The 57,671-nt window shown below is 38.9% G+C and carries 54 protein-coding genes, 6 tRNA genes, 2 rRNA genes, 7 pseudogenes and 1 other annotated feature (1 of these 70 running past the window's edge); of the genes and pseudogenes, 56 read left to right on the forward strand and 13 right to left on the reverse strand.

Going from position 1 to position 57,671, the window contains the following annotated elements; genetic code table 11:
- Nucleotides 1-122: 122 nt before the first annotated feature.
- Entirely contained in the window at nt 123-971 is an 849-nt protein-coding gene (locus BN988_RS11005) for a YihY/virulence factor BrkB family protein (protein ID WP_036576778.1), read from the reverse strand.
- A 125-nt stretch (nt 972-1,096) separates the two neighbouring features.
- Between BN988_RS11005 and BN988_RS11010 the strand changes: the two genes are divergently transcribed.
- From BN988_RS11010 to BN988_RS11020, 3 genes are read left to right on the forward strand one after another with little or no spacing between them, the layout of a single operon-like run.
- The gene (locus BN988_RS11010) at nt 1,097-1,591 is read left to right on the forward strand and encodes a DUF948 domain-containing protein (protein WP_051557888.1); all 495 of its coding nucleotides are present in this window, start codon (nt 1,097-1,099) and stop codon (nt 1,589-1,591) included.
- Between the two features lies 1 nt (nt 1,592).
- Nucleotides 1,593-2,057 (forward strand): DUF948 domain-containing protein, encoded by a 465-nt coding sequence (locus BN988_RS11015; protein WP_036576780.1) that lies wholly within the window; start codon nt 1,593-1,595, stop codon nt 2,055-2,057.
- Nucleotides 2,041-2,268, forward strand: a complete 228-nt coding sequence (locus tag BN988_RS11020; RefSeq protein ID WP_036576783.1) for a hypothetical protein — start codon at nt 2,041-2,043, stop codon at nt 2,266-2,268. Before BN988_RS11015 ends, BN988_RS11020 begins: the two co-directional genes overlap by 17 nt.
- A 41-nt stretch (nt 2,269-2,309) precedes the next feature.
- On the opposite strand, the gene BN988_RS11025 is transcribed toward BN988_RS11020, so the two are convergent.
- Nucleotides 2,310-2,738: a DUF948 domain-containing protein gene (locus tag BN988_RS11025; RefSeq protein WP_036576786.1), complete on the reverse strand. Its 429-nt coding sequence runs from the start codon at nt 2,736-2,738 to the stop codon at nt 2,310-2,312.
- 247 nt (nt 2,739-2,985) lie between these two features.
- Between BN988_RS11025 and cwlD the strand changes: the two genes are divergently transcribed.
- Nucleotides 2,986-3,714, forward strand: a complete 729-nt coding sequence (cwlD, locus tag BN988_RS11030) for an N-acetylmuramoyl-L-alanine amidase CwlD (protein WP_036576789.1) — start codon at nt 2,986-2,988, stop codon at nt 3,712-3,714.
- Between the two features lie 115 nt (nt 3,715-3,829).
- Nucleotides 3,830-4,888 carry an Mrp/NBP35 family ATP-binding protein gene (locus tag BN988_RS11035; RefSeq protein WP_036576792.1) on the forward strand — a complete coding sequence of 353 codons (1,059 nt, stop codon included), beginning with the start codon at nt 3,830-3,832 and terminating at the stop codon, nt 4,886-4,888.
- Between the two features lie 126 nt (nt 4,889-5,014).
- On the opposite strand, the gene gerD is transcribed toward BN988_RS11035, so the two are convergent.
- Nucleotides 5,015-5,662 (reverse strand): spore germination lipoprotein GerD, encoded by a 648-nt coding sequence (gerD, locus tag BN988_RS11040; protein ID WP_036576794.1) that lies wholly within the window; start codon nt 5,660-5,662, stop codon nt 5,015-5,017.
- A gap of 156 nt (nt 5,663-5,818) precedes the next feature.
- Here gerD and BN988_RS11045 point away from each other — a divergent pair, with 156 nt between their 5' ends.
- A complete protein-coding gene (locus BN988_RS11045; RefSeq protein WP_036576796.1) occupies nt 5,819-6,448 on the forward strand; it encodes a KinB-signaling pathway activation protein in 630 nt (209 codons plus the stop codon).
- A 49-nt stretch (nt 6,449-6,497) separates the two neighbouring features.
- On the opposite strand, the gene pdaB is transcribed toward BN988_RS11045, so the two are convergent.
- Nucleotides 6,498-7,256, reverse strand: a complete 759-nt coding sequence (pdaB, locus tag BN988_RS11050; RefSeq protein ID WP_036576798.1) for a polysaccharide deacetylase family sporulation protein PdaB — start codon at nt 7,254-7,256, stop codon at nt 6,498-6,500.
- Between the two features lie 300 nt (nt 7,257-7,556).
- On the opposite strand from pdaB, the gene BN988_RS11055 reads away from it, so the two are divergent.
- The 7 genes and pseudogenes from BN988_RS11055 to BN988_RS11085 all read left to right on the forward strand — a co-directional run bounded on the left by BN988_RS11055 (nt 7,557) and on the right by BN988_RS11085 (nt 11,797).
- A complete protein-coding gene (locus tag BN988_RS11055) occupies nt 7,557-7,778 on the forward strand; it encodes a hypothetical protein (protein ID WP_036576800.1) in 222 nt (73 codons plus the stop codon).
- 640 nt (nt 7,779-8,418) lie between these two features.
- A 16S ribosomal RNA gene (locus tag BN988_RS11060) occupies nt 8,419-9,982 on the forward strand.
- Nucleotides 9,983-10,218: 236 nt separating this feature from the next.
- Nucleotides 10,219-10,334 (forward strand): 5S ribosomal RNA (gene rrf, locus BN988_RS11065).
- Between the two features lie 75 nt (nt 10,335-10,409).
- A tRNA-Asn gene (locus tag BN988_RS11070) sits at nt 10,410-10,484 on the forward strand.
- A gap of 11 nt (nt 10,485-10,495) precedes the next feature.
- A tRNA-Thr gene (locus tag BN988_RS11075) sits at nt 10,496-10,568 on the forward strand.
- A gap of 188 nt (nt 10,569-10,756) precedes the next feature.
- A pseudogene (gene tnpA / locus BN988_RS11080) lies at nt 10,757-11,208 on the forward strand (IS200/IS605 family transposase).
- 16 nt (nt 11,209-11,224) lie between these two features.
- A complete protein-coding gene (locus BN988_RS11085) occupies nt 11,225-11,797 on the forward strand; it encodes a CBO0543 family protein (RefSeq protein ID WP_051557890.1) in 573 nt (190 codons plus the stop codon).
- 165 nt (nt 11,798-11,962) lie between these two features.
- On the opposite strand, the gene BN988_RS11090 is transcribed toward BN988_RS11085, so the two are convergent.
- Nucleotides 11,963-12,433 carry an ImmA/IrrE family metallo-endopeptidase gene (locus tag BN988_RS11090; protein ID WP_036576802.1) on the reverse strand — a complete coding sequence of 157 codons (471 nt, stop codon included), beginning with the start codon at nt 12,431-12,433 and terminating at the stop codon, nt 11,963-11,965.
- A 109-nt stretch (nt 12,434-12,542) separates the two neighbouring features.
- Complete coding sequence (locus BN988_RS11095) at nt 12,543-12,884, reverse strand: helix-turn-helix domain-containing protein (protein ID WP_036576804.1); 342 nt, start codon at nt 12,882-12,884, stop codon at nt 12,543-12,545.
- 172 nt (nt 12,885-13,056) lie between these two features.
- Here BN988_RS11095 and BN988_RS18910 point away from each other — a divergent pair, with 172 nt between their 5' ends.
- The 6 genes from BN988_RS18910 to BN988_RS11120 all read left to right on the forward strand — a co-directional run bounded on the left by BN988_RS18910 (nt 13,057) and on the right by BN988_RS11120 (nt 15,651).
- Nucleotides 13,057-13,206, forward strand: coding sequence for a hypothetical protein (locus BN988_RS18910; RefSeq protein WP_155988295.1), 150 nt, complete (start codon nt 13,057-13,059; stop codon nt 13,204-13,206).
- A complete protein-coding gene (locus tag BN988_RS11100) occupies nt 13,187-13,603 on the forward strand; it encodes a helix-turn-helix domain-containing protein (protein ID WP_036576805.1) in 417 nt (138 codons plus the stop codon). The genes BN988_RS18910 and BN988_RS11100 overlap by 20 nt, the downstream gene beginning before the upstream one ends.
- Nucleotides 13,604-13,782: 179 nt before the next feature.
- Nucleotides 13,783-14,073: a hypothetical protein gene (locus BN988_RS11105; RefSeq protein ID WP_036576808.1), complete on the forward strand. Its 291-nt coding sequence runs from the start codon at nt 13,783-13,785 to the stop codon at nt 14,071-14,073.
- 23 nt (nt 14,074-14,096) lie between these two features.
- Nucleotides 14,097-14,321: a phage holin gene (locus BN988_RS11110; RefSeq protein WP_036576810.1), complete on the forward strand. Its 225-nt coding sequence runs from the start codon at nt 14,097-14,099 to the stop codon at nt 14,319-14,321.
- 65 nt (nt 14,322-14,386) lie between these two features.
- Nucleotides 14,387-15,166 carry an N-acetylmuramoyl-L-alanine amidase gene (locus BN988_RS11115; RefSeq protein WP_036576813.1) on the forward strand — a complete coding sequence of 260 codons (780 nt, stop codon included), beginning with the start codon at nt 14,387-14,389 and terminating at the stop codon, nt 15,164-15,166.
- Between the two features lie 236 nt (nt 15,167-15,402).
- Nucleotides 15,403-15,651 carry a hypothetical protein gene (locus BN988_RS11120; protein WP_036576816.1) on the forward strand — a complete coding sequence of 83 codons (249 nt, stop codon included), beginning with the start codon at nt 15,403-15,405 and terminating at the stop codon, nt 15,649-15,651.
- A gap of 11 nt (nt 15,652-15,662) precedes the next feature.
- On the opposite strand, the gene BN988_RS11125 is transcribed toward BN988_RS11120, so the two are convergent.
- Both BN988_RS11125 and fabI read right to left on the reverse strand, forming a co-directional pair.
- On the reverse strand, nt 15,663-16,385 hold the full coding sequence (locus BN988_RS11125) for a YwaF family protein (protein ID WP_036576818.1): 723 nt from the start codon (nt 16,383-16,385) through the stop codon (nt 15,663-15,665).
- A gap of 73 nt (nt 16,386-16,458) precedes the next feature.
- Nucleotides 16,459-17,235 carry an enoyl-ACP reductase FabI gene (gene fabI / locus BN988_RS11130; protein ID WP_036576820.1) on the reverse strand — a complete coding sequence of 259 codons (777 nt, stop codon included), beginning with the start codon at nt 17,233-17,235 and terminating at the stop codon, nt 16,459-16,461.
- Nucleotides 17,236-17,565: 330 nt separating this feature from the next.
- On the opposite strand from fabI, the gene BN988_RS11135 reads away from it, so the two are divergent.
- From BN988_RS11135 to rocF, 9 genes are all read left to right on the forward strand, one after another.
- A tRNA-Glu gene (locus BN988_RS11135) sits at nt 17,566-17,640 on the forward strand.
- Between the two features lie 16 nt (nt 17,641-17,656).
- Nucleotides 17,657-17,731 (forward strand) — tRNA-Val (locus BN988_RS11140).
- Nucleotides 17,732-17,734: 3 nt separating this feature from the next.
- Nucleotides 17,735-17,810, forward strand: a tRNA-Thr gene (locus BN988_RS11145).
- A gap of 21 nt (nt 17,811-17,831) precedes the next feature.
- Nucleotides 17,832-17,904: transfer RNA gene (locus tag BN988_RS11150), tRNA-Lys, on the forward strand.
- 245 nt (nt 17,905-18,149) lie between these two features.
- Nucleotides 18,150-19,433 (forward strand): hydroxymethylglutaryl-CoA reductase, degradative, encoded by a 1,284-nt coding sequence (locus tag BN988_RS11155; RefSeq protein ID WP_036576822.1) that lies wholly within the window; start codon nt 18,150-18,152, stop codon nt 19,431-19,433.
- Nucleotides 19,430-20,398, forward strand: a complete 969-nt coding sequence (gene mvk / locus BN988_RS11160; RefSeq protein ID WP_036576824.1) for a mevalonate kinase — start codon at nt 19,430-19,432, stop codon at nt 20,396-20,398. Before BN988_RS11155 ends, mvk begins: the two co-directional genes overlap by 4 nt.
- 18 nt (nt 20,399-20,416) lie before the next feature.
- Nucleotides 20,417-21,391: a diphosphomevalonate decarboxylase gene (mvaD, locus tag BN988_RS11165; RefSeq protein ID WP_036576826.1), complete on the forward strand. Its 975-nt coding sequence runs from the start codon at nt 20,417-20,419 to the stop codon at nt 21,389-21,391.
- 13 nt (nt 21,392-21,404) lie between these two features.
- A complete protein-coding gene (locus BN988_RS11170; protein ID WP_051557892.1) occupies nt 21,405-22,505 on the forward strand; it encodes a phosphomevalonate kinase in 1,101 nt (366 codons plus the stop codon).
- Nucleotides 22,506-22,905: 400 nt separating this feature from the next.
- Nucleotides 22,906-23,811 (forward strand): arginase, encoded by a 906-nt coding sequence (gene rocF, locus BN988_RS11175; RefSeq protein ID WP_036576828.1) that lies wholly within the window; start codon nt 22,906-22,908, stop codon nt 23,809-23,811.
- 93 nt (nt 23,812-23,904) lie between these two features.
- Here rocF and BN988_RS18670 read toward each other — a convergent pair whose 3' ends face one another.
- Nucleotides 23,905-24,054, reverse strand: a complete 150-nt coding sequence (locus tag BN988_RS18670) for an aspartyl-phosphate phosphatase Spo0E family protein (RefSeq protein ID WP_081779430.1) — start codon at nt 24,052-24,054, stop codon at nt 23,905-23,907.
- A gap of 150 nt (nt 24,055-24,204) precedes the next feature.
- On the opposite strand from BN988_RS18670, the gene sigW reads away from it, so the two are divergent.
- The 8 genes from sigW (at nt 24,205) to BN988_RS11215 (ending at nt 32,573) form a co-directional block, all read left to right on the forward strand.
- Nucleotides 24,205-24,768 (forward strand): RNA polymerase sigma factor SigW, encoded by a 564-nt coding sequence (sigW, locus tag BN988_RS11180; protein WP_036576830.1) that lies wholly within the window; start codon nt 24,205-24,207, stop codon nt 24,766-24,768.
- Nucleotides 24,769-24,783: 15 nt separating this feature from the next.
- A complete protein-coding gene (rsiW, locus tag BN988_RS11185) occupies nt 24,784-25,416 on the forward strand; it encodes an anti-sigma-W factor RsiW (protein ID WP_036576833.1) in 633 nt (210 codons plus the stop codon).
- A gap of 210 nt (nt 25,417-25,626) precedes the next feature.
- Nucleotides 25,627-26,448 (forward strand): diadenylate cyclase CdaA, encoded by an 822-nt coding sequence (gene cdaA, locus BN988_RS11190; protein ID WP_036576835.1) that lies wholly within the window; start codon nt 25,627-25,629, stop codon nt 26,446-26,448.
- Nucleotides 26,441-27,667, forward strand: coding sequence for a CdaR family protein (locus BN988_RS11195; protein ID WP_036576837.1), 1,227 nt, complete (start codon nt 26,441-26,443; stop codon nt 27,665-27,667). The genes cdaA and BN988_RS11195 overlap by 8 nt, the downstream gene beginning before the upstream one ends.
- A gap of 50 nt (nt 27,668-27,717) precedes the next feature.
- The gene (gene glmM, locus BN988_RS11200) at nt 27,718-29,070 is read left to right on the forward strand and encodes a phosphoglucosamine mutase (RefSeq protein ID WP_036576839.1); all 1,353 of its coding nucleotides are present in this window, start codon (nt 27,718-27,720) and stop codon (nt 29,068-29,070) included.
- 91 nt (nt 29,071-29,161) lie between these two features.
- A complete protein-coding gene (locus BN988_RS11205; RefSeq protein ID WP_036576841.1) occupies nt 29,162-29,629 on the forward strand; it encodes a DinB family protein in 468 nt (155 codons plus the stop codon).
- Between the two features lie 158 nt (nt 29,630-29,787).
- Nucleotides 29,788-31,575, forward strand: a complete 1,788-nt coding sequence (locus BN988_RS11210) for a S9 family peptidase (protein ID WP_036576843.1) — start codon at nt 29,788-29,790, stop codon at nt 31,573-31,575.
- Between the two features lie 455 nt (nt 31,576-32,030).
- Nucleotides 32,031-32,573, forward strand: coding sequence for a DUF2812 domain-containing protein (locus BN988_RS11215; RefSeq protein WP_036576845.1), 543 nt, complete (start codon nt 32,031-32,033; stop codon nt 32,571-32,573).
- Between the two features lie 7 nt (nt 32,574-32,580).
- Here the strand turns inward: BN988_RS11215 and BN988_RS11220 are convergent, their stop codons facing one another.
- Entirely contained in the window at nt 32,581-32,919 is a 339-nt protein-coding gene (locus BN988_RS11220; RefSeq protein WP_051557894.1) for a DUF2642 domain-containing protein, read from the reverse strand.
- A gap of 507 nt (nt 32,920-33,426) precedes the next feature.
- Between BN988_RS11220 and glmS the strand changes: the two genes are divergently transcribed.
- The 5 genes and pseudogenes from glmS (at nt 33,427) to BN988_RS11245 (ending at nt 38,737) form a co-directional block, all read left to right on the forward strand.
- Nucleotides 33,427-35,229: a glutamine--fructose-6-phosphate transaminase (isomerizing) gene (gene glmS, locus BN988_RS11225; RefSeq protein ID WP_036576847.1), complete on the forward strand. Its 1,803-nt coding sequence runs from the start codon at nt 33,427-33,429 to the stop codon at nt 35,227-35,229.
- A gap of 151 nt (nt 35,230-35,380) precedes the next feature.
- Nucleotides 35,381-35,500: pseudogene (locus BN988_RS11230) on the forward strand (heteromeric transposase endonuclease subunit TnsA); the annotation flags it as partial.
- Nucleotides 35,501-35,922: 422 nt separating this feature from the next.
- Nucleotides 35,923-36,963: pseudogene (locus tag BN988_RS11235) on the forward strand (alcohol dehydrogenase catalytic domain-containing protein); the annotation flags it as partial.
- 83 nt (nt 36,964-37,046) lie between these two features.
- Complete coding sequence (locus BN988_RS11240; protein WP_036576849.1) at nt 37,047-37,301, forward strand: DUF4158 domain-containing protein; 255 nt, start codon at nt 37,047-37,049, stop codon at nt 37,299-37,301.
- A 455-nt stretch (nt 37,302-37,756) separates the two neighbouring features.
- The gene (locus BN988_RS11245) at nt 37,757-38,737 is read left to right on the forward strand and encodes an SDR family oxidoreductase (protein ID WP_001993829.1); all 981 of its coding nucleotides are present in this window, start codon (nt 37,757-37,759) and stop codon (nt 38,735-38,737) included.
- Between the two features lie 283 nt (nt 38,738-39,020).
- Here BN988_RS11245 and BN988_RS18675 read toward each other — a convergent pair.
- A pseudogene (locus tag BN988_RS18675) lies at nt 39,021-39,392 on the reverse strand (glutathione-dependent formaldehyde dehydrogenase); the annotation flags it as partial.
- Between the two features lie 1,368 nt (nt 39,393-40,760).
- Between BN988_RS18675 and BN988_RS11250 the strand changes: the two are divergent.
- From BN988_RS11250 to BN988_RS11305, 12 genes and pseudogenes are all read left to right on the forward strand, one after another.
- Nucleotides 40,761-42,241, forward strand: a pseudogene (locus BN988_RS11250) (phospholipase D-like domain-containing protein).
- Nucleotides 42,242-42,489: 248 nt separating this feature from the next.
- On the forward strand, nt 42,490-42,900 hold the full coding sequence (locus BN988_RS19370) for a CBO0543 family protein (RefSeq protein WP_315970422.1): 411 nt from the start codon (nt 42,490-42,492) through the stop codon (nt 42,898-42,900).
- 48 nt (nt 42,901-42,948) lie between these two features.
- Nucleotides 42,949-43,632: a DUF421 domain-containing protein gene (locus tag BN988_RS11260; protein ID WP_036576859.1), complete on the forward strand. Its 684-nt coding sequence runs from the start codon at nt 42,949-42,951 to the stop codon at nt 43,630-43,632.
- Nucleotides 43,633-44,106: 474 nt separating this feature from the next.
- On the forward strand, nt 44,107-44,961 hold the full coding sequence (locus BN988_RS11265) for an aldo/keto reductase (protein WP_036576861.1): 855 nt from the start codon (nt 44,107-44,109) through the stop codon (nt 44,959-44,961).
- Between the two features lie 569 nt (nt 44,962-45,530).
- Nucleotides 45,531-45,919 (forward strand): annotated as a pseudogene (locus BN988_RS11270) (RDD family protein).
- 231 nt (nt 45,920-46,150) lie between these two features.
- Nucleotides 46,151-46,348, forward strand: a complete 198-nt coding sequence (locus BN988_RS11275; RefSeq protein ID WP_036576863.1) for a hypothetical protein — start codon at nt 46,151-46,153, stop codon at nt 46,346-46,348.
- Between the two features lie 615 nt (nt 46,349-46,963).
- The gene (locus BN988_RS11280) at nt 46,964-47,683 is read left to right on the forward strand and encodes an ABC transporter ATP-binding protein (protein WP_036576865.1); all 720 of its coding nucleotides are present in this window, start codon (nt 46,964-46,966) and stop codon (nt 47,681-47,683) included.
- Entirely contained in the window at nt 47,652-50,117 is a 2,466-nt protein-coding gene (locus BN988_RS11285; protein ID WP_036576866.1) for an ABC transporter permease, read from the forward strand. The genes BN988_RS11280 and BN988_RS11285 overlap by 32 nt, the downstream gene beginning before the upstream one ends.
- A 5-nt stretch (nt 50,118-50,122) precedes the next feature.
- Complete coding sequence (locus BN988_RS11290; RefSeq protein WP_036576868.1) at nt 50,123-50,629, forward strand: PadR family transcriptional regulator; 507 nt, start codon at nt 50,123-50,125, stop codon at nt 50,627-50,629.
- Between the two features lie 160 nt (nt 50,630-50,789).
- The gene (locus tag BN988_RS19095; protein WP_036576872.1) at nt 50,790-50,939 is read left to right on the forward strand and encodes a hypothetical protein; all 150 of its coding nucleotides are present in this window, start codon (nt 50,790-50,792) and stop codon (nt 50,937-50,939) included.
- Between the two features lie 115 nt (nt 50,940-51,054).
- Nucleotides 51,055-51,447 carry a GAP family protein gene (locus tag BN988_RS11300; protein WP_051557896.1) on the forward strand — a complete coding sequence of 131 codons (393 nt, stop codon included), beginning with the start codon at nt 51,055-51,057 and terminating at the stop codon, nt 51,445-51,447.
- Between the two features lie 62 nt (nt 51,448-51,509).
- Nucleotides 51,510-52,523, forward strand: a complete 1,014-nt coding sequence (locus BN988_RS11305; RefSeq protein WP_051557898.1) for an IS1595-like element ISOpi1 family transposase — start codon at nt 51,510-51,512, stop codon at nt 52,521-52,523.
- 60 nt (nt 52,524-52,583) lie between these two features.
- On the opposite strand, the gene BN988_RS11310 is transcribed toward BN988_RS11305, so the two are convergent.
- Nucleotides 52,584-53,243: a Type 1 glutamine amidotransferase-like domain-containing protein gene (locus tag BN988_RS11310; protein ID WP_051557899.1), complete on the reverse strand. Its 660-nt coding sequence runs from the start codon at nt 53,241-53,243 to the stop codon at nt 52,584-52,586.
- A gap of 207 nt (nt 53,244-53,450) precedes the next feature.
- Nucleotides 53,451-54,803: a transposase gene (locus BN988_RS11315; protein ID WP_036573490.1), complete on the reverse strand. Its 1,353-nt coding sequence runs from the start codon at nt 54,801-54,803 to the stop codon at nt 53,451-53,453.
- Nucleotides 54,804-55,606: 803 nt separating this feature from the next.
- Here BN988_RS11315 and BN988_RS11325 point away from each other — a divergent pair.
- The 3 genes and pseudogenes from BN988_RS11325 to ileS form a co-directional block, all read left to right on the forward strand.
- On the forward strand, nt 55,607-56,167 hold the full coding sequence (locus BN988_RS11325) for an AAA family ATPase (RefSeq protein ID WP_036576877.1): 561 nt from the start codon (nt 55,607-55,609) through the stop codon (nt 56,165-56,167).
- Nucleotides 56,168-56,217: 50 nt separating this feature from the next.
- Nucleotides 56,218-56,655, forward strand: a complete 438-nt coding sequence (locus BN988_RS11330) for a GNAT family N-acetyltransferase (protein ID WP_036576880.1) — start codon at nt 56,218-56,220, stop codon at nt 56,653-56,655.
- Nucleotides 56,656-57,005: 350 nt separating this feature from the next.
- Nucleotides 57,006-57,238 (forward strand) — a binding site (T-box leader).
- A gap of 270 nt (nt 57,239-57,508) precedes the next feature.
- Nucleotides 57,509-57,671: pseudogene (gene ileS, locus BN988_RS11335) on the forward strand (isoleucine--tRNA ligase); it runs 2,922 nt beyond the window's last position.

Consider the following 57,671-nt stretch of genomic DNA (forward strand, 5'->3'; position numbering starts at 1 on the left):
AAACTACATGGCCAGGCGCAGTTCGTACGTGGGCCCGGAGGATCCGGGTCATGCCGACGTTGACCCAGGACGGGTCGAACTTAGTCGGCCTTCCTTATTACGGGCACTCTCCACTTTTGCTTTTACATATTAGACGCCTGTCTTGTTTCCTCAACGCTATGATGGTGCCGGTAATTTAATACGTTTACGACAGCGCCTATCATTAAGACCATTCCTGTAAGGAAGAACCAGATCATAAGGACGATAATCCCCCCGAGACTCCCATACGTTGCGGAATAGTTACTTAAATTGCTAACGTAAAAAGAAAATCCTAGTGAAATGAGCAACCATAAAATACTTGCAGTGAGTGCACCGGGAAAGATGTACTTAAAAGGAATCCGTTTATTTGGTGCAAATCTGTACAGAATAAGCAGGAAGCCGGTAATTGCCAACAAACTTACAGCCCAACGTAAAATTTGGAGGATTATTTCCATGGTCCCCGAAAACCCAACAATAGAGCTTACAAAGCTTAAAATAACATCACCGAAAACGGGAACAAGGATAGCAATAACCAGTGTCACAATCATGCCTAATGTCAGTCCTAATGAAATAAGCCTTACAACAAGGAAGTTACGGGTTTCTTCCACATGATAAGCTTCATTGGTAGATTTGATAAACGCATTGATTCCTGCGGATGAGGACCATAATGCACCAATAATACCAACCGTAAGCAAACCACCCCTTTGGGTATCCACAAGACTCACAATATTTTCTTCGAAGACACTGGCAATTTCGCTTGGAAGGACATTGCCTATAAAGGTCACAGCATCTTGAGGATTTATGTTAAAATACGGTATTAGTGCAAAGCAAACCACAATTAAAGGGAAGATGGAAAGAAAATAGTAATAGGCTTGCGCGGCCGAAAGAATTGGGACATTATCTTTTTGAAATTGCTCTATAAACTTTTTCCCGTATGCTTTTACTTTTTTCATATGCTAACCTCCAAACTACGTGTTTCTTTGTCTATACCCTTCATGTTAATCATTCAATCGTAAGGGGCTTCACGTTTTATTTTGGTAGGGTAGTGGTATAATGCAATTAAGAAGGAGGGTTTTCAATGGAAGGAATATTCTATCTAGCAATTTTATTACTCTCTCTAGCGTTTGCAATCGTTTCTGTATACATAGCCATTGTATTGAAGCGACTATCGGATACCATTAAATCGATGGGTAATACGCTTGGGGAATTCGAAAAAGAACTTCAGTACATCACTCCACCATTAAAGGAGACCATCCGGGAGACCGGGGCAACAATTGATGATATTCAGGAAAAATTAAATGCAACCAATAATGTGTTTGATACCGTTGATCATGTAGGTACAACGGTAAACACGACCAATGAATTTATTCAAAGCAATTATACAACGCTATCTGATCAGGAAATGCAGGAAAAAACAAAACCGTTCCAGGAAGCCATTAGATGGAGTGAGGCAGCCTTAACAGTATTTAATATGTTTAAAAAAACAAAGAAATCGAGCAAGAAAAATGAGATAATGGTTCAAAATAAAACACAGCTTGTACCAATAAATCCATCAGGGAGAGAGGAAAGATAATATGACACTAACTGGAGTCGGCGTATTACTAATCGGTGTTGCCTTTATTGTAATAGCCATTTTCGTAGCACACGTACTAAATAACTTGGCTGGGGTTTTACAAGGAGTAGAGAAAACAGTCAATCAATTTCCAAAGCAAATGGATGATATCTTAAAAGAGACTGGTAATCTTATCGAGGAGAGCAATCATACACTTCGTGATATTAATGACAAGATGCAGCAGTTAAGCCCAATGTTTTATATTATGGGGGATGTTGGAAATGTCACCCGTAAATTTTCTTCATCTTTAGTGGATGTAACAGATTCTTTAAAAATGAAGACTGGAGAAGCAAATGAGGTAACAAAGAAAAATAAACTTGGCGGCGCCTATGGATCATTCGCACTTGGTTATTATTGGCTTCAGAAGAGAAGACAGCAAAAGAAAGCGGAGCAAGGTGGAGTAGCTGGTCGTGAATCCAATGAATAAGGTTCTGGGATCTATTCTAGCAGGCGGAGCCGGCGTTGCTGCTGGTTGGTTTGTTAAAAACAGTAAAGAAAAGCGAAGCACCCTTGAAGAGAACAAGTCACTTCTCGAGAAGTTGAAACAAGCTGAGAGAAAACTTTACGAAACAGGAAAGCAACGTGACGAGCAGTTAAAGAACATTAAAAATGAGATCAATAATAAAGTATCAAAATAAAAAATCCCCATTATGGGGATTTTTTATTTTGGCCTATTCTTCTATATGCGTTCTTCGCTTTTTCTCTTTTGAACGATATAGTAAATTAGTGTACCTAGTCCATAAAGTCCTTCAAGATCATGCTTTGTTATAAAGGAGCGGCCTTCTGCAGTGTCCGTTTTAACATTCATTACCTTGTCTGCAATCGATGTAGATAATTGATTTGTAGCTCTGCCAGCATCTCCAATGGTATGGAAGATAGGGCTTAGCTCCTTTATTTGAGTGTTTATTTGAGATAATGTGTCATTCCCGGTTTGCAACGCATCCTTCGCTTGAGACATCATATCATCTACTTGTGTAGGGAGGTTATCTGTTGTTTTTTGTAATCCCCCTAAAACGCCTGCCAACTTATTTAATGGCTTTATTAATACGATAACCAATACTAAAAATGCGACACCAATAACTGTTACGCCGATTCCGAGCCAATCCATAGAATACCCCTTCCTTTAATTAACTTATTTTAATAATACCACTACTATTTTAAAATGAAACGTAAGATAGCTTAATCACGGTATGTGCGTAATAGTAGTATATCACCTACGGTAAAGCTTATGTGCAACCGATTCAATCAACTAAGTAATACGTTTTAAACGGCACTTTGCGCTTTTGATCGTCATATTACAGTGTCTTGTCCCATAGAATGTTCCTAAGGGAATTTACGATAAAGGGGACAGGCAAATGAAGCGGGGAAGTAAGTTTGTAATCTGGGGAATAGGAATGCTTTTATTAGTGTTCTTAATTCAGTTGCCATTAACAAAGGGTGACGTAGAATGGAGTACATCTTCATGGTCGTTACCTTTATCAGGGAAAACGATTGTCATTGATCCAGGGCATGGTGGTCCCGATGGAGGAGCAGTTGGAAAAGACAATACACTCGAAAAGGATATATCTCTTGAAGTTTCAAAAAAAGTACAGGACTATTTGCAACAGTCTGGCGCAATGGTCTACTTAACAAGGGAATCAGATAAGGATTTGGCAGAAACGGATACAAAAGGACTTGCGAGAAGAAAAGCAGCAGATATTCGAAAACGTCTTGAGTTTATCCATGAAAAGGAATCAGACTTTTTTCTGACTATCCATTTAAATGCCCTACCTTCCACAAAATGGCGAGGGGCACAGACATTCTATTATCCTCAATTTGATGAGAACAAACACCTTGCAAGTATGATTCAGTCTGAAATTATTCGTAATATGGAAAATACGACAAGAGAACCGATGGCAATTAATGGTATCTATTTACTAAAACATGCAGAAGTGCCAGGAGCGTTAGTGGAAATTGGGTTTTTATCAAATGAATCAGAGAGAGAATTGTTAAAACAAGTTGACTACCAACAACAAATATCAGCAAGTATTTATGAGGGGATTCTACGCTATGTAACGGAGGAGCCTAAAGAGGAGGAAGAATGAAAGGGTGACCAATCCTAATCCAGCGATAATTCATATCACTTAGGTTTTAGCTGAATTATGTTATACTAGCCATGAGTGTAGGAATACAATAGCTGGAAAAGGATGGTGACGTATTGTGTTGAAAAAGGACGAAATAATTCAATTACTAAATCCTGTTAAGGATCCATTTTTACATAGATCGCTCGAAGAAACAGAAGGGATCAAAGAAGTAACCATAAAAGAAGAAAAGAACCATGTTAGTGTCAAGGTTGCCATTGGAAAAACCAATACTGCTGAGCAAATGCAACTACAACAAGAAATCGTTGGCATATTGAAGAAGAATGGTGCCACTACCGTAGGTCTTCGTTTTGAACAATTGCCTGATGACGTAATTAAGAAGTATCAGTCGGCCGTAGAAGAGTCTAAGGAAGCATCGTTAATGGGCGGCAATACAGATACTAAGTTTATTGCAGTTGCAAGTGGAAAAGGTGGAGTAGGAAAATCAACAGTTACCGTGAATCTTGCAATGTCCCTTATGCGTCTTGGTAAAAAAGTTGGCGTTATTGATGCAGATATTTATGGTTTCAGTGTTCCGGATATGATGGGCATCGAGGAACGTCCGGTAGTTCGTGCGGAAAAAATAATTCCTGTCGAGCGTTTTGGCGTAAAAGTAGTATCGATGGGCTTTTTCGTTGAAGACAACTCACCAATAATTTGGCGTGGACCAATGCTTGGTAAAATGATTAACAGTTTCTTCAAGGAAGTAGAGTGGGGCGACTTGGACTATCTCTTGCTTGATTTGCCACCTGGTACAGGTGACATTGCGATGGATGTTCACTCCTTATTACCAAGTTGTAAGGAAGTCATTGTGACAACTCCACATCCGACGGCAGCGTTCGTAGCGGCACGTGCCGGACAAATGGCGCTCAAGACGGATCACGAAATCCTTGGAGTTGTAGAGAACATGGCTTACTTTGAAAGCAAAAAGACAGGAGAAAAAGAGTATGTCTTTGGGCAAGGGGGCGGGAAGAAGCTTGCTGAAGCATTGAATACAAAAGTGCTTGGTCAACTTCCACTCCAGCAGCCTTATGAGGAAGAAGATGTTTTCGCACCTTCCATCTACCAGCAAGACCATCCAATTGGACAAGAATACCATAAAATTGCGTCGAAAGTCGTCGCCAAAATGGAAGAATAAAAAATAGATTTGATTTCAAGCAAAACAGAGCGGGTACAAGGTGCCTCCGCTCTGTTTTTACTTTTGGGTGACTTGTGATCTTGTGGTGTATTCCATGTTAAGTACTCGAGTGATGTGGAAAAGCATCTAACTGCTCCCTCCACCACCGCCTCCAGATTGGTCGCCACCACCGCCACCGCCGCCACTACTTTCTTGTTGTGATCCCCCGCCGCCTTCTTGTTCCCCACTTCCCTGTTTCTCGGCAGCTTTCAAAAGAATATCTTGCATTTTTGCCTGAAACGTAGGGGTTTCCAATGTTTGCTGTATCGTTTCCTCAAGATGGGAGCGGAATTCCTGTCCCTTTAGGGTACTAAGCATTTGATCTTTAATTTCGGGGTTTTGCAACAGCTCTAACATTTGCTTCTGGTAGTCAGAATCATTCATTAAGTTCTTCATTAATTTCTTTTGTTCTTCTTCCATCGATTTTGCATAACCTTCAACAAATTTGGGATCTTTAAATAAGGTGGACCACATTTCTGCCCCTTTTTCTGACCCAAGGGTTTCATTTATAGATTTCTTTACAACATCAGATTGAATAACGAGCTCCTGTTTCATCTTTTCATCTGTCATGATTTCTCCGAGGGCTTTCTTGCCATCCTCAGTCTGTAATATATCGACAACCATTTTCTTTGTTGCCTCATAATCCCCTTCTTCTCCAGAGGCACTACCTCCACTACATGCGGTAATGAACAAGGCAGTTAGGGTAAGAACGGTAATTAATAATAAACGGCTCATTGGAGTTCCTCCTTCCTCTACACCTTTAATATGAGTGTCGAAAAAGAAAAATATGCGCAAGGTTAAGGAAAAATGTCTTCCATCATGATAAACTACTCATGTAAGCATTTGCGTAAAATTTTATCTTTTTTGCATACATAGTGGGAGGAAGTTGTTTTGAATAGTAGAAAATTAGTGAATTTCTTTATCAAAACCCTATTTTTAGGAGGATTAGCCGGATTAATAACCAGCTTTTTTGTAATGTCGGAGCAATATAGAAGTAATCTTACTCCATTCAATTTTATGGAGTTAATTGGACTGATTGTCTTTTTTATTGGGATAGGACTTGTATTTAGTGCTATTAGCCAGACAGGCTTTTTTGCATACTTGTTTATTAATCGTCTTGGATTAGGACTATTTCGAAGTTACTGGCCAACCGTGCAAGTGCTTCTTATTGCTTTTGTGGTATTTGATTTGGTTTATTTCCCTTATCAGGCCACAGATGGTGAAATCTCTATGTTTTGGTATTTGTTAATGTCTGCAGCACTGCTGGGATATGGTTGGTTTGTTGCGCGCATAAAAGCGCAAGAAACGAATAAGCGTGCCTTCATTCCAGCTTTATTTTTTATGGTGGTTATGACGACACTAGAATGGATACCTGGATTAAATACCGAGGGAACAGATTATGCAGTCCTTATGATAGTAACCTTATTAGTATGTAATACATATCAACTGCTCACATTACATCGCATTAACCCAGGAAAGCCAGCGGAAACGGCCGGAAATACAAAGGGTAAAAAGAAATAACGTGAACTAAAAACCTGCTGTGGATTTTCTACAGCAGGTTTTCTTCATTTTATTCTACTACTTTGGATTCAGCATGTGCTTGGCTTTGTAACTCGCTAATTGGAATAAAAGAGAAGCCTTTGTTTTTTAGTCCTGGCAGTATTTTCTCTAGAGCCCCGGCAGTCTGCTTAGCAGAGTCAGAGGCGTGCATGAGGAGAATATCCCCATTTTCCGTATGTTTCATTACATTATCGATAATCTTGTCTGTACCAGGATTGGTCCAGTCATTTGAATTAACATTCCAGTGAACGACAGTAAAGCCCAAGTTTGTTGCCAATTCAATTGTGTCTTTGTTGAACTGGCCACTTGGAGGTCGGAGAAGGCTAATGTCTTCATAACCCAGTTTAGTAAACGTCTCCTCTGCTTTATTTAAATCACTTCTTATTTGATCTGGTTCCATTTTTAAATAGCTTTTATAACGGTAACCAAGCATTCCTAGTTCATGTTTTCCTTCTGTGATTAGTTTCAATATATCTGGGTGCCTTTCCGCCCATTCTCCGCTAACGAAGAACGTAGCCTGGACTTGCTTGTCCTCAAGTTGTTTTAAGATATCGTGTACTTTATCCTCCCCCCAGCTGATATTGAATGTAAGTGCGATGTCTGTTTCATTCGCATTCCCTTTTGTTAGCGCCTGAGGTGTATCACTCGAAAAAACTGAAAAAGCCCCGTCACGCTCAAACCAAACAAACGTAGCAGTAAACAAGGCAAACAATACGATAACCAGCCAGCGTTTCCATCTGTTAGCCTTCAAGACGTAAAAATGCTGCAAGCTTACCCCTCCTAAATACTTGTCCTTTTTTATATCATATGCAGCGAAGAACCTATTCTAGAACTGACTAAAAAGTAGCTAATAAAGAAAGAATAGGGAAATATGGATGAAAAACAAGAAAAAGTGGGAATAGTAATCTTATGATATTGTGATTGATGCATGAAGTCATTTTGTACCGACAAAATTCGGCATGTTTCACGAATAGATATGATAGGGTACGCATATTTAAGTATCGAGCTTGGTCAAGATAAATGAGAAAAAGAAGTGTTATTAAAGAAAAAAGAAATTTGAGGTGAATACATGTTAGGTTTACTAATTAACGAAATGGAACAAAAGGAAGTTGAGTATCTTTTAAAACGTGAACTAGAAGAATTGCTAATGGACTTGGAAGATCATCGTATTGATCATAAGCTTAAACCGTCGATGGGGGAAAGGTACCAACTGTTATTTCAATTGTTTCGCAGGGTGGCCAGCGAAAAGGAATGCTTAAAATACATGCCTAAACGCAGTGGTAACCAATAAATAATAATCGCCATCATAGTGGCGGTTTTTTCTTTTCAAATTAGGAAAGTATAAAATCTTAGTTTGGAAGCAATGACGAAAAAGTAATTTTGTAAGTCTCATGAAGAAGAAAAACATATACATTTGGAAAAAACGAGCAAATGTGAGTTTTACTATTGAATATAATAGTATCTTACTTGTAGAGGAAAGGTATAACAACGGTATGATTCTAGAAACCATGGTTTAAAATTATTTTATCTCACATGGACAGTCAATTGTAGTGTGTTAAGCAATACTAAAGCATTTTTATTAGTGTATGGATGAAGGGAACTTCATAAAAATATAAGTTTTTTTAAAATATCTATTGATCTTATGATTTTTATATGCTATATTATTTTCTGTTGTCAATAAACAACAAAACACGCAACACAGTCTTTAAAAAATAATTTCAAAAACATGTTGACATTCAAACGAAAACATGATAAATTATATCTTGTCGCAAAAAACGACAGAGACTTAATTCGCTCTTTGAAAACTGAACAGAACAACTAGTATGTCAAGGGAAAACAGACTTTCTGTTTTTCGAAGAAATACAAGCAGAAGCCAGTTTTCTGCAAAGCTAAGACGGATCATGTTGATTGGTGTCGACATGATACAAACTTTTTTGGAGAGTTTGATCTTGGCTCAGGACGAACGCTGGCGGCGTGCCTAATACATGCAAGTCGAGCGCAGGAAGCAAGCTGATCCCCTTCGGGGGTGACGCTTGTGGAATGAGCGGCGGACGGGTGAGTAACACGTGGGCAACCTGCCTGTAAGACTGGGATAACCCCGGGAAACCGGGGCTAATACCGGATAATACTTTCTTTTGCATAAAGGAAAGTTGAAAGGCGGCTTCGGCTGTCACTTACAGATGGGCCCGCGGCGCATTAGCTAGTTGGTGAGGTAACGGCTCACCAAGGCGACGATGCGTAGCCGACCTGAGAGGGTGATCGGCCACACTGGGACTGAGACACGGCCCAGACTCCTACGGGAGGCAGCAGTAGGGAATCTTCCGCAATGGACGAAAGTCTGACGGAGCAACGCCGCGTGAGTGATGAAGGTTTTCGGATCGTAAAACTCTGTTGTTAGGGAAGAACAAGTTGGGTAGTAACTGACCCAACCTTGACGGTACCTAACCAGAAAGCCACGGCTAACTACGTGCCAGCAGCCGCGGTAATACGTAGGTGGCAAGCGTTGTCCGGAATTATTGGGCGTAAAGCGCTCGCAGGCGGTCCTTTAAGTCTGATGTGAAATCTCGCGGCTCAACCGCGAACGGTCATTGGAAACTGGAGGACTTGAGTACAGAAGAGGAGAGTGGAATTCCACGTGTAGCGGTGAAATGCGTAGAGATGTGGAGGAACACCAGTGGCGAAGGCGACTCTCTGGTCTGTAACTGACGCTGAGGAGCGAAAGCGTGGGGAGCGAACAGGATTAGATACCCTGGTAGTCCACGCCGTAAACGATGAGTGCTAGGTGTTAGGGGGTTTCCGCCCCTTAGTGCTGAAGTTAACGCATTAAGCACTCCGCCTGGGGAGTACGGCCGCAAGGCTGAAACTCAAAAGAATTGACGGGGGCCCGCACAAGCGGTGGAGCATGTGGTTTAATTCGAAGCAACGCGAAGAACCTTACCAGGTCTTGACATCCTCTGCTATTCCTAGAGATAGGAAGTTCCCTTCGGGGACAGAGTGACAGGTGGTGCATGGTTGTCGTCAGCTCGTGTCGTGAGATGTTGGGTTAAGTCCCGCAACGAGCGCAACCCTTGATCTTAGTTGCCAGCATTTAGTTGGGCACTCTAAGGTGACTGCCGGTGACAAACCGGAGGAAGGTGGGGATGACGTCAAATCATCATGCCCCTTATGACCTGGGCTACACACGTGCTACAATGGATGGAACAAAGGGAAGCAAAACCGCGAGGTCAAGCAAATCCCATAAAACCATTCTCAGTTCGGATTGCAGGCTGCAACTCGCCTGCATGAAGCCGGAATCGCTAGTAATCGCGGATCAGCATGCCGCGGTGAATACGTTCCCGGGCCTTGTACACACCGCCCGTCACACCACGAGAGTTGGTAACACCCGAAGTCGGTGAGGTAACCTTTTGGAGCCAGCCGCCGAAGGTGGGACCAATGATTGGGGTGAAGTCGTAACAAGGTAGCCGTATCGGAAGGTGCGGCTGGATCACCTCCTTTCTAAGGATAGAATCGGAACGCCGAGGATTCTCTTCGGAGAATCTTCCGGTAAGGACATACTAGTTGTTTGGTTCAGTTTTGAGGGAGCAATTCTCTCATCTTGTACCTTGAAAACTAAATAAGAGTAACAACAACGACATCATTTTTTAAAGCTGCAACAATTTGTTCAGCTTGAAATAAAGCAAGGCTAAGAAATTAGCACGCTTATTTACTGTAACTTAGTTAAGTGAATTAGGTCTGGTAGTAATAGCGGAGAGGTCACACCTGTTCTCATGCCGAACACAGAAGTTAAGTTCTCCAGCGCCGATGGTAGTTGGGGCTTTGCCCCTGCAAGAGTAGGACGCCGCCAGGCCTATTTTTTTATATATTGCGTATAATAATCTGTCACCATGTACATAATAAGATTGTTATAGTAATTTATTATTATTCCACAGTAGCTCAGTGGTAGAGCAATCGGCTGTTAACCGATCGGTCGTAGGTTCGAATCCTACCTGTGGAGCCATTTTTATGTCTGCTTCCATAGCTCAGCAGGTAGAGCACTTCCATGGTAAGGAAGGGGTCAGCGGTTCGAATCCGCTTGGAAGCTTATCTAAACCCTTGATATATAAGGCTTTTACTTCTTTGGAGTAAAAGCCTTTTTTATTACTGGTTTTAAAACCACAGGCTCTGCCTGTGTGAGAATTCAACTTGTAGAGTTGTAACAGAAAAAATCTCCTTTCGATATAATAGAGTTGGCCGTCAAACCGACTCTATATACAGAAAGGAGAACTACTCATGTCGAGTGACAATAGTTTATCACACACCCGATGGAATTGTAAGTATCACATAGTCTTTATACCCAAGTATAGAAGGAAATTAATTTATGGCAAGTTAAGAAGAGACATCGGGGCGATCTTAAGACGTTTATGTGAGATGAAAGATGTAGAAATTATCGAGGTTCATGCCATGCCCGACCACATCCATATGCTGGTGAAGATACCACCAAAGATGTCAGTATCTTACTTTATGGGTTACTTAAAAGGTAAAAGCTCTTTAATGATTCACGACAGACATGCAAACCAAAGTACAATCATGGGAACCGCACATTTTGGGCAAAAGGTTACTATGTCAGTACAGTAGAGCTCAATCAAAAAACGGTGGCAAAGTACATTCGTGAACAGGAATCTGAGGATAGACTACGGGACAACATGAGTAAACTTGAATACGTCGATCCATTTAAAAAATAGATAGGAATATAAACGGTTGACGGTCAATTTCGAAGCCCCTTTAGGGGCATCGTTGGTAAAGTGCCCTTATAGGGCGAAACTAAAACCGCCCGTTTTACGGGCGGATAGTTACTTTACTTGGCAATGGTGGTTAGGCATAGGGTTATTTATTTTTCCCTGGTTTATTTGGATCTTGTTAAGGGATAAGAAAAATACTGGCCGTCTTCTATTGGCTGGATTCATTACCATCATTCTCTCTCTATTAATTGATCTTATTGCAATGTCTTATGGCCTTTGGTCCTATCCTATGAAATTCCTACCTATATCTCCAGTATTGTTTCTGCCTTACCATTTGTCATTAGCGCCTGTTGCAGTTATGTTTGTTCTGCAAGTTGGACCGAAAGTTAATTTGTTTTTTAAAGGAGTAATTTTTGCTGGTATCGCAGCGTTTGGAGGGATGAATTTATTTGATGCCATCGGGTTTTATAACCCAAGAGGTTGGCCGACATTTTATGATTTCATTATTTTCCTTTTTATCTATATTGTAGCGAGCCTTTTTTATAAAATAGACAATTATGGTGAAAAAATATCTCAAACTCGAAAATCATGATCCCCCTTTTAGGCCTTAATGTCCAAAAAAATTTTCTGCATTTTATTACTAAGCATGTTTAAGCCACAGTAAACTATTCTAATCGCCTCTTATGAGAAAGGACTTTACTCAACTCGAGTAAAGTCCTTTTATTTTCTATTCTACACGCTTTCGGCCCTCTATAAATCAAGAAAGATTACTTCTGTAATACCCCCTCTTATTCTCCAACATCTCCATACGCTTACAAGCAAATGCATACTCTACATTAAATAATTCCATGAGCTTATACGGTGTCATTTTCAAAGTATTGTCTTCCAACATAAAGGTGGGGATGCAAAGGTGGCAGCTGAAATAGTTTGCCTGCCATTCTTGTAACTCAATAAAGCTGGGTGGTAATAGCTCTTGCCTTCCTACATGCCACATAATATGTCCAACCTCATGGGTGAATTCTTGCCACTGAACTCTTTCATTCTTTTGCTCATTTAAGAAGATAATGTATTTCCCATTCCTACATATTGCTTCACTTCCAAACTCCCATAAATGTACCGTTACTTGAAGAGCATCTGCTACTTTATCAATCCCTAAGTCTGCAGGCTTTTTTATATTAAAAGATAGCAAAAGGTCCTTAACAAATTTTTCTGTCCTAGTGTAAAACATAGTAATGCCCCCTCGGAAAAAGAATGTATGTTCGTATTTAAGTTATAAAAAGGAGGTGTACCATTATTTGTACACCTAACAACCGGTAAAGAGTCTTTAGCAAGATAACTTACTCTTCCTTGAATGCTTCCCAAATCCTTTTTAACCTGCGCAAATCTTCTTCACTATTTTGCGGTAACGTTTTATACCATCTCTCGAGTGAAGGGTCATTCCGAAATGCCTCAAACTCTTGTTTTTCAGACATGGAAGGATTCTCTGATCTCCCAAGAAGATAGTCTGTAGTTACTTCGAGGATTGTTGCTATACGGCTAAGTTCATGGTCTTTAACAGGCCTTTCCCCTAGCTCAATACGATTCATAACACTCACATTTAATTGAACGCGTTTGGCAAGTTCTCGTTGACTCCACCTTTGTCTCTCTCGCAATTGGACAATTCTTTCCCCTAAATTCACCGTGAACAACCCTTTCCTATATCCTCTATATCCTAACATAGTTTCTGTTAATGAAACAGATTGTTATTTTTAGCCCTAAAGTCCTCTTTACATTTCTGTTTTAGAAATATAATATAGGAACACACGTTCTATCATATTCTAACATGTTTTACAATAACAAGGGGGTAAATCTATGAATAAAAAGATGAGTGCTGTTAGATGGATTGTCAGTGACGTAAGAAAGGATAAACGAAGCGGTGTTCTCTCTCCTATTAAGAGAAGTAAGTATGCACAATTATTATTTGAAAAGGGGGCGGGGTTTAATGAACGAAAAACAGATTGAGCGCACATTGAAAGACTATCATTGGATGATTAAAGAAATTAAAAGGCAGCGCGATGTGCTTGAAGAAGAGATAGGTTTAAAGCTAGTTTCCTCTTCTGGAATAGAGTCAACCCTTCCTAAAGCAAAAAGAACGGTTAGTGATCCCGTTGGACAAGAAGTATTACGTAGGGAGAAGAAGAGTGGATGGATCATGAAATTAGAGAAAAAGGTACTATATATCCAAGAAAGAATGGAAGTCATTGAAGATCCCAGGGAAAAGGCTATTTTAGAATGTATGTTAGATGGAATGACAATCAGTGCGATTAGCCAGCATATGGGTTTATCAAGAAGGCAGGTCTATCATGTGAAGGATGAGATAGTTCGGAAAATTTCACACTTTACACACTCTGCTCAGTAGATGACAAGAATAACAAGGGAGGTGTATAATCGGATTAACAGGAATAGAACAAATGTTCTTGTTGGAGATACTATTCCTTTTTAGCGTCTTTCCTAAGCAAAACATTGCTAGGTAAAGACGTTTTCATTTTAACAAATGAAAAGAAAAGGACACTACTACGTCTTGAAGGGAGGTTGGGAATGCTAAATCAAAAGGAACAGGAAAATTTGAAGGAATTTATGACAGTGCTTACGGAAGTGAAGGTGTCGTTGGCGGAGTTAAATGGAAAAATAGATCAAATAGAAGATATTAAAGAAACACTCGCCAAGACAAAGAAAATTGCAGACGAGGCAAACTATCGTTCTACCGAGAACAATAGTAAAATCACTTCCATTCAGACTAGCTCAAGGCATTTGGGAATCGCCCTAATCTCTATGATTGGGGCGTTTGTATGTCAAATTCTATTTTTTCTGTTGACGTTTGGTATATGAAATAAAAAGAGGGAGGTGATGTAATGGATAGAGGAACGGTCGTACGCACCATCGCCCTTGTAATATCTTGGTCGAATGTGCTGCTCAATCACTATAACTTACAGCCGATTCCCGTGTTGGATGAGCAAACGATAGCATACTTGTTATGTTTCTCTGTCTCTGTGTGGTCATGGTTTAAAAATAATTACCTTACAGCAAAAGGTGAACAGCAAAAACTAGTACTAAAAAAATATCATTTGGCAAAGTAGTCAAACGGCTAGTCCAAACGGGCAAGCCGTTTTTCTAATATATTAAATCAAGGAGGAGATTTATTATGGCAATTATTGCAATTGGAGCAGGACATGGAATTAACACACCGGGAAAGAGAACACCTGCAGGAGAAAGAGAATGGAGCTTTAACAATAAGGTAGTTTCGGCTGCTATTAACTACCTTGGAGGATACGAGAACGCTACTATAGTGAGATTGGATGATCCTACAGGAAACACAGACGTTCCGTTAACAACGAGAACGAATAAAGCTAACAACGCCAATGCTGATATCTTGGTATCCTATCATCATAATGCCAACACAGGGCAGTGGGGAACTTGGACAGGTACCGAGACGTACCATTATCCTGGATCCTCTTCTGGTAATACCCTAGCACGAGCTATACACCCGAGCATCGTAACAGCGATGGGATTACGGGATCGTGGCGTCAAGTCGGCAAACTTTCATATGGTACGAGAATCGAATATGCCCGCCATCCTTATTGAAGGTGGGTTTATGGATTCTACGATTGATATTGTAAAAATGCGCAACAATGGGGTCATGGATAACACCGGAAAAGCACTTGCTGATTCAATTGCCTCTTATCTTGGATTGGTAAAGAAGGATGGTGGTGGAACTGGTCAGGGATACGTCGAAATCGTGACAGACTCTCTTTGGACGTACAATACTGCTGATTGGAATGATCGTGCCGTGGTTGTAAATCGTGGAGAAGTGTTTACCGTTATTCGGGACAGGTTCCCGGTAGACGGTGGGTATATGTATCAAATAAAAAGCGGCTTGTATATTACGGCAAACCCTAATTATGTAAGATACTATACCAGATAAAGTGAAACTCCAATCAGTGGGGGTTTTCGTTCTTCCCTCACTGATTGTTAGTTGAACGAATCGGGGTGTTAGCGCAAGTTTACTGTCACTAAAAACTCTTTTTGGTTTCACTTCATGTTTTGAAGTGGGAGTCTTACGGGCGATTGCACCGGGGTAAAACAAGGGAGGGGGATTTTCCCCTCCCAATTCAAATGAAATTACTTGCTTTTGGTTAAGCTAGAAAGAGGTGATGAAAAATGAGAGCTAACGAAAATGATTATCAGAAATATAGTGATGCAATAGACCGTATACAAGAAGGAAACGAAGCAATGATAGAACTTTTCAACGAGCTTGAGAAGGATAACCCGGTTATTGACTTAAACGAGGAACTGTTAAAAAATATTACACGAGCTAAAGAAAAATATGGTGAAGAAGTGATTGATCAGAAAATCAATTCTATCATAGCGGAAATGTTATCCTGGCTGGACTTGAATGAGTCTCCGTAAAACAAGAATTTCTAGGACTTTTTCAAGAAGCGAACGATTCCCCATTGGAGCGAAAAGACAGCAAGTGCGACTAGACATAAATTTACATAATATAGCATGCCATCACCGAAATAGTCTAAAGGTGTGTTTGATAATGGTGTGTCCCGAAGATAGAGGTAATTAGAATTCAAAGCTGGATTAATGATAAAGCCTATAAATACAGCGTAGATGAGTAGTAAACCATAGCTTTTAAGCATAGAGCTGTACTTTAAAGAGATTGAACTTGTGAGAATTAAAAACAGGCTCGCCCAAGATATGGCTATGTGATGCAAAAAGAATTTCCAGAAACGGAAATGTGGAAAATCATAAGGTAACTCCGGTGTAATTAACGCTAGTAGGGCTGGAATAAAACCGATATAGAAAGTTAAAGTGGCAAGCTTTTTGTTCTGAAGTAAAAGAGATATGGCTGCCGTAATACTGGCAATACCGCATAGATGCAAGGGAATATATTCACTTAAGACCCAGATTCCACTAGTTGCTGACCAGACTTGATAGCTAACCTCTGACGTTACTAATAGAATGAAAAGGAACCATTTTATCATGGTATAAATACGGCCATAGATAGATCGTGTTTTTAATGTGCTAAAAAGAATAAGTAGTATAAAGCCTATTAAATAAATAAGTAACATAATGAGATGAGATGTATGGAATGAAACAAATGTGTTTCCTTCAACAGAAAAGAACGCATCATACATATAACATTCCCCCTAAAATAAAAGACGCTTTTTGCAAAATGATATGCAAAGAAGCGTCTTCTGTTCTATCATATTATCCTCCGATAATATGATATCCGGAATCTACGTGCATGACTTCTCCAGTAACCCCTCTAGCCAGGTCACTTAGGAAGAATAAAGTAGCGTCTCCAACCTGATCCTGATCTACATTTCTGCGTAGTGGAGCTTTTTCTTCGATAATACCAAGTTTTTCGTTAAAGCCGCCGACACCTTTTGCAGATAAAGTCCTAATTGGACCAGCTGAAATGGCATTAACACGGATTCCATACTTCCCAACGTCTTCTGCTAAGTAACGCATGCTTGCTTCTAAGGAAGCTTTGGCAACGCCCATCACGTTGTAGTTTTGAATTACTCTTTCTGCTCCAAGATAGGTCTGTGTAACAATACTACCACCTTCAGTCATAAGTGGTTTAGCAGCTTTTGTCACAGCGGCTAAAGAAAATGCACTAATTTCCTGTGCTAGTAAGAAACCCTCGCGTGATGTATCAGCATACTCGCCTTTTAGTTCCTCACGCTTGGCGAACGCTACGGAATGAACCACGCCGTGAATGACGCCAACTTTCTCCTTTATCTCATCAAATGCATCTGTAATACTTTCATCACTTGCAACATCGCATGATACAATTAATCTTGGCTCTATATCATTTTTCTCTAATAACTTTGTTAGTTTTTGATAAGAACGTTCCTGTCTGTTTGTGAAAATCAGGTTTGCTCCTGCGTTATGTAATGACTTTGTTATTCCCCAGGCAATACTTCGTTCGCTTGCAACACCCATGACGACTACATTCTTGCCTTGCATTAAATTAGACATGAAAAATACCTCCATTATAATGATCTTCTATATTATAACCTAATTGAATTACAATTAGAAAGTATGTTGAGTAACTCTAGCGGTTAAAAACAAGATAGTAATTTAGAACGTTTTGTTGGAAATGGACTAAAGACCACTAGCATTCTGCTAAATATGTCAGGTGGAACGTTGTTGTTTCAACATATTTTGAAGCAAATGAAAAAAAGATAAAAAAATTGTATTTTCCTCTTTACAAAGTGTAAAGAAAAAGCTATAATAAAATTCGTTGGTTTGAGAGATATGTAACAAATTGTCGATTTACTTTCAAATCATGATCTCATTAATTCCTATGGCCCGTTGGTCAAGCGGTTAAGACACCGCCCTTTCACGGCGGTAACACGGGTTCGAATCCCGTACGGGTCACCAAATTTTAACCCATGCTGGAGGATTAGCTCAGCTGGGAGAGCACCTGCCTTACAAGCAGGAGGTCGCGGTTCGATCCCTGCATCCTCCACCATTTGCCGGCCTAGCTCAACTGGTAGAGCAACTGACTTGTAATCAGTAGGTTGGGGGTTCAAGTCCTCTGGCCGGCACCACTATTCACTTCAAGTGTGTACGAGCCATTAGCTCAGTTGGTAGAGCATCTGACTTTTAATCAGAGGGTCGAAGGTTCGAATCCTTCATGGCTCATCATTTTAATTAACGTTAGTGTACAACATGAATATGGTAATTGTAGATAAACAGGGTCGTTTTTATTGATAAACAACCTTGTTTATTTGCATTTTAGCCCTTTTTTTTACATAATAGTTACAGTGATTTTATTTAAGGAAATATAGATGCCAAACGTGTTATAATAAATTAGATTTAAGACTTTATTAACAAAATTGATACGAAGTTTATATATATAATTATTGTATACAAAAGGATGAAGACGTATGAAAACTTCCCGGATCCCAGGCTTCTACAATAAGACAGTTACAGAACGCAGAGAATTATTGCAAGATGCCCAACACCTTTCTGCGAATGACTCAGCAACTTTCAATGAACCGCTCTCTACTGAAACTGCAGATAAAATGATTGAAAATGTGATTGGAACATACCCTCTTCCTTTAGGAGTAGGATTGAACTTCTTAATAAATGGGAAAGAATATGTAGTACCAATGGCTATTGAAGAACCATCTGTGGTTGCGTCAGCCAGTTATATTGCTAAGATCGTTCGAGAAGCCGGGGGATTCACTACGGAAGCCACGGAAAGAGTAATGATCGGGCAAATTCAAGTAGTGGGTGCTCCTGATTTGGATGCTGCTAAGGCGTCCATACTAGCGGAAAAGGACTCACTTATTGAGGATGCTAACGCTGCTTATCCAAGCCTGGTTGCTAGAGGCGGGGGAGCTGAGGATCTGGAAGTAAGGATCTTAAACGAGGCGTCTGATTCGGCTTATGGTAAAATGCTCGTCGTGCATCTGTATGTAAATACATGTGACGCGATGGGTGCGAATATAATTAATACTATGGTGGAGTCATTAGCACCTACTGTCGAGTCGTTAACAAATGGGAAGGTTTACTTGAGAATTCTTTCTAATTATGCAGATAGATGTCTTGCGCGGGCGCGCTGTGTCATTCCTGCCAACTTACTTCAATCAGGTGACTTTTCCGGAGAAGAAGTACGAGATGGTGTCGTACATGCGTACGAGTTTGCAGCTTCGGACCCTTATCGTGCGGTTACGCATAATAAAGGAATTATGAACGGAATTGACCCTATCGTAATTGCTACTGGTAATGATTGGCGTGCAGTTGAGGCTGGGGCACATGCCTATGCAGCAAGAACAGGACAATATAGCTCCATGACTACATGGTCTACGGACAGTAAGGGAAACCTAGTTGGTGAACTAGAATTGCCTATGTCAGTCGGAACTGTAGGCGGCGCTATACGTGTGCATCCTATTGCTAAGGTAGCGCAAGATATTTTGAACGTTGAATCCGCGCAAGAATTGGCTCAGGTCATTGTTGCTGTTGGATTAGCGCAAAACCTTGGAGCGCTTAAAGCGTTAGTAACAGATGGTATTCAAAAAGGACATATGGCATTACATTCTCGCTCTGTTGCAATAGCGGCAGGGGCTTCTGGGGAGATGATTGATATCGTTGCAGGAAAGTTAGTGGAACTAAACGAAATCCGTGTCGGAAAAGCTAAAGAATTGGTGGAACAAATTAAAAAATGAGTGCAGAAAAAGCTACAACTACAGAACAAACAGCTATAGGAATAGCTCATAGTAAACTGATTCTAATTGGGGAGCATGCAGTTGTACACGGACAACCCGCTATCGCTATCCCGTTTCCTTTGGTAGGTGTAGAATCTATAGTAGAACACGAGCCAGGGCCGGTCGTGATTGATAGCACGTTTTATCATGGACCCTTGGATTTAGCTCCTGAATCCTTGCAAGGGATTGCCAGTTGTATTAGTGGAACCCTTGAATACCTTGAAATGCCGGAAGCGGATCTGCTAATTCGGATTAAATCCTCGGTACCTCCTGGAAAAGGGCTTGGTTCTAGTGCTTCTGTCGCGATCTCTGTTATTCGATCATTATTTGCGTATGCAAGTATTGATCACACAGATGAGGAGCTTCTTAAGCTTGCAAACATTGCAGAAACGTTTGCGCACGGAGCGCCTAGTGGAATTGATACGTTAACAATAACTTCTGAATTACCTGTATGGTATGAAAAGGATAACCCTACGGAATTTATTGAGTTAAATGATGATTTTCATTTCGTTGTTGCCGATTCAGGCAGCATTGGAGATACAAGAATGGCAGTTGAATCTGTAGCGCATTTACTTCGCGTAGCTCCACGTAAAATCCAGCGGAAGCTTGACCGCATCGGAGAGTTAACCCATCAGGCTAAGGATGCGCTGGAGAAAAGAGGGAAGCATTTGCTTGGACAAATGCTGAACGAGGCACAGAAAGAGTTAGAAGCCTTGGGAGTTAGTACGACAGGATTAAACAAGCTTATTGAATTTGCACGTGAAGAAGGTGCTCTTGGAGCGAAGTTAACAGGCGGCGGCAACGGCGGCTGTATTATTGCCCTTGCTCAAAATGAAGTACATTCAAGATTGCTTGCTGAGAAATTAAGGAAATTTGGTGCACATGCTGTATGGCCATTTGTGCTCAAAAGGCACCATAAGAAATAGTGAAAAAGGGGACCTATTATGAAGGCAACAGCTAAAGCACATACAAATATTGCCTTGATTAAATATTGGGGAAAACGAAACGAATCCATAATACTACCAACCAACAGCTCACTTTCTTTAACGCTGGATGGCTTTTATACCACTACATCCGTACATTTTTCGGAGGAGTATACCCAAGACAAATTCATTTTAAATGAACGTGTTGTCGAAGGGGAACAATATAGACGTGTATCTGAATTTCTTGACCTTATTCGACAACAGGCAGGGAAGTCTTTGTATGCAAAGGTCGATTCTACAAATGAAGTTCCGACAGCTGCAGGATTTGCTTCATCTGCCTCTGGTTTTGCTGCATTGGCAGCGGCTGGAACAAAAGCGATTGGGCAAAACATGTCAGATCGAGAACTTTCTGCTTTGACTCGACAAGGTTCAGGCTCAGCCTGCCGGTCGATCTATGGAGGGTTTGCTGAATGGGAAATGGGAGCAGAGGAAGATGGAAGTGATTCGTATGCGGTTCCTATCGCCCCGGCAGAACACTGGGATCTGCGAGTTGCTGCGGTTGTTTTGTCATCCACAGCGAAAAAAGTTTCGAGTCGGGCTGGAATGAAACGCACTGTAGAAACTTCCCCATTTTATCAGGGCTGGCTTAATAGCATTCCTACTGATATGAGCCAGATTAAAGAGGGAATTAAAGAACGGGACTTTCAAAAGGTGGGAGAAGTGGCTGAGGCAAACTGTCTAAAAATGCACGCGACCACACTTGGTGCTAACCCGCCATTTACATATTGGCATGATACGACAATGACTGTCATGCAAACGGTGAGAGATTTGCGCGAAAAAGGGATACCTGCCTATTTTACAATTGATGCAGGACCTAACGTGAAAGTGTTATACTTACCGGAAAACGAGGAAGTAATTGAAAAGACACTCCGAAACATTCCAGGTGTTGCCGATATTCGATTAAGCCGACCTGGGCAGGGAGTAACCTATTTGTAAGGGATGAAATCCATTGCCACATAGACCGATGACAATAAAGGTACCTGGGAAGTTAATGATAGCGGGCGAATTTGCCGTTTTGGAACCATATCACCAATTAGTGGTAATGGCGGTTAATCGTTATGTATATACCACCATTGAAGAGAGCGAGCAGAATCGTGTGTCACTTCATGACTTTCAATTAGAGGACCTTATATGGGACTTCGAAAAAGGGAGCCTTATAATACACGCGGATAATCCAAAAACAGTATTTGTACAAGAGGCCATGCGTATTGCAATGGCCTATCTTCATGAGCAGAATATTAAGCCAGGGTCTTTTGCCATTTCGGTTAAAAGTGAGCTAGATGATGCCTCCGGTCTAAAATACGGCTTGGGTTCAAGCGCTGCGGTCGTAACCTCTGTTATTACTGCTATTTTAAAAAAATATTTACCCACATATAAACAGGAACTAGTGTTTAAGCTTTCAGCAATTGCACATGTGAATGTTCAAGGAAATGGTTCTGGAGCGGATGTTGCTGCCTCAGCATATGGGGGCTTTTTACAATATGTATCATTCCAAGCGGATTGGCTAAAAGATGCATATAAACAAACGAGCAATTTAAGTGAATTGGTAGAACAGGATTGGAAGTATCTTTCGCTAAAGCCAGTAAACATGCCAGACACAGTATACGTCTGTGTGGGATGGACGGGGAAACCCGCTTCCACTGCCAAACTGGTGGATGAGTTGATGTTGCTAAAAGACAGCAACTCCAATGCTTACCAAGACTTTCTCGATGCTAGTGAAAAAGCAGTATCTACGTTTCTAAAAGGCATGGAACAAGAAGATGTTGACTTATTGTTAGCGGGTGTAAAACAAAACAGAACAGCACTATCCGAGGTTGGAAGACAGGCAAACGTAGCCATTGAAACACCTTTGCTTCGCACCTTATGTGATTTAGCGGAGGAACATGGCGGCGCAGGTAAATCGTCAGGAGCTGGAGGTGGCGATTGCGGGATTGCGTTCATGCCATCAATGGAAAAAGCCGATGCACTCATGAAGGCATGGGAAAAAGCAGGCATTACGCCATTGTCCATTAAGCCTTCCGCGGTTGGCGCGAGTATAAGCGATGCTTGAGACAGCTACATTTGAAGTAGTTGTCTTTTTTTGTAGTTCAATTGAATGGGTGTTATAGCCTTCCTATCAACCACGCCGCTTTCTCAATCGATGAAAAGCGCCACGCAATCAATCACGTCGTACTCCCAATCGACCCAAAATGCTCTCCAATCAATCACTCCACCCTCTTAATCGACTAAAACCGCCACGCAATCAATCACTCCACCCTCTCAATCGACTAGAAGCCCCACGCAATCAACCACTCTGCACTTCCAATCGACTAGAAGCCCCACGCAATCAACCCACTCTACACACTAGCCCACCCACTTTAACCTAAATTTTCTGTATATATATTCATACAAATGTGGAGTTGAGTCATCTCTTGGTTTTTGGCTACAATAGAGGTAGAGGAGGCGCTTACATGAAAAAAGATATTTCAATTATTGGGGTTCCTATGGATCTTGGGCAAAGTCGACGTGGGGTGGATATGGGGCCAAGTGCCCTGCGCTATGCTGGCGCAATTGAAAAGCTGGAGGAATTAGATATAAAGGTACATGATTTAGGGGATATTCCAATAAATAGGCCATCCGTGGAGCAAGCAATAAATGCGGAGAACAATTTAAAAAATTTGGATCAAGTAATTGAAGCAAATGAGAAGCTTTCCGAGATGGTAGATAAAGAAATACAAACTGGTAATTTCCCGTTAGTATTCGGTGGAGACCATAGTATTGCAATTGGCAGTCTTGCTGGAATATCAAAGCATTATGAGAACCTAGGGGTCATTTGGTACGATGCACACGGTGATTTGAATTCAGAAGATACTTCACCATCAGGGAATATCCATGGCATGCCGCTCGCTGTCAGCCTAGGTATTGGCCACGATAGGTTAACCAATATTGCTGCATATACACCTAAGATAAAACCAGAGAACATTGTCATCATTGGGGCAAGATCACTGGACCCTGGTGAAAAGGGACTAATAAAAGAAAAAGGGATTAAGGTGTTTTCGATGCATGAGATCGATCGCATGGGAATGCCTGCTGTTATGGAAGAAGCAATAAAATACTTAAAAGAAAAGACAGATGGAGTGCATCTAAGCCTTGATTTGGATGGATTGGATCCTTCAGAGGCTCCTGGAGTCGGAACACCTGTGATTGGTGGATTGTCCTATCGGGAGAGTCATTTGGCAATGGAAATGCTCGCAGAAGCGGAATGCATCACTTCAGCGGAATTTGTCGAGGTTAATCCGATTTTAGATGAGAAAAACAAAACTGCCACTACAGCTGTCGCATTGATGGGTTCCTTGTTTGGTGAAAAGTTAAAATAAAAACAAAAAAAGACATTTAATGCCCTAAGGGGGTGTTAATGTCTTTTTCAATTTATGATTAACATCTTGATGTATATAGTGACCTACTTACAATTATTTGTTGTTTTGATATTCGTTAATTAGTTGGTCTAGTTTTACACTGGAGGTTACAACAGCTTCTGAAGTTAAGGTGTGAGACCTGCTTAATGTAAGCATTTCTTCGCGACATTGTTCAATTTTTTGTAAAAGTGTTGAATTACTCACAAAACTTTCCTCCTATTTAGTATAATATATAGTAAGAAACTACCCATCTTCTTAGAACGATAAACCTAAAAAAGTTTTTTTATTTTTTATGAAACCTTTTCTACATAGTAAACGTATGATAAATACCGCATGATTGGCGGAGGTACTTGTATGGAACAATTTATAAGAGAGAAAATAAAAAAAGTGAAAAAAGGGGATCAATCCGCCTTTGAGGATATCGTCTCATTTTTTCAAAGCAAAATCTATCAGCATTGCTATCGAATGCTTGGTAATGCACACGAGGCGGAGGATATAGCACAGGAAGCTTTTATTCGGGCATATGTTAACATCCATTCTTTTGATGAAAAACGGAAATTTTCCACTTGGCTCTATCGAATTGCAACAAATCTAACGATTGACCGCATTCGTAAACGGAAGCCGGATTATTATCTAGATGCGGAGATTAAAGGAACGGAAGGGTTAAACATGTACTCACAGATGGCTGATGAAGGCCGTTTGCCTGGCGAAGAAGTGGAGAGTATGGAATTACAGCGCTATATACATCAAGAGATTTCAGAGCTTCCCCCGAAATATCGCAGTATAATTATGTTGCGCTATTTGGAAGAATTCTCCCTACAAGAAATTAGCGATATTCTGGATATTCCATTAGGAACCGTGAAGACCCGGATCCATCGAGGGAGAGAAGCTTTACGGAAAAGGCTTCGTCACGTGTAAAGGAGTGTGATTCACTTGGATTGTAATCATGAAGCCTCCAAACTGATGCATCAGTATTTGGACGGCGATTTATCCAACGAAGAAGAAAAGAAACTGCGTCTTCACTTAGAAGAATGTGAAGACTGTCAGAAGCATTTTCGTGAGTTGAAGCGGACGATCACACTGCTTCAAAGTACGGAACATATAGAAGCGCCTGCTAATTTTACTGCTAATGTAATGAAAAAACTTCCGACTGAGAAAAAGCGTCTGAAATACGGACGTTGGTTCAAGGCGCATCCCATTATTACTGCAGCTGCCATATTTCTAGTTTTTATGATGAGCGGTATATTTTCATCATGGAATCAGGATAGTGAGTTAGTTGTTTCCAAACAGGAAAACCTTGTTATTAAAGGGGATACGGTGATTGTGCCTGAAGATGTAACGGTAGAAGGAGACTTGTTAGTCAAAAATGGTAATCTTGTGATTAAGGGAACCATTGATGGAAATGTTACCCTCATTAATGGCAAGCTTATTGAAAACCCTATTGAAAGTGAAGGGTTAATGGCATCTGTTGGGAATGTAAATGGGGAATTAAAGCATGTAGATCAGGTCTTCGAATGGATCTGGTATAATTTAAAAAACTTTTTTAGTAGTATCTTTGCGTTTTAAATCATTATATCGATCTCAAGTCTTTTGAAAAAAGGACTTGGGATTTTTTTAATTGTTGAAATACGTCCCTAAAAAATGAATTCCCAAGATTTTTCCCTAATTATCGTTTTACCTTTATACACATGTCTGAAGGCAAAATATGTTATAATAGGTAACGTTACTATCTATAGAACGGTGGAACGAAAATGATGTGCAAAAGGATGGATACATATGCTTGATGGGGGATTCGATCTTTTACAGCTCCTGAGAATTGGCGTGGACATTGCTCTTGTCTGGTATATATTATACAAACTGATCATGTTAATCAGAGGCACCAAGGCAATCCAGCTATTAAAAGGGATCGCTGTTGTTTTGGCTGTCTGGTTATTGAGTATCGTATTGGAACTACAGACAATCCAATGGATAACCAACCAGGCGATCAGGTGGGGGCTTATTGTCATTATAATCCTGTTCCAGCCTGAGTTACGCCGAGCGTTGGAGCAATTAGGACGAGGAAACATATTTGGGCGCGGGTCCCGGTCAGAAGAAGAGATTATTGAACAGAATATTGATGCGATTATTCAATCCTGTGTTTACATGGCAAAACGCCGTATTGGTGCCCTTATCTCCATTGAACGAGAGACAGGTATTGGTGATTATGCAGAAACGGGTATTCCAATTGGCGGTAAGCTGACACATCAACTGTTAACCAATATCTTCACCCCAAATACCCCATTACATGACGGAGCAGTTATTATTAAATCCGAAGAAATTGTTGCAGCAGCCTGTTATCTCCCATTATCCGAAAGTCCTTTTATATCTAAGGAATTGGGGACAAGGCATAGAGCGGCAATGGGAATTAGTGAAGTTACCGACGCGCTTACCATTGTTGTGTCTGAGGAGACAGGAAATATATCGTGTACGAAAAATGGCGAGCTTCACAGGGAACTTGAGGCAGAAGAGCTACGTACTATGCTGAAAGATAATTTATCCTTAAATCTGAAAACCTCTGAAAAGAAGTCTTGGAAATGGAGGGGGAAAAGAAATGGATAACTGGTTCAGAAGTAAATGGTTTGTTCGCGTTATAGCTCTGGCATTAGCAGTTTTACTTTATATCTTTGTTAATGTTGAAACAAATCGGCCTACAGCATCAGATTCCACTTTCCCGAGTCAATCAGATGATGCTCAGACAATAAGTGACGTACCAGTTGAAATAAAAATAGACTCAGATAAATATGTAGTAAGCGGTGTGCCTGAAAGTGTGACAGTATACATGGAGGGTTCGCCGGGAATTATCACCCCTGTTCTAACAAACCGTAACTTTGAGGTCTATGTTGATTTGGAAGAGTATGAAGCGGGAGAACATAGAGTAGAAGTTCAACATACGATATCTCCTGATATAGATGCTTATATTGAACCGAAACAAATTGACGTCGTTATAGAAGAAAAAGCAACAGAAGAATTCGAGGTAGCGGTAGACTTCTTGAATGAAGGGAAGCTTGCCGAAGGTTATGAGCTTGGTGATTATGAAGTAGAACCAGGTACGGTCACTATCACAAGTGCTAAAAGTGTCATCGAACGAATTGGTATTGTGAAGGTTTACGTGGATTTAGCAGGGCTTGATCGTTCGATAGACAGAAGGGAAGTACCTGTAAACGTATATGATAGTCAAGGTAATCCATTGAGTGTAAACGTAAAACCGGAAAATGTGGTTGTTACAGCAGACATTCACAATCCAAGTAAGACTGTTCCACTAAGTGTTGAAACAAATGGGGAACTACCTGAGGGCTATTCCCTTACATCAATTTCTGCTAATGTCGAAGAAGTTGAAGTGTTTGCTAGAAGTAGTATTCTTGAAAACATTGAGACAATTAATACAGAGGAAATTGATTTATCCGAAATTACAGAGTCAGGCACGATCGAAGCAAATATTTCGTTACCAGATGGTGCAAATGTATCGGATAATAAAACGGTCGAGGTTGAAGTAGAGCTAGCTCAAACGAAAACTATAGAGGCTCTCCCAATCGAGGTTGAAGGATTAGGGGACGAGCTTGAGTCGGCCTTCCTTGACCCTGAAAATGGAGAAATAAATGTAACAGTCAGTGGTAGCCAGGAAGACGTAGATGGAATAACTGCAGATGATTTCCGATTTTTCATTGATCTGAGTGACCTGGAGTCAGGAGAACATGAAGTCCCTATCTCAGTTGAAGGACCTGAAGGGGTAGAAGTAGTACCTGAATTTGAACAAGCCACAATTGAAATTACGGAATAAAACGTACATTTACAGCTTTTTGTAGATAAGGAATAAAGGAGAGAAACGATATGGGAAAATATTTTGGAACAGATGGTGTTCGCGGAGTTGCAAACAAAGGTCTTACACCAGAACTTGCTTTTAAATTAGGGCGTTTTGGTGGACATGTTTTAACGAAAGATTCACCACGCCCAAAAATTATCATTGGGAGAGACACCCGTATTTCTGGCCACATGCTAGAAGGGGCTATGCTTGCGGGGCTGCTTTCTATCGGCGCAGAAGTCATGCGTCTAGGGGTAATTTCCACACCGGGAGTTGCGTACTTAACAAAAGCAACAAGCTCACAAGCTGGTGTCATGATCTCTGCTTCCCATAACCCAGTAGAAGATAATGGGATTAAATTTTTCGGTCCGGATGGCTTTAAGCTAACAGATGACCAAGAAAATGAAATTGAAGCATTAATGGATGGAGAAGAAGATGATCTTCCACGACCAGTTGGAGCAGATATTGGTACAGTAAACGACTACTTTGAAGGTGGTCAAAAATACCTTTCCTTCTTGAAGGATACAGTAGACAATGATTTTGACGGACTAAAGGTTGCTGTCGATTGTGCTCATGGCGCAACATCTAGTTTAGCAACACATCTTTTTGCTGACCTTGAAGCAGACATACATTCAATTGGCTCGTCTCCAGACGGTCTTAATATTAATGACGGATTTGGTTCTACACATCCAGAGAAACTCCAAGAATTTGTCCAGGAAAAAGGTGCAGATATTGGACTAGCCTTTGATGGGGACGGAGATCGCCTAATTGCTGTTGATGAAAAGGGAAATATCGTCGATGGTGACCAAATTATGTTCATTTGTGCGAAGCATTTGAAAGAAAAGGGAAATCTTCGACACAGCACAGTTGTCTCAACTGTAATGAGTAACATTGGCTTCTACAAAGCCTTGGAAGCAAATGGGTTACGTAGTGATAAAACATCTGTTGGTGACCGTTATGTAATGGAAGAGATGCGCAAAGGCGGCTACAACCTTGGTGGGGAGCAGTCAGGACACATCATTTTCCTTGATTACATTACAACAGGAGATGGTATGCTTTCTGCCCTTCAGTTAGTAAACGTGATGAAGGAAACGGGCAAAAAGCTTTCCGAGCTCGCAGGAGAAATGGCTATTTTCCCACAGGTACTTAAGAATGTGCGCGTAACAGATAAGAATGAAGCATTAACAAATGCTCGCATTTTAAGTGAAATTGAAGCAGTGGAACGTGAACTAGGTGAGGATGGCCGTGTCTTAGTAAGACCGTCTGGTACAGAACCACTTGTACGTGTCATGGTAGAAGCACCAACGAAGGAAGAATGTGAGAAGTACGTAAAACGTGTAGTTGATTTAATTGAAGAGCTTCTTGGTATGGAAGAACAATAATAGAAATAGCCGCTTCTTAGTGAGGAGCGGCTTTCGTTTTATGATTTATTATCTGAATGTTTAATTAAATAGGCGAAGGAGGCTGGTGAAGGTGCATGTAAGGAGTCTATTAAAAGATCAGTTATTAGCGAACGCAAACGATCGTAGCTGGTATATTTCCTATCAAGAAGTTGTAGAGGGGCTAACCGATGATGAAGCTTTTTGGAAGCCGAACGAGCAAACTCACTCTATAGCGGAGATAACCCAACATCTCATTTATTGGAACGAGGTATGGCAAGAACGGTATGAAAAAGCGGACCTTCATGTTATCGAAACAGTGGAGGATAATGCAGAAAGCTTTTTTGTAACAAATGGAAACGATTTTGAGAAATTAAAAGAAAAATTACTTGGAGTACTTTTAAGTTGGCAAGAATTACTCTCTGATAACCAACAACTAGACAGCAATGTAAACGGGTTTCCAGTTAAGGCGAAATGGTGGGAGTTAATTGGAAATGCGACTACACATAATGCCTATCATATTGGCCAAATTGCTTATATAAGAAAATTAATTCACACATGAACTCCGTCTCCAGCCGGAGAACATAACAATCCAGAGACTGTCCCTGTCAGATTACAACCATGCTAACCTATTAATATGATCCAATTCCTACCGTATTTAGTATAAATACGATATAATGGGAAGAAAGGAAATTTTCTAAATTTTAAGGGGGCAATACGATGAAACAATTTCCAAAACCAACAGTGGAACAATTTTTCAGAACGTATGCAATCACGAATTTTACAGTAAGCAGTGACGAGCAAAAACTTTTATTTAGCTCCAATTTAAATGGCAAAGTTAATGTATGGGGAATGGATTTACCAGATACTTTCCCTTACCTATTTGCACATAATGATGAATCCATTAGCTTTTTGAAATTTGATCCAAAGGGGCGCTATGTCCTGGCGGGTTATGATAAAGATGGAGACGAAAACCATCAGATATATGCCCTGCCTCCAACTGGTGGGTTGCCACAGCCACTTGTGACGGGTGACGCTGAAGAAAAGTACTTCTTTGCACACTTAAGTGATGATGGGAATCGTCTTTATTATATGACATCCGAGGGTAACCCATCCTTTTTAAATGCCCGTGTACGTAACCTAGAAGACGACACGGATACCCTACTAAATGAAGGAGAAACCTCGCCAACCAATTTGGCTGCAGTATCGGATGATGAACAGGCGTTTGTCTATGTTCGTTCATTTGCCAATACGTATGTTACAGGGTTTGTCAAAATAGGAGAGGAAATCAACTACTTAACTCCAGATCCGGAAAAAGTACATGTTGTATTCGATCCTGTCTTCACTGATGAAAACACGATTTATTTCGTAACCGACTATGAAAGTGAATATAGTTATGTCGCGAAATATGAGATAAAAGAAAAAGCATTCTCCAGCGTTTTTAGTATTGAAGGGGAAAGCGTAGAAACGTTAAAATGGCATAAAGAAAGCAATAGCTTCTACCTCGCTACCGAAAAAGGTGTTGTTGATGTCCTTTATCGCTATGATTTAGAGTCTGATAAAGTCGAAACATTATCTACGCCAATTGATGTGATTGATAAGCTGCAAGTAACCAAATCAGGTAATGTTTATCTATTGGGAAGAAGTGCTACGGTTCCGCCGAATATTTTCAAAACGACAAATGGAAGCGATTGGGAGCAGTTGACTAATAACGGCGTGCTTGGTGTCAACAGTGAGGATATGGTAGAGCCAGATGTCGTCTCCTATAAATCCTTTGATGGTATGGAAATCGAAGGGTTGCTATTCAAAGCACTGCCAGAGAACGATAATGGCTATACAATCTTCTGGCCGCATGGTGGCCCACAGGCATCTGAGCGAAAAATGTTCCGCTCCATGTTCCAATGCTTCCTAAATCGCGGTTATACGATCTTTGCGCCGAACTTCCGGGGAAGCACGGGCTATGGCTCTTCGTTCGTGAAGTTAGTAGAACAGGATTGGGGAGAAGGCCCGCGTCTAGATTGTGTCGCTGGTATTGAATGGCTGTTCGAAAACAATCATGCGGACAAAGATAAACTGTTCCTTGTTGGTGGCAGCTATGGTGGTTACATGGCACTATTACTTCATGGACGCCATCCTGAATACTTCAAAGCAGTTGTGGATATCTTTGGACCATCTGATCTATTCACCTTCGTGAATTCAGTACCACCACACTGGAAGCCAATCATGGATCGCTGGCTTGGAGATCCAGAACGTGATAAAGAGCGTTTTGTAAAAGATTCTCCTGTGACGTATCTTGACGGCATGAAAAAGCCAATGCTTGTTATTCAGGGTGCAAAAGACCCACGCGTAGTGAAAGAAGAATCAGATCAAATCGTTGCCAAACTTGAAAAAGAAGGGCGCGATGTGGAATACCTCGTCCTAGAAGACGAAGGACATGGCTTCTCTAAAAAAGAAAATGAGATTAACGTATATAGCAGAATGCTCGAATTCCTAGAAAAACACCAATAAAATAAGTGAGCGTGATCGAAAAGCAGTGCAGAGGCTAGTTCTTTGTACTGCTTTTTTTTTGTTGTATGGAATCTGAATGGTGCTCCGGGGTGATACGCGCCTTAGCGTAGCACTAAGGCGATGATGTCCATCTCAAAGCCGATATATGATAATTCAAGAGCGATAAAGTAGTGCTCTCGGCCGATAGAAGGCTTCTCAAAGGCGAATTATCATCACTCAAGGGCGATGTGGGGCGCCTCACAGCTGATATATACGCTCTCAAAAGCGATAAGTTATGTTCACAGCCGATATACTGTAACTCCCAGCTGTAAAAGCAACGCACAATTCGGCTCCAAATTAGCACTGCACCGCCACCGAATTAAAGTTTGCACCACACCTCTACTACCCCAACGCTGTCATAATTGTCCATCTCTCTGAGTAATATAAAAGAAAGAGGACTGGGAGAGGTGATGGTTATGAAAAAAGTCTTTCGTCCGTTCTGGAGCTTTGATATTAAGAAAACGGAAAGCTGGTTGGACCGAATGGCGCAAGATGGCTATCAATTGGTTGCTATTCAAACAGTAACTAGCTCTTTCTTATTTGAAAAGGAAGAAACCTCCTCGGCAGTACATTATCATATTGCTTATGAAAGATCAGAGAAGAATCCACTATCCCTACCACTCCAAAAGGATGGCTGGGAGTTAGCCATTCAGCAGAAAAATTGGTATATTCTGCGCACGCAAAAACCTACCAGGGATCGTAAAAGCTTCCCTGTTCGAGAAGGTTTAATTAGAAGGAACCGCAATTTGCTTTATCTTTTTGGGGGCATGACAGCTTATGCTGCTTTGACTACAGTCTTTTTCTTGCTGCTAAGTGGCATTACTTTATATTTTGATGGGATGCTAACAATTGAAGCAAACCCATTCTGGTTGGTAACACTTATTATTGCAATTTTACTTTGGACCATCGCCCCATACTGCACGCTCCACCTGTATAAAGGCAATAAGCCATTCTGGTAGACCGCCATTATCGATAGGAAGCGAGTGGCCCTTCAAAATAAATGATTTGGGAAAGCCGTATGTGAAATGATCGGTCTTCCAAATTTAGTTGAATATGATCTACTGCAACTCCTGCATTTATCCCTTCAACTCTTCCTGCTGTTGTCATCAATGCCATCCGCTGTCCTTGGTGCCTACTCAGATGCTGGACAAAAACTGGATCAAGCTGTGTCATATATGCTGTTGGTTGTGGTACAGCCTTGATTGGATAAATTTCTGTGTGCGCTGCCGGCATTTGGTTTACATAGCCCGGCTGGTCAATTGGCTTTTGCTCCATATGCATTTTATTCATGTCCCCGTGCTTCATTTTTACCATCTCCCTACCTAAACATTTTTACTTATACCTATGCCAACTGGGCGATTGTTGTGCTTTAATCTGTCTTAGCGAACGGCCATGCCATTATGAACAGGAAGAAAGGAGAAAACATACAATATCACACACCATAAATAATGATTGACTTTCAATTAATGGAAAGGTTAAAATGTGGTGTACCCATTTTCGGTGGGAAGATTTTGAAACAGAAAGGAGAATAGCTAGAAAACGGAACGACAAAGCGCCAGGACTATTTTCCGAACGGTGAGGAATAATAGTTGACGAGGACGGAGGTTATCGATATTTCGGCGGATGCCTCCCGGTTGTACATCCCAATCGTTATGCTTTTTCTTAAAACAATGAGGTAACTTATTGGACAAAGGAAAAAGGAACAGGATGACATACAACAATCACGAGAAAGGGGCAGTAAAACGCTCCTCTATAACAAAATATATTGGTCTGTTTGTCTGCCCCTTTTACGTATAAGGAGGCCCACTAATTATGTGTGGAATTGTAGGATATATTGGACAAAATGATACAAAAGACGTTTTATTAAATGGACTTGAGAAGCTAGAGTACCGAGGGTATGACTCAGCGGGAATTGCTGTGCTTAATGATGAGGGAATCAACCTTTTTAAAGTAAAAGGTCGTATTGCTGCGCTTCGTGAACGCGTAGATAACTCTGTTCATGCAACAATGGGAATTGGCCATACGCGCTGGGCGACACATGGAGTACCAAGTGAAGATAATGCACATCCACATCGTAGCACGTCTGGAAGATTTACCCTTGTTCATAATGGTGTTATTGAAAACTACCAAGAAATTAAAAAGGAATACCTTCAGGATGTAAACTTTGTTAGTGAAACAGATACAGAAGTAATTGTACAGCTTGTAGAAAAGCTATTTGCTGAAACTGGTAGCACGATCGAAGCATTCCGTAAAGCAATGGAACTTTTAAAAGGCTCTTATGCTATTGGTCTAATTGATAACGAAGATGAAGATACACTATATGTGTCTAAAAATAAAAGCCCACTACTTGTAGGTCTGGGTGATGGCTTTAATGTGGTTGCGAGTGATGCAATGGCGACGTTGAAGGTTACAAATCAGTATGTGGAAATCCATGACAAAGAAATCGTTCTTGTTAAACGTAACGGTGTCGAGCTACAAAAGCTTGATGGCACAGTAGTGGAACGCAGCCCATACACAGCTCATATTGATGCAAGCGACATTGAAAAAGGGACGTACCCTCACTTCATGTTAAAAGAAATTGATGAGCAACCTTTCGTAATGCGCCGAATCATTAAAGAATATCAAACAGAAGATAACAAACTGAAGCTTGATGCAGATGTACGTCAGGCAATGAAAGCTTGTGATCGCATCTATATCATTGCTGCAGGTACGAGTTATCATGCAGGACTTGTTGGGAAAGAGTTCATTGAAAAACTTGCGAATATCCCAGTTGAGGTTCATATCGCTAGTGAGTTCTCTTACAACATGCCATTGCTATCTGAAAAGCCATTATTTATCTTTATTTCTCAAAGTGGTGAAACAGCGGATAGTCGTGCCGTATTAGTTAGAATTAAAGAATTGGGTCATTCAGCACTAACGATTACTAACGTGCCAGGATCCACCCTTTCTCGTGAAGCAGATTATACTTTGAATTTATATGCAGGACCTGAAATTGCGGTAGCATCTACAAAAGCATATACTGCTCAAATTGCAGTATTAGCCATTCTTGCAGTAGATACAGCACAAGCAAAAGAGCTTGAACTGGATTTCGATCCAATGCAGGAGCTTGCGATTGTTGCAAACGCAATGGAAGTTTTAACAGATCAAAAAGAAGCTATTGAAGAACTTGTTCGAGAAAACCTCGGCACAACGAGAAATGCATTCTTTATTGGTCGTAGCACGGACTACCATGTATGTCAGGAAGGTTCACTGAAACTAAAAGAAATCTCCTATATCCAAGCAGAAGGATTTGCTGGCGGAGAATTGAAGCATGGTACTATCGCTTTAATCGAAGAAGGTACCCCTGTTATTGCCATCGCAACACAGGAAAATGTAAACTTGTCCATCCGTGGAAACGTACAGGAAGTAGCGGCTCGTGGAGCAAACACGATGGTATTCAGCATGAAGGGACTAGAGCAGGATACAGATGCATTCGTTATCCCGCATGTTCATGAATTGCTAACACCACTAGCAAGTGTTGTGCCAATGCAATTGTTGGCTTACTACGCAGCACTACACCGTGACTGTGACGTAGATAAACCCCGTAACCTTGCTAAGAGTGTGACAGTGGAGTAGGTTATTAATATTATTAAAAATAAGTTGTGAATTTAAAATAAAGTCGCGATGTTTATAAAAAAGATGCGATGTTTAAAATAAAGTCGCGACGTTTATAAAAAAGTTGCGAAGCTTTGCCCCTTTGGATATGATTATCTAAAGGGGTGTTTTTGTGTCGAAAAGAAAAAGAACATCTAAAATTGATAAGTGGATTAAAGAGGGTCGAGGAACTGGCAGTGGGACAGATTATCAGCCTTGGCTTAAAATTCAAGATGTTTCCTCATTAGGTCGGTGTCACCCACAATTAATGTTTTTCCGTAAGTCTTAATCTCTTTCCGTAAGTATTAATGTTTTTCCGTGATTAGGAAAGGAAAGAGCATTTGAGAGAGACTTTGGGAGGAGATTTGAGAGAAAGATGAAGTGAAATTGAAGTGGTTCAGCATCGAATAAAACTTGATATATTAAGGTTTAGAGCAGAAGTTAAGGGTAGCCTTTATCTTCTGTTTTTTTTCTATCTCCTTCCAGTCCTCACTCTATTACGGAAAAACAAAGTTACCGTTCGACAAAATTCTCATAGAGTGAATCGGGTCAAAATCGGGTGTTTTACGGAAAAACATTAATTACGCACCATTATTTGTAAAAGCGGGTTGGAGTTAGGTGTGGTATGGGATTGAGGGTAATTTGGGGAGGGAAAGAGATTAATTGTGGGGGACAATTACTTCTACTGCTATTTGCGGATCTGATTTGCATTTATATCAAGGTAACATGCCATTACCCCCAGGATATATTATTGGCCACGAACCAATGGGTATTGTGGAAGAAGTTGGACCTGAAGTCACAAAAGTAAAAAAGGGAGACCGTGTTGTCGTTCCCTTTAATGTTTCATGTGGACATTGCTTTTATTGCCAACATGAAATGGAAAGCCAATGTGATAACTCAAACCCTCATTATGATTCTGGCGGATACTTTGGTTATACTGAGAAGTTCGGTAACCATCCGGGTGGTCAGGCTGAATATTTAAAAGTCCCTTTTGGAAACTTCACTCCCTTTGTTATCCCAGAGTCATGCGAATTGGAGGATGAGTCACTGCTCTTTTTATCGGATGTTCTGCCAACAGCTTATTGGAGTGTAAAAAATGCAGGTGTAAAATCAGGCGATACAGTTATTGTTCTTGGATGCGGACCTGTTGGGTTGATGGTACAAAAATTTGCCTGGATGGAAGGTGCAAAGCGTGTAATAGCAGTTGATTACTTGGATTACCGAATCAATCATGCGAAAAAGATGAACAATGTTGAGGTATTTGAGTTCACAAAATACCCTGATATGGGGGAACATTTAAAAGAAATCACACATGGTGGGGCAGATGTCGTCATCGATTGTGTAGGTATGGATGGAAAGAAATCCCCCCTAGAGTTTCTGGAACAAAAATTCAAACTGCAGGGCGGAACCCTTGGACCTATTCAAATTTCTACTAAAGCTGTCCGAAAGTATGGGACAGTGCAAATGACTGGTGTTTATGGAGGTAACTATAATCTATTTCCATTAGGTGCATTTTGGATTAGAAATATCAATCTCAAAATGGGCCAAGCACCCGTCATTCATTTTATGCCAGAATTGTTTAAAAAAATAACAAATAACGAATTTGACCCAAGAGATATTATCACACACAAAATGTCCCTTGAAGAAGCAAGTCATGGTTATCGAATTTTTAATAATCGTGAGGATGAATGTATAAAAGTCGTTTTAAAACCGTAATCCTCTTCTCTTTCCAAAAAGACTTCATACTTTGTATAGAAGTCTTTTTATTCGACCATTTAGCCAAGAAGGTCAAAAGGTAATTGATAGATACAATGAATAAACTCGCATACAGTAAAGACGAACCTGCTGACCTAGTCAATGTAGCAATTGAAGAGCTAATACATCAAAAATATGAACTCCCCATCTACAATACTTTAAAAGATGCAGCCAATGATGTTCGAAAAAGGTCTTATCGTATGATTTATCATAACTTACTTAATGAAAATCAAAAAGAGAGCGTGAATCAACTTTTCGAGGTATCAGAAGGTTCTACAAACAGTCCATGGAATCATTGAAAGAGGATGCAAAAAGAGCGACTTTATCACATTTAGAACTCTCGTTGCTCGCCGAGATTGGTTAATGGAAACTGAACATCTCTACAGAATTACTTCATGATATTAAGAATTTGTGGAACAACAAAACGTATTTTTTGTTATTCAGCAATAGGGTCAAATCGTATTATGTGGTTAGCAGGTTTTTTCTGGTTGACCTATTTTTTTAGGTACTATTCTTGAGGTAGCCGGGATTAAAGAACTGTTAAGTAAAAATAAGTTGATCCGTTAAAGGGGTAGAATATTGAGTAAAGCTCCTTGTCCTAAAGGTCAGTTCAATAAAGAAAAAAGGTGTCTCTTTTGAGGAAGAATAAGCTTCTGTGTTGAAAGTAAACCACTTTTTTCAAACTTTTTTAATTTATTTGTAGTGAACAACATAAACATTCTATAGAAGAAAATTATTTCTATAGGAGGTTTCCATGGATCAAAAGGATCAAAGTCGTCAATTAGATCAAATAAAGCAAATGCAACAAATGTTTAAAGCGAACATGAAAACTCAACCTTATCCCATGTACCCTAACTATGGGAAAATCACACGTTACGAAGAAATTCCGATAAGTTTACCTGAACAGCGCCAGCTGCGCCATCCCGGAGTGGAAAAATTTATGGTACCCCTTCCAATTATCGAAAACCCGAACTATAAAGGGAGTGAAAAGTTAACAGGAAAAGTAGCACTTATTACAGGGGGGGACAGTGGTATTGGTGCAGCAGTAGCAATTGCGTTTGCTAAAGAAGGCGCAGATGTTGCTATTTCATACTTAGATGAACATGAGGATGCAAATAGAACAAAAACGAGGATTGAACAACTCGGACAACGTTGTTTTCTAATGCCTGGGGACTTGCGAGACAAACAACAGTGTATCTCCATTGTAGAACAAACAGTAAATACGTTTGGACGTCTCGATATTCTTTGTAACCACGTTGGTATCCAATTCCAACAACTAAGTCTGCTTGACATTACAGATGAGCAATTCGATGACACCTTCAAAGTTAATATATACTCTCATTTTTACACAACAAGGGCAGCGCTTCCTCATTTAAAACCAGGCAGCTCAATCATTGGCACTTCTTCAGTGGTGACGTATGTAGGTGAGCAGCAAATGATTGATTATACGGCCACAAAAGGCGCAATAGTTGGTTGGACACGTGCCTTGGCTAAAAATGTCGTGAAACAAGGGATCCGAGTCAATGCCGTCGCCCCCGGCCGAATTTGGACCCCACTTATTTCAGCAAGTTTCTCGTCAGACCAAGTCGCTGTATATGGAGCATTTAATCCAATGGAACGAGTTGCCCATCCATTTGAACTCGCACCAACCTTTGTCTATCTTGCTTCTGATGATTCTCGTTTTGTTACTGGTCAAGTTCTTCATGTTGATGGGGGAGAATCCACACATTCCTAATGGAAGGGGGTTACCATTTTGAGATATGAATTTAATCCAGAAGTAAAGCTATTGCTAGTAAACCATTCAAATGAAAAAGTAAGGATGGTCTATATGGAGGATTCCTGGCCCATGCCAAAAATAGGACTGAGACCACCATATTATTGCTACCCAAGTTACGAGCTGAATTATCCAATAATCTAAATAATAACAGACAAAAAGACTTCTATACACAGTGTGGAAGTCCATTCAACATTTCGCTTAGGGTTCGCAATTATGCTAACTTTCAATTCATCCATTTAAACTAATAGGATAACGGTTTTAAAACGACTTTTATACAGTCGTCCTCACGATTATTAAACATTTGATAACCATGACTTGCTTATCCAAGGGCCACTTTGTATGTGGGTCAAACTCGTTATTCGTTATTTTTTCAAAAAATTCAGGCATAAAATGTATGACTGATGCCAGTCCCATTCTCAGATTGATATTCCTAACTCAACCCAATGGAAACACATTATAGTTGCCCCCATAAACATCTATTAATTGGACCGTTCCATATTTTTGCACAGCTTTTGTAGAAATTTGAATAGGTCCAAGGGTTCCACCTTGGCAACTTTAATTTTTGTTCAAGAATCTCCAAAGATGATTTATTCCCGTCAATACCTACACAATTGTGGATTTGAAATAAAGTCGTACCGTTTATAAAAAAGATGTACCGTTTTAAAGAAAGTTATACCGTTTACAAAAAAGTTGCACCGTTTTATTCCTTTTCGATTAAAGGATTCTAAGTGAGTTTTAATTAAACTTTTTTATAAAAAGGAATGTTCATTCAAAAAGAAAAGAATCCATTTTGATCAATCTTTTTTCAAAATGGATTCTTTTCTTTTACCGTAAAATATGGATTTGTCGAACGTTTTTGATCAAACTTTATTTTAAAGTTACAATATATGCTCAACTTAGTGGGAAGCTGCGCCAGGACTTCTATTGCAAATATTTTTAATGGTAAAGAGTTTCATCCCAATTGGGTGTGAGGCTCTTTTTTCTTGTATCGGGCCATATAGTTGAATAAACAACTTTTTGTCACGTGATTTTTGATTCCATCACGAGTGATTTCTTAAAAGTTAACAACTATTTTTTGAATGAGCTGCATTTTTCAACGGAAGGATGAGGCTTCCAACCGTTAAAAGTAAACATCTTTATTTGTACTGAACATTAGAAATGAAAAAATAGAAGGAACTAGGTTATTTTTTCTATTGTCTAAAAGATTATTCAGCTTGTGGTGCATATACTGGATTGGTCCTTTATATAGGGTAGTAAATAAGATATCTAATCCTCTATTCTTCAGAACATAAACTTTAAATTTAGGGGGAGATTAGTATTGCAAACTGCACAGCAAACAATGGTTAGTATTCCATTCCCATCAGTATGTGCTATAGCTGGTAAACCAATCGTTGGGGCGTACTCAACATTAACTCTATTACAGATAACAGGGTAATTGGTACGGTTAATTTTCGTGGTACACCTATTCCAATTAATGGATCTTGGGATGAAAACACCAAACAAATAAGATTTGATTCACCTTATGCCACATTTTCTGAAAACTTAGCCATATTTGATGAACCCCAGATTAGAATTCGACATTTTATTTTAAATGGGAGGCTTATTATGAAACCTCCTTCTTTACAAGCAGGCGAATACGGAACATGGGTTGCTACAACCCGATAGAGCTCTTACCGGATATCCCGTAATTAGTGGTACCTTGCCCCCCTGTTGGAATCTTTTTAACATCGAATATACTTAGTCAGCTACAGCAGAATAATGTAAGATTTTAGGTTTAAATGGAAGAAATGTAAAACGAACCTCCTTTTTTGTTTTTCGATACATCTCCAACATTAAATTTCCTGTGACAAAACAAACTAATTACAAAATTATTTGAGGCGTCTCATGAGAAAAGGTCAATCTAAACAATTCCTCGTATTCCAAACGTATACTTGCTACATAGTTTGTACATGCTAAGGGAAAAACTAAGGAGGAATTTTAATTGGAGTGGATTTTTTTCTATACCTGTTAAATACGTTCTTTATCTTATTCATAGCAATTTGGGAAGTTCGTCGGCCAGCCAAAGCTTTGAATTGGATAATAATCGTCCTTGTTTTGCCTGTCATTGGTTTCTTACTATATCTTAGCATATCAAATCCCAAGCTTATTCATCGTAAAAGATTGACCTCTTCTCATAATGAGTCTGAGAAGTTACCTGATACATATAGTGATTCAGCATCGATAATCGCCGATGCTTTAAGGTTTTTTACTGTAGGCGGGCTACAAGTCGGCAAAGTCCAAGTACTAAACAATGGAATAGCAAAATATGAACAACTCATCGAATCCCTACAAAAAGCCCAAAAAACCATTGAACTGGAATATTACATCTATCGGAATGACCAAATAGGTAATCGCATCACAGAACTGCTGATCGAAAAAGCAGTAAACGGAGTGAGGGTTCGTTTTATTAGAGATGGTTGGGGGAGTGAAAAATTTCCAAGTCAAAAAATCCTTCAGATGGTGGAAGCAGGGATAGAATGCCGGACAATATTTCCTTTACGCTTTCCCTGGATTTTATCCAATTGGAATTATCGAGATCATTGTAAGATTGTCACGGTCGACGGAAAGAAAGCTTTTACTGGTGGCATGAACGTAGGATATGAATATACAGGATTGAATCCTGACGTTGGCTTCTGGCGGGATACTCATTTAGAAGCATCAGTCGATTTGCAGACTGTCTTTGACGTTCATTGGAATATTGCTGTGCCGGAACGGATAAAATCGAAAACAAATCTGAAAACAAAATCTGAGGTAACGAAAATCAATCCAATCGGAAGAGTAGATCTTTCCAGATGGTCAGCCGAATTGGGGTCAGAGTTGAGCACCATAGATGGTAAAGAGATGGACATATACCCAAAGACCGGGACATTGCAAAAAGCGTACATCCATACGTTGGAAGGAAACCCTGGAATTCCTACCCCAGTTATTCGTCAAGCTTACTTTATATGTATAACACAGGCGACCAAGACTATTGATATAACAACACCCTACTTTGTACCAGAAACAGATATTATCATGGCATTAAAGACAGCTGTGGCTCGTGGTGTACGCGTAAGATTACTTGTTCCTCGCCATATTGATCAAAAAATCGTGGGCTTTGCAAGTCGTACCTATTACGGGGAACTTATAGAAGCTGGGGTCCAAATCTACCAGTACGGTAAAGGAATGTTACATGCGAAACTGATGATCATTGATGAGGAAATTGCAGAAGTAGGCGCAGCAAACTATGATATGAGAAGTTTTCGCCTGAATTATGAGGTGTGTCAAGTCGTGTACAGTGCTGATGTGGCAAGGGAACTCACAGAGCAGTACGAGAGGGATCTTACTGATTCTGTACCATTAAGAATTGAAGACTTGTTGCAACGATCCCTGATCGAGCGCATTGTTGAACAGGATGCTCGCTTGCTTTCTCCATTATTATAAGTTGATGTATCCTGTTTTTATTGTTCTATCTTAAATCTAGATTTAATAAAGCAGCTCAAAGAGTTTGAATTCAAAAATATCTGTTACCTTTTAATTTAAATATAGGGGTGATATCAATAAATAATATATTTGAAAATCTTAAGGAAATACGTTTATTAGAAGATAAGCTCTATCATTTAGAATTAAATGGTTGGCTAAAAAATGAGTTTTTAACTTGGGAATGGTGGATTCTAGTAGTTTTTTTTATTGTGCCTTGGGTTATATGGGCTAAACTTGTTAAACGAGACATTATTTTAGAAATTTTGTTATTTGGTACCATAATTATCTTGACAACAACCTTATTAGATGTAGTTGGTGCACAATATAGTTTTTGGGATTACCCCATTGCATTCCTACCTATTATTCCTCGGGCCTTTCCTTTTGATTTTTCAATGGTACCTGTAGCTTACATGTTGTTATATCAATATTTTAGAACATGGAAATCTTTTATTTTAGCCCAGATCATTATGGCACTAACATATGCCTTTATAGGTGAACCATTTTGCGAGTGGGTCAAACTTGTTAATTATTTAGAGTGGAGATACAGATATTCATTCATATTACATCATTGTTGGAATTGTAACTCGAGCTTTAATACTAAAACTAGCCTTTTTATCTAAACCTCAAGATCTTACAACTAAGTAAAATTTAAATTGGAGGAAAAAACTTTGGAAGAAGTTAATATTGGTTTACTGACGATCAAAGTCATCGTTGGTTTTGCCACTTTATTTTTTATCATTATCATAACAGGCAGAACATCCATCTATCAGTTAACCCCGTTTCATTTAGTTTTTGTGTTAGTACTTGGAGATTTTTTAGGAAATACCATTTATGAAGATAAGGTAGGGATTTTTCATTTTTTATATGCCATCGGATTGTGGACGTTTCTTATGTTGGGAATAGAGTTTATGACTCTAAAAAATAAATCGACACGTTCTCTCTTATTAGGCAATCCTAACGTAATCATTCGAGATGGTGTTATGGACAGAAAGTTACTTACAAAGAACAAATTGGATGTAAATCAAGTATTGAGTATACTCCGTCAAAATAATGTCTTTTCAGTTCGTGAAGTCAAATACGGTATATTGGAAGCTAATGGGCAATTAAGTTTATTATTAAAATCCAAGTATCAAAAACCAGACAAGCAAGATCTCAATCTTCCAGAAAGTCCAGTAGACCTACCAACATCGTTAATTATAGATGGGGAAATTTTATGGGATAATTTACATGAACTCGGATTTGATCAACAGTGGTTAGATAACCAATTAACTACCAATGGATATGATAATGTAAATCGTATACTCTACGCAGATTGGCGAGAGAGTGAAGGCATACATGTAAGTCCTAAATAAAATTTGTTAGGATCAGGGCATATCAATTTTCTTGGTGAATATAAACTTTAGTCTTCAACAATCGGGCGCGATCGTGGCATAAAAATCAGATTTTTAAACGACTTTATTGTTACATCCATGAGTTCTTATTCAGCAATTGATTAAACAGCTTTATTTTTACACCGCCCTAATTTGCGGACGGTGTAATCCTTTTTTTTAGCTTCAAAATTAAACAACTTTATTATCATTACACATAAGAACCGAGAAACGTACAAAGTTACGCTTTCTCGGTTCTTTTTCATTGCTAAATATCTAGTCACTTGTGGGGGGTAATTTGATTTATAAAAACATCTACGATTAAAGATGTCCTTCTTCCATCAATCAATACTGATTAGTGTAGGATTTTTTTATTTGGGTATTGTAGTTATGGACATCATGGAAATAGCTACTTCCATTCTGAACTTACATTGAAAAATTTTTATAGGAGATGAGATTTTGACTTTAAATAATAACGGTTTTACTTTAAATGATGGTGCAGTGCTTCCTTTTGTAGGATTAGGCACGATTGGTATTAATGGGGATCAGGGTACGTTTGAAATTTTAAACGCCTTAAATATAGGATATCGCTTGATCGATACGTCAACAAACTATGATAATGAAGGAATTGTCGGTGAAGCGGTGCGTCGCTCCGCACTGCCCAGAGAAGAAATTTTAGTCAGTACGAAATTGCCCGGCGCCTACCATGAATATGATAGGGCATTTATCTTTATTCAAGAATCACTACGCCGCACTGGATTACAATACTTTGATAAGTATTTAATTCATTGGCCGAATCCTAAGGACGGCAAGTATGTAGAAGCTTGGAAGGCTTTAGTGGATGCTCAAAAACAAGGGTTAATCAGAACGATTGGCGTTTCAAACTTTGAACCTAAACATCTGGACGACATTATCGAAGCAACAGGTGTGACACCTGCTACAAACCAGGTGGAGCGTCATCCGTATTTTAATAATAACCGTATGGTGGAAGAAAATAAAAAACGGGGCATTCTTACGGAAGCCTGGAGTCCTTTTGGTCGAGGTTATCTAAATGACGTGTTGGAAAATGCCACAATTAAAGAAATTGCGGAGAAGTACGATAAAACCCCGGCACAGATTATTTTAAATTGGAATTATCAAGCCGGCGTATTCTCTATACCAAAATCAAGTAATCAAGTACATCAAAAAGATAATTTCAATAGTACCAACTTTGAATTAGCACCTGAGGATATCGAGAAAATTGATTCATTGGATAAAGGAGAAGACGGCCGAGTAGAAGGGCAGGACCCAAACGAATACCACGAATATGTGTAGGCAGGGCGCTATAAAGTGAAACTTCACTTCAGGGGGGATTTTTGCTCTCCCCCCACTAAGGTATTCGTTTCATATAGACAATATCGTTTTTGATAAGATATTCGGTTTGAAACTTTGAATTGGATATTTTTGAACAATAGATAAAAGGTGGGTCTGTTTCAAGCAGATCCTCTTTTTATTTTAAAAATGGTTCTGTTACCACGGTTCTGTGAGAACGGTCCATTTAAATGTTATAGATAAGAACAGTGTGTCTCATAAATTGCTCCGTAAATAATAATTATATTTTTATGTCGCACTTATTTAAGAACTGATTACTACCATTAATTTTTCAAGTCGGCCATGGTATTTAGCACTTAACGCTAAGGAATTAACCACCTTTTTCCAACTTGTTTGCCAATACATATGTAAAGCACTGCGGACACCTTGTATTGGAATGTACCTACGCCTTACCATTTAACCAATAGTTAAATAAGAATGTGTTAGAATAGTTAGTAAGATTTAGTCAACTAACAAGGAAACTCTAAAACATCCTAATAGAAAAGAGTTCAGTTAAAAATAGGAGGGTTTTAATGAAATCTATTACGAAAAAACGTACAAAAGCATTTTTAATTGATTTGGCAATCTCAAGCGCTATAACAGCTGGTCTAGAGTATTTTCTAAGGAAAAAGGTGAAAAGTGAAGCAATTCACGCCATAGTAACACCATCCATCGTAATGTGGTCACTTGAATATGGACAGCTACGCCGAAATGGTCAAACATTTGGTTACAAAAAATGGGGCTAGAACTCAAAAGCAAGGAGGGTTCAGAGCTGACATCTGGCCAAGTTATAAAGCGGATGGGTTATCGAGATACTGTGAGCTTTTTTGATTACTTAAAAAGCCCTAAGAAGTTCGAAGGCCAAGATGGGGCGGTACTTACTCACGATCGTTTTTCGAATACTGTAGTGAAAGAACTTTAAGAGATAAGTGTCAAGTCACAATAAAGTCGTTTAGGTTGCGAGCGTTCGATTATACTAAAATTAATCGAATGTGCGTATACCACAGCTGAGGAGATGCTTACAGAAAAGTCAACTGGAATTCAACCGATGGGTATAGGCAGTGGCATCTTATCTTGCCGCAGTGCTTGGTATTAGTGCTATCGGTGAACCGATCCTGTTTCGATCTTTTATAAGTATTGGTGAGGTGATTTGATGCACAAGGTTTTGGCAATCTCGATTTTAGGAATGGGTTTAACAGGTGGCGTCTTAATAATTTCGGTCTCACAGTTATTTAGTCCTCCAATAGGGAATGTGTTGAAGATGGTTACCGCTGCTTCAACAGTAACTTTTATTATATTCGCTGTCTCAGCCTTAGTATTTCGTCGGAGATTAGATAAAAAAAGAGAGTAATATATTTATTAATTTAATAAGGTCGTTATTAAGGAGTAGACAAACTTGTCTACTCCTTAATTGTTTGTTCTATGTATGGTCAGTGCGGGTAAACTCCATAATTTTTGACAATAATCTCTTAAACTGTATGAGATACATATCATATATCGTACCAGCGCGTACAATGGGATTACGTCATAGTGTTACATAATATGCTTACGATTGTATCCACAGTGTGAGCCGCAAAGGGAAACCCTTTATTTTAAAGAAGCATTTACAGGTTACAAAATCGATTGTAATTGGATTATAAGGGTAAGTAATAAAATCCGTACATGGAATTTTACTATTAAAGCGTTTACCTTCATAATTCTCCACTTTTTCCTTTAGTCATAAAAAATTGAAGTTATGAGGAAGAAGAGATGGAGGGGATCAAGAAATTAACAGAAACTTAATAGTCCAAGAAACCCCTATACGGTTTTCAGTTACTTAAGACGAATATATACTAAATATATATATAGCGAAATTAGTTTTTGCTTAAAAATATATGAAAATAACATGTTATTTAATTGTTCCCTCTTGAATTAATACTTACTTAGTATATAATATGTAGGTGAAGAACATGGGAGGGATTAAAACATGATTAAAGTTAGCAAACTAACTAAGGATTTTTTACAAGGGCAAGAAAGGACGCCGGTATTACATGGTGTTAACTTACATATTGAAGAAGGGGAGTTTGTAGCTATAATGGGGCCAAGTGGCTCTGGGAAAAGTACTTTACTTCAATTGTTAGGCGGCCTTGATGAACCAACCAACGGAGACATACAAATCAATCATAAGTATTTAAATAAAATGAAAGAAAAAGAAAGAACGATATTTCGGAGAAAGAACCTAGGGTTTGTTTTTCAAAATTATCAATTGCTTCCTACATTAACAGTAGAGGAAAATATTGCGTTTCCTCTACATGCAGATGGAAAGATAACGAATCAAACAAGCAAAATGATTGATGATTTAATTCATTCTGTAGGATTGAAGGGACTTAATCGCAAACGGGCAAATTTGCTGAGCGGGGGTCAGCAACAACGTGTGGCAATTGCAAGGGCACTTGTTAATAATCCAACTGTCTTATTAGCGGATGAACCAACAGGGAATTTAGACAGGGTGACGGCGGAAGAAATACTTGCTTTATTCTCAAAGTTTCATCGTGAAAACAAGCAAACTATTGTGATGGTCACACATGATATCTTTGCAGCAGGTTTTGCAGATCGTATTATACTTTTTAGAGACGGGGTTGTAGACCAAGTTATATCTAGGAAGGATAGTGATTATGCTAAATATTTGGCTAATTTCATGGCGTAATATAACACATAACAAGAAAAGGTTTTTCTTTTCGCTGCTGGGGATTATCTTAGGTATTTCATTTGTGACATCGATGCTGATCGCGGACAAAACAACCAATGATGTCTTTGATTATTATGAACAAATGTATGTAGCAAATGCAGATTATTGGATATTAAGCGATGAACATACTTACTCTGAAGATGTAATTTCGACAGTTTTGACAAGTTCAGCTGTTACGGAAACATTGCTTGCGCTTGATAAACAAGCCTTCTTTGAGCTTGAAGGTAATCGATCCCTAAATCAGAGTTCTGTACGGATTACGGGTGTAAGTGATCAAAATAGTTCTTTGCTAAAACTTCCTGTCATTGAAGGAGATTTAGATAATGAAGGATTGGTGATACCACAAGACATTGCAAATCTACTAAATAAAAAGGTTGGAGACACAATTCAATTTTCCAATTTAGGAGAAGCCAAGGTATCCGCGATTGTTGAATATACGCAGTTGCTTGCAAGCCCCAGTAATTGGGAAAGTGCTGAACAAAAAAGCTTTCGTGTTATGGCTCCACTTGACTTGTTAAGAGAGTGGACAGGTATGGATAATGAGCTTTCATATGTCAGATTTCAAACAAATGAAGAAGGAGAGAATCTTTTCCAATCTCTTCAAGAAGAATATCGTAATTCAAATGTATATGCGCAACCAGTTGTTGCAGATGATCGACAAAGCAACGACATAGGAGGACTTTATACATTCTTTTACCTAATTGCTGGTTTATCCATATTTATCAGCGGGTTCATTGTTTTTAATGTGATTTATACAAGTGTTATGGAAAGAAAGAGAGAATTTGCAATAATGAAAAGCTTTGGATATCTCCAAAGTTCTATATCCAGACTTATTTTTATTGAAGTAATACTTTTGGCATTGATTGGTATAGCTATTGGGGTCCCCATAGGGATTTGGCTCGGAGATATATTCATGCAAACATTGCTTAGTGTGTTTGAGTTTGACATGGTTTACACATTAAATTGGAAAATACCTACATTAACAGCAGTCGTAGTAGGAATTCTATTTCCTGTTGTGTTTTCTATGTTTCCTATTTATCATGCGGGGAAAACCTCTGTGCTAGGGATGTTAAAAATGGGAGAACCAACGAAATCATCTACCAGACAATATTTGATTAGGGCGCTCTTAGGAGTTGGCTTACTATCTTTTGTACTTATCGACCATCCTGTCTCTTACTTGTTTATTTTAGCAAGCATCATTTTGCTGTTTCCATTCATGTTATTATTTCTGAATCGTATATTTAAACCAATTTTAAAAATGTTTTTCGGTTACTCTGGTAGTCTGGCGGCTAAAAGCTTTACACAACAGTTAAATCGAAATGCCAATACTGCGGCAATTCTTGCTGTTGGGATAGCAGTGATATTATTACTAAGTGCTGTAATAGAATCTGCTCCTGAAGGGTATGAAAATGAAATTAGAAATACATATGGTGGCGACATAAGAGTTTCATCAGAAGCTCCTTGGTCTAAACAAGATAGAGAAAAGCTGCTATCGTATGATTCTGTGGCAAATGTTGAACCTTTAACGGAATCCACGCCAATTACGTGGGAAACAGTCGATGGAGACAAGAGACAGTTTTCTATATTAGCTGTTGATAAAGAAGGACCTCGTTTATTTGTGAGTCCTAAAGAAGAGAACACATATAATGAGCTATCAAAGGAAACATCTATTGTCCTTGGCGAAAGAGCTTTTAACGAATGGGGAGGAAATATAGGGGAGTATATTTATATTAATACACCCTCAGGTAGACAGCAATTTAAAGTCCTTGATGTTGTCAAAACTTCGCATTACTCCGGCTATGTCGCATTCATGGACGAAGACCTTTTAAAGCATGAATATGGATGGGCGAATAGTTTTGACATGCTAATAACTTTAAATGATAGATATACTGAGGAAAAATTACGGGATCAGTTATGGCTCGATTTCAGCAGCCATCTCTCAAAAGTTGAAACAGTAGAAGATGAAATTAACTCAAAGACTTCAGCTATAACTGGTATGAACGAGTTAGTGCTAATTATGTTAGTTTTAGTCATTGGGCTAGCTAGTATTGGCACAGCTAACACTTTATTAATGAACACTTTGGAGCGAACTTACGAGATAGGAACGATGCGAGCCCTAGGATTTACGAAACAGCAAGTAAGAAAAATGGTAATTGGCGAAGGGGTGCTTATAGGATTATCAGGAGTACTTGGGGGTTTAGTAGCAGGCGTAATTCTACTTTATGTCACTAGCCAATCAAAGCTTTTTGGAGAGTTTATATCTTTTCAAATACCTTTAGGTAATATTATACTGGCGTTGGTTGCTGGTCTTTCTCTTAGTTTCTTTGCTTCTTGGATTTCTAGTACTACTGCTAGTAAAATAGGTATTATATCATCAATTAAAGAAGGTTGAGCATTATGTCGGTTAAGTACGGAATTTTAACATCGTTATATCTGCAAAAAAATCATGGTTATGAATTAAAGCTAGTACTAGAATCTCTTTTAGGAACAAAAGGAAAAATAAACCCTGGCCAAATTTACACTACTCTTGATCGCTTAATCCGTGACCTACTCGTTTCATCTGTAGGGAAGGATGACCAAGAAAGAAAACTATATGAAATCACCGCTGAAGGTCAAAAAGAATTGAAAAGTTGGCTGTTGGAACCCGTACCATACAACTCTTCAAAAACGGATTTCCATTTTAAATGGAGCTGTGCTCGTAAAATTGCTTTCGATCAAGAAAAGAAAATGCTTAACCAACAAAAAACGATAATAATGAAGGATGTCATGGAATTAACTAAATTAAAAACAGGATCTCTTCTTAATGGTGATGAGACTCAGTATTTATTAATTACTGGTACGCTTTTGCACTTAGAAGCAGATTTAAACTGGATTAATCAGGTTGAAAACCGAAATCAATCATAATCCTAGGCAAAGGTTTTCTCTTGTTAGAAACCTTTGCTACTATTTTTGTTCAAATTATGTTTAGTACAATGTTTAAATGAGTTCATAGGGACCTTACGTAATCTTTTTTATCTGTTATTAGACTTTTACCCTATCACGAATTTTAAAGGAGAATCCTATTTTGAAGAAAGACGATATTATTATTTATGCTTGCGTTATTACTGGGGCGGGAGTAGGTCTACTGTTTGATAATGCATTTCCTGGGGTGTTAATTGGTTTAGGAATTGGCTACGTATTTAAAATCCTACTTTTTAATAATAAAAATGAATAAGTTATGAAATAGATTTAACCTTTATTATTCTAATGACTAAGAGTCTCTTAATTTTCTTGATAACTCGATAATCAATTAATAGCGTTTGGACACAATTGTTCATCAGGAGGAAGATATGGGAACAGATATATTAATTTATTTGGGTGGCTTAGCTCTTTTAGATACATTAAGCCCTACAATAATTGGTGTTACATTATTTCTGATTTTAACAGACAATAAAAATTTAACATCAAGATTATTGACATACCTATCTACGGTTGTGCTGTTGTATTTTTCATTAGGTATAATAATGATGATAGGCTTAAATTATATTATTGAAGCATTCTCAAATATTTTCCAAAATAGAATTTTTAGCTGGGTAATCTTCATTTTAGGGGTAATTCTATTTACGGCTAGTTTTTTTATCTCCGAAAATAAAAAAGATAATATTCCAAAGCCTAAATCTCAAAGCATATTCTCCATTATATTTATTGGTGTTACTACTTTTATTATGGCTGTTTTCGTATAGATTGTTGCTCAGGGAGACATACTGTATAATAGAATAATTGATTGTACGGAGGGCTTCCAAAGATGTGGATAAATATGTACCGAGACTTTTCAGACCTATCAAAGAAAGAACAACTTCAATTCTTTAATGCTATAAAGGATGATTTATTTCCTGAACCAAAATCTTACATATCACAATTAGTCAGTGAGGTTCGAGAGACACGCTTTTCTGAAGGATTAGCGTGTATTCATTGTGGAAGTATGTCTGTTAAGCGGAATGGTAAATATCGTTCACGCCAAAGGTATCTCTGTAAGGATTGTGGAAAATCCTTTAACGATATGACTGGAAGCCCATTATCAGGAACAAAGTATCCTCACAAGTGGATTAAATACTTTGAAATGATGGTTGAAGGTTACACATTGCCTAAAATTTCAGAAGCTCTTGAAATACACATATCTACTGCTTTCTATTGGAGACACAAAATCTTAAACTCAATCCGTTCTCTTGGACATAAAACTTTAAAAGGCATCATTGAAAGTGATGAAACTTTCTTTTTGGAGAGCAATAAAGGTAAAAAGATTATTTCACATAGAACTCCCCGCAAGCGTGGTGGTGTAGCCAAAAAACGTGGTATCTCTAAGGAGCAGATATGCGTAGTAGTTGCACACGATAGAAACGGACAAATCTTATCACAGATGGCTGGTAAAGGTCGCATTACAGCCGTTGAATTAGACAAGGTGTTAGGAAGTCATATTGACACCTCTGCTTTGTTATGCTCAGATACAGCTACGAATTATAAGAAGTTTGCAACTATGAAAGGTCTTCAACACGAAGTTATCAATGTAAGTAAAAAAGTGTATAAAAGAAAAGGAATCTATCATATTCAACACGTCAACGGGTATCACAAACGCTTGAAGAAATGGATGGATAGATTTCAAGGTGTGGCAACTAAATATCTTGATAACTACCTTTTTTGGCATCGGTTTCTTGAACTTAATAAAAAGTTTCCGTTTCAAGAACGCGTGAAAGAAATGCTTCTCGGTTCTTGTCAAAGGGTGAATTTTACCACAATTGAAGATATTAGAAAAACTGCTTAAAGATGATACGAACTAAAAAGAACCGTACAATTAATGAATATGTACGGCTAAATAATGCTTTTAATTTATTTTTCTTATGATGTCATTTTCTACACTATAAACACCACAACCTTCAATAGATTCAAGATATCCGTTTAGAAGGTAAACACAAGTGTTTTCATCTATACCATAATTTATATGGTTATTAAATTTATTGACTGCGTTTCTTAAATGAGTTTCATCATTCCATTGTGAAAAGTGTACAGCAATCAATACATCAGATATTAAACCCAATCCCCTTCTGTATTGAAATTCGTTTTGTTCGTTATCTTTAGGAGAAATAATACAGTGTTCAGGACTTATTAAAGCACCTGCCGAAAACCCAGCAATAGGGATACCTAGTTCATAGATTTCTTTTATGGTGTTAGAAATAGCGGTCTCAACAATGTAGTCAGCATATAAATTCGTATTCCCTCCGCCAATAATGAGTCCTGAACTATTTTTTAAACAAGTTATAACCTTTTCAATAGGTGTTGAAGGAAGGGGTAAATAATAGAATTCATTTAATCCTAATTCCTCCAATGCTTGTGTATATTTGGGCATATATTGTTCCCAGCCGTCCCTTTCTATAAATAAAATTGAGACGGGAGCATTTGTTGTTGATGCTTTTATTACAAACTGTTTTGTCATATTTAATGTGAATGGAGGACCGCCTCCAAAAAGAAATAAATGTTTATCCATCATATCACCTTCGTTTTTTATAGAATACTATAACATTCATTGTATTATAGCAACAATCTTTTAGAAAACAGCCTTTATTATTGAGGCAGGAACAGCTTTGCCGTATTTTGCCGCTATAGGTTTATTAACTGAGTCAATTTCATAATTGCTCTTTTTAAAAATACAAAGACGAGCCGAATTCTGATCTTGTATTCTTAAAAACAGGAATCATGCAGTTTTATGTTGGTTTAATCGTGCATTCATACGGTCTGCAGCTAATTTTGAAGCATTGTAAATAAGCGTGATCATATCAAAATGAACCTTGGCGCGCTTTCCGGTACGATAACGAACATTATTAAGTTGAAAAAACTCCTTAAGATATGCGTTTACGCGCTCAACAGCTGTACGACGTTTAAAGATTGTTCTCCAGGCTTTAGATCCACGAGCTGGCGCTGTGTATCTTCTGAGGTCTTGCGTTATCTTTACTTTATATACCTTTTGACAGATGCCTTCGTTAGCTAAAGGACAGCTACTGCACTCCTTTGGCCTCGTGAATTTCAGCGTTTCATAGTTGGCATCAAAGCTATCGTAACGGTAAGAATGCTCACGAAAACAAGTTGGGGCAAAGTATTTATCAAAGCCAATTGGTTCCCTTTCATTTTTCTTATTATAGGCAATGATAGACTGATTTCCCATTCGATGTACTTGTTCATAAATAGGTTCATAGTCGTAACCCGCATCCATTGTTTGGTAGCGCAAAGAAGAAAGAGCTAGTTCCTTCACCCCTTTTAATAAGGGAATGGCGGCTTTTCCGTCATTCAAACTTCCTGACGAAAAGAGTGACTGTAAAATATATTGACTAGATGTCCCAACAGCTAAATGGCCCTTGTAGCCGTACCAGAAAACATTTTTTCCTTCACTGTTCTTTTTTATGCCCCATTTTGGGGCTTGGGGGACTTCAGCCCGTAAGTCGGTTAAAGGTACGTCTAATTGCGCTTCTATTTTCTTTTCATAAAGAGGCAAGTTTGCTTCTATTTCAGCCTGTTCAAGTAACCATTGTTCCCGTTCTTCCTTGGGTTTGCGTCCACGTTTTTTAGGTTCTGTTTTGGGCTTATCTTCTTTGGGTGGTGCTTGATCACGTGCTTCGAAGTGAGTGGCATCAATGGCGACGGTGTTGTCACTAATAAAGCCTTCCACAATGGCTTGTAGGACTACTTTTTTCTGTTCTTCTTCTAGAACGCTAGAGTCACTAAGTTTCGTCAGCAGGCGAGAATAGGCAGCTTCGGAAGGTGTCTCGTCCGAGACAAGAAAACCACAGTTCAATTTAAAAACAAAATCATCATTCAGGCGTTTCACCAAATCTTTAATCGTTGGAATACGTTCAACTATGCGAATGAAAGAGCTGATAATCATCGCTGCATAATTAAGCTCCACAGGAGCGCCACGTCGTGATTTTTTATTCACTTCATGGAAGATTCGATCCACGTCTATCTCGGATATAATTGAATCATACCGTTGGGTAGGTTCCATCTTGTATAATTCTTGGATGCCAAATAAGCTTGTTTGTCGTATAATAGTCATAAGAAGTGCTCCTTCAGTCTTTTTATGGTTTTATAGTCAACTACCATTATACAAGATTTGGGGAGGTACTTCTTTTTTTGTCTCTCAAAAGCGTTGAGACAGAAGGATTAATAAATGAAATTCATTCAACTACAAATAATATACCTTTTTATCAATGGATCCCAACTATAGCTGCATACAATATTATTATGATTCTGCCAGCATTGTTTATCTTCTTTGGATATAAATTGTTTGGAAAGTGGATAAACTCTACCTTATTTACACTTCGGATTAAAATATCAAGCAGCTCAACTTCAGCCTTATCTTGGATAATGTGTTTAGTTGGGTTGGTATTAATTTTTTACACCATAGATTATCTATAATTAGTCTTGTGAATATAGTATTAACTAAAATGATATAAAGGTTGTAATCTAAAAATGTTGGCCGGAGACATTAATTAAGACTTTCACTTTTGTTTTTTCTTAGTTCTAAAAAATAATCACATATCGTACCAGTGCGTACAATGGGATGACGTCATAGTGTTACATAATAGTTTGATTGTCTACTCGGTGTGATCCAGAAAGGGCACTCCTGATTTTACAGAAGCGTTACAGGTTACAAGATTTATTTGGGTTGGTTTATTAAAGCAAGAAAATCCGTACATTGAATTTTACAATAAAAGCGTTTTCCGTTACTTAGTTTTTGACGTTGGTGTTATTGCTTATTTCCGTATAGAGCATAGCACGGAGTTTTGGTTATGTGGGATGACTTTATTAGGCTAATGTCCAGACGTCTACCCCTATTAAATTAAGGAGAGAAAGCATATGAAGTTTGTTCTTATTACTGGACCGCAAGCGGTAGGTAAAATGACAGTGGGGCAGGAGTTAGCAAAGATAACAGACCTAAAACTATTTCATAATCACATGACGATTGAATTGGTAAATCATTTTTTTGACTATGGCACGAAAGAAGGGAAAAGATTAGTAAACTTATTTCGGCAAGAGATATTTGAAGAAGTCTCAAAAAGTAATTTGGACGGAATGATTTTCACTTACTTATGGGCGTTTAATTTACAAGCTGATTGGGATTATGTAAACAGAGTAACGCAGCTATTTGAGTCCAAGGGGGCCACAGTCTACTATGTAGAACTAGAAGCTGATCTGGACGAGAGAATTCAACGTAATAAAAGTTCTAATAGGCTGGAACATAAACCCTCAAAAAGAAATATCGAATGGTCTGAAAGTAGGTTGAAAAAATCAATTGAGAATTATCGATTGAACTCGTTAGAAGGCGAAATTGAATTCCCGAACTATATAAAGATTAACAATACTAATTTGGGTGCGGAGGAAGTTGCAGAATTAGTTAAGAGGGAGTTTAATTTATAGAAGTTGACTGAGAAGCATATAAAAAGTTTTTGCATGGGGTGACTTGAAAAATGAAAATAAGAAAACCAAATGAGGTTGAAATTGAAAAGATATTATCACTTTCACCACAGGCGATATTTGAGGGAACTTTAGGAGAAGTAGAACCAACGATTGAAAAAGCAAAACAACTAGTAGAACCTCTTTTAAAAAGGGGGAGTAATTATTTAATAGCAACTGAAAACAATGTAATAACAGGTTGGGTTCTTATAGGGGGAAGCAAAGATCAGTTTTCAGATAAGGCACTCGGATTTATTTATGAATTGTTTGTTTTAGAGGAATACAGAGGTAAAGGCATTTCAAAGCAATTGATTAAAACAGGCGTTGAACAATTGAAACAAGAAGGATACTCCGAAATTCGTTTAAGCGTATTTGATGGAAATCCAGCAATTAAGATATATGAAAGTCTGGGCTTTAAAAACAGGACAATTACAATGAATATTTCATTATAAATAAACTTCTTTCACCGTTTGTTTGGGAGTAGCAATTTTAGTTTTATTTTAAAGCCACAAATTAACAGAAACCATCACAACTAGACAAACACCATAAAGAGACCAAGCTAAAATCTTATTACTTCTTGGAATGCCTTTTATTCGAAAAACCTTCATCAACTTGTAAGCCAAAAAAACAAAGAACAAAATGGATAACATCAAAAGTTCATTCAAATTTTTAGTCCCCTTTTATAGATCCAATTTTCAGTGTATATTCTATAATAGCAGAAAATACAAATAACAAACTAATAAATGTAAAAAATAAAGTTGACTTTCCCATCCCGGTTGGTTATGATTTGTATAATTTAATAAATAATTCGATGACGAGAAAGAGTAGCTATGTTTATCTTATCTACAGAGAGTTGACGATTGCTGAAAGTCAACGGTGAGACCATAATGAAAATCCTCTCCGAGAAGCAAAGTTGAAAAATTTTTAAACTTTGACGGCATTCTACCGATACCCAGGACGCGTATGATAGTACGTAGTGTAACAATTTGATAAAGACCACTACTATGGTTTTTTTATTTTGTTAAAAGTCGAATATATGTATATATATATGAACTCGATCCTACGTATGTGGGGTCGAGTTTTTTAATTGTTTACAAAGCAAGGATATGAATTTATTTGGTGATAGTTAAGCGTGGATAAGCCACGTCCAGCTCCAGCCCCCAGAAACTAGGCGACTTCAAGAATCGCCCTACGATAAGTCATCATCGGTTTAAGAGCTAACCGTGATTCCTTTATCTCAGTTGATTCTTTCCATTCGCTACGTTTCTAAACGGGTGCTTGCGCTTTAGTCCATTTAATGAGGTGATGATGGTGAAGGAAACCAATGTTGAAAGGGAATTAAGGGTTCGGAAAAAATGGGAAGCAGACAAAACATTTGAACGCTCTATAGCTAACCGTGAAGGGAGAGAAACCTATGTTTTTTATGAAGGTCCTCCAACTGCAAATGGGCTGCCACACGCGGGTCATG

It is taken from the genome of Oceanobacillus picturae, assembly GCF_000612865.1.
GTDB lineage: Bacteria > Bacillota > Bacilli > Bacillales > Amphibacillaceae > Oceanobacillus_B > Oceanobacillus_B jordanicus.

Coding starts and splice junctions, on each gene's coding strand:
- BN988_RS11005 (WP_036576778.1), bottom strand. CDS start 971: ATGAAAAAAGTAAAAGCATACGGGAAAAAGTTTATAGAGCAATTTCAA.
- BN988_RS11010 (WP_051557888.1), top strand. CDS start 1,097: ATGGAAGGAATATTCTATCTAGCAATTTTATTACTCTCTCTAGCGTTT.
- BN988_RS11015 (WP_036576780.1), top strand. CDS start 1,593: ATGACACTAACTGGAGTCGGCGTATTACTAATCGGTGTTGCCTTTATT.
- BN988_RS11025 (WP_036576786.1), bottom strand. CDS start 2,738: ATGGATTGGCTCGGAATCGGCGTAACAGTTATTGGTGTCGCATTTTTA.
- cwlD (WP_036576789.1), top strand. CDS start 2,986: ATGAAGCGGGGAAGTAAGTTTGTAATCTGGGGAATAGGAATGCTTTTA.
- gerD (WP_036576794.1), bottom strand. CDS start 5,662: ATGAGCCGTTTATTATTAATTACCGTTCTTACCCTAACTGCCTTGTTC.
- BN988_RS11055 (WP_036576800.1), top strand. CDS start 7,557: ATGTTAGGTTTACTAATTAACGAAATGGAACAAAAGGAAGTTGAGTAT.
- BN988_RS11090 (WP_036576802.1), bottom strand. CDS start 12,433: ATGTTTTACACTAGGACAGAAAAATTTGTTAAGGACCTTTTGCTATCT.
- BN988_RS18910 (WP_155988295.1), top strand. CDS start 13,057: ATGAATAAAAAGATGAGTGCTGTTAGATGGATTGTCAGTGACGTAAGA.
- BN988_RS11100 (WP_036576805.1), top strand. CDS start 13,187: ATGAACGAAAAACAGATTGAGCGCACATTGAAAGACTATCATTGGATG.
- BN988_RS11105 (WP_036576808.1), top strand. CDS start 13,783: ATGCTAAATCAAAAGGAACAGGAAAATTTGAAGGAATTTATGACAGTG.
- BN988_RS11110 (WP_036576810.1), top strand. CDS start 14,097: ATGGATAGAGGAACGGTCGTACGCACCATCGCCCTTGTAATATCTTGG.
- BN988_RS11115 (WP_036576813.1), top strand. CDS start 14,387: ATGGCAATTATTGCAATTGGAGCAGGACATGGAATTAACACACCGGGA.
- BN988_RS11120 (WP_036576816.1), top strand. CDS start 15,403: ATGAGAGCTAACGAAAATGATTATCAGAAATATAGTGATGCAATAGAC.
- BN988_RS11125 (WP_036576818.1), bottom strand. CDS start 16,385: ATGTATGATGCGTTCTTTTCTGTTGAAGGAAACACATTTGTTTCATTC.
- fabI (WP_036576820.1), bottom strand. CDS start 17,235: ATGTCTAATTTAATGCAAGGCAAGAATGTAGTCGTCATGGGTGTTGCA.
- BN988_RS11155 (WP_036576822.1), top strand. CDS start 18,150: ATGAAAACTTCCCGGATCCCAGGCTTCTACAATAAGACAGTTACAGAA.
- mvk (WP_036576824.1), top strand. CDS start 19,430: ATGAGTGCAGAAAAAGCTACAACTACAGAACAAACAGCTATAGGAATA.
- mvaD (WP_036576826.1), top strand. CDS start 20,417: ATGAAGGCAACAGCTAAAGCACATACAAATATTGCCTTGATTAAATAT.
- rocF (WP_036576828.1), top strand. CDS start 22,906: ATGAAAAAAGATATTTCAATTATTGGGGTTCCTATGGATCTTGGGCAA.
- sigW (WP_036576830.1), top strand. CDS start 24,205: ATGGAACAATTTATAAGAGAGAAAATAAAAAAAGTGAAAAAAGGGGAT.
- cdaA (WP_036576835.1), top strand. CDS start 25,627: ATGCTTGATGGGGGATTCGATCTTTTACAGCTCCTGAGAATTGGCGTG.
- BN988_RS11195 (WP_036576837.1), top strand. CDS start 26,441: ATGGATAACTGGTTCAGAAGTAAATGGTTTGTTCGCGTTATAGCTCTG.
- glmM (WP_036576839.1), top strand. CDS start 27,718: ATGGGAAAATATTTTGGAACAGATGGTGTTCGCGGAGTTGCAAACAAA.
- BN988_RS11210 (WP_036576843.1), top strand. CDS start 29,788: ATGAAACAATTTCCAAAACCAACAGTGGAACAATTTTTCAGAACGTAT.
- BN988_RS11215 (WP_036576845.1), top strand. CDS start 32,031: ATGAAAAAAGTCTTTCGTCCGTTCTGGAGCTTTGATATTAAGAAAACG.
- BN988_RS11220 (WP_051557894.1), bottom strand. CDS start 32,919: ATGAAGCACGGGGACATGAATAAAATGCATATGGAGCAAAAGCCAATT.
- glmS (WP_036576847.1), top strand. CDS start 33,427: ATGTGTGGAATTGTAGGATATATTGGACAAAATGATACAAAAGACGTT.
- BN988_RS11245 (WP_001993829.1), top strand. CDS start 37,757: ATGGATCAAAAGGATCAAAGTCGTCAATTAGATCAAATAAAGCAAATG.
- BN988_RS11275 (WP_036576863.1), top strand. CDS start 46,151: ATGCACAAGGTTTTGGCAATCTCGATTTTAGGAATGGGTTTAACAGGT.
- BN988_RS11280 (WP_036576865.1), top strand. CDS start 46,964: ATGATTAAAGTTAGCAAACTAACTAAGGATTTTTTACAAGGGCAAGAA.
- BN988_RS11285 (WP_036576866.1), top strand. CDS start 47,652: ATGCTAAATATTTGGCTAATTTCATGGCGTAATATAACACATAACAAG.
- BN988_RS11290 (WP_036576868.1), top strand. CDS start 50,123: ATGTCGGTTAAGTACGGAATTTTAACATCGTTATATCTGCAAAAAAAT.
- BN988_RS11300 (WP_051557896.1), top strand. CDS start 51,055: ATGGGAACAGATATATTAATTTATTTGGGTGGCTTAGCTCTTTTAGAT.
- BN988_RS11305 (WP_051557898.1), top strand. CDS start 51,510: ATGTGGATAAATATGTACCGAGACTTTTCAGACCTATCAAAGAAAGAA.
- BN988_RS11310 (WP_051557899.1), bottom strand. CDS start 53,243: ATGGATAAACATTTATTTCTTTTTGGAGGCGGTCCTCCATTCACATTA.
- BN988_RS11315 (WP_036573490.1), bottom strand. CDS start 54,803: ATGACTATTATACGACAAACAAGCTTATTTGGCATCCAAGAATTATAC.
- BN988_RS11325 (WP_036576877.1), top strand. CDS start 55,607: ATGAAGTTTGTTCTTATTACTGGACCGCAAGCGGTAGGTAAAATGACA.
- BN988_RS11330 (WP_036576880.1), top strand. CDS start 56,218: ATGAAAATAAGAAAACCAAATGAGGTTGAAATTGAAAAGATATTATCA.